Raw genomic sequence first — 56,951 nt, 5'->3', positions numbered from 1 at the left:
GGAGCTCGGAATTGAGGTCGAAGGCCTGATGAGCGGACCGCTGGGCGGTGATCAGCAGATCGGTGCGCGCATCGCCGAAGGCAATCTCGACCTGCTCATCTTCCTGTGGGACCCGTTCGCTCCGATGCCGCACGACCCTGACGTCAAGGCGCTGCTGCGCCTGGCGACACTGTGGAATGTGCCGGTGGCCAACAATGTCGCGAGTGCCGACTTCATGTTCCACTCATCACTGATGTCGGAGTCGGTCGAGATCGCGGTCCCCGATGCCAATGACTGGGTCAGCACCCGCGCCTGACACTGGCACATTGCCGATACACGTAAACGCCCGCCCCTCATTTGAGTGGGCGGGCGTTTACGTATGGACCCATGTCAGCGTGATCCACACCGTCATTGGCTTTATGCAGGACAGCGAATATCCGCAAAAATGTCGTAATCAAACTACATTTCGGACCTTTACCTGACTGGCTAGCTGGCTGACGGCAACATACCCCTTCCTCCAGGCGTCTGATGCCTCACGCCTGAATCCTGAGCTGGCTGGCGATGATCGCCCCGCGTGAGGCCATGCAATAGAGCCCGATGTGATGGGCGTCTCGCTGCGGGTGGATGGCGGGCGCAGGCAATCCAAGGGCAGCCACGCTTTCCGCACTCAGATCATAGGTGGCGCAGGCAGGCTCCAGCACCACGATGTCGCTCACCTCGCCCAGCAGACCATGATTGCGTGCAGAGAGAAGCGTCAGCACCAGGTCCATCACGCAGATATCCGTGCAGATTCCCGCCACTACCAGCGTCTTCAGTCGCTGCCGGCCAACCCACTCCTGCAGCGCATTGACACCGCTTGCCGGGTCGATCGCGCCAATATATCCATTGATGCAATCCTTGCGTACCAGAGTGGCATGCGGATCGCTCTCCAGCCACGCAAGCTCGGCCACCAGCTCATCCTCACCACTGCCCTGCTCACAGTGAGCGGGATAGGGCGGCTCCGGGACGCCGGGTGAGTGGGAGTCAATGAAGGCCAGCAGTGGACGGCCATGCGTCGAGAAACAGCGCGCCACGTCGTTACTGAGCGCCACCATGCGGGTGACCTGGGCATTGTCGGCCTGCGGGGCCAGAGCGCCTCCTTGCACCTGACAGAAGCCGTTGATCTCATCGACCAGAATCAGTCCGGCACTCGGCAGCGAACATTCGTAAGGGGCAGGCCGTACCGGCAGGCGCGCATCCAGCGCAAGGGGGGAGTCGAGAGGCGCGGGGGATGCAGGAAACGACAACGGCGAGCTGTCGGGGCTGCTGGCCGAGGTAGCATCGGCCTTTGACGCTCTCGTGTCAGTCTCTGAGGAAGCAATGGAGTGAGGCATCGTGTCGTACCCGAGGCAAGGAAAGCCTTCAGAGTATCAGCAGGTCACCGGACATGGCAGCGACGCACGGGCGATGGCTGCCATGTCGAAGGATACTCAGCTCGGATCAGACTCGCCTGCCACACAATCTGGCGAAGCTGAGGGCGCGTCGTCCAGATATCCCTGGCCACGCACGCTGCTGGTATCGCGCTTCAACACCGCAAACTGGGCGACACGCCCGGGGTCGTCCTCGATCCGCTCGGCAAGGCACACCAGACCCGGCCTGCGTGCGAGAGACGGTGGCGCGATCGCCAGGGTATCGTGGCGCCCCTCGGCCATGTCCAGCGCATCCGCCATGTGCAGGCATTCGATGCGTGCGACACCGGGGAGATTGTGCTCAAGCCACTCACTGCACTCCTCGAACAGAGCCTCGCGCGCCACGATGCGCTGGACCTTCGAGGGACAGAGGTCCGGTGGCCCCAGCAGGCTGAGGCTGATGGCACGGAAAAGCCGACGCTCCACCCGAATGCCCGGCCAGCAGGCCAACGCCTCGTGGGTGGCCGTCACCGGTCGCTGATGCCCTCTTGACCAGGGGACGACGGCAGCCTCCACCTCTCCTCTCACCAGAGCGTTGACCACCTCGTCGATGCCCGCATAGGCACTCAAGGTGGCATTCGAGGCATACATCTTGGCGGCGCATTCGCGTGAGTACCCCCCGAGCCGTCCCGGGTAGCCGACCCGCAGCACATGAGCCGATGCGCGCGTTGTCGATACATTTTCCTGAGCTTCGCTTACCGTCACCTTCATCCCTGCCCCTCATGACAACGACTGATGAACATCCGACTTGCCATCAGCATAGCCGTAAATGGCGCACTCAGGCGAAACCACCATTGGCACCGATGACCTGCCCGGTGACCCAGGCGGATTCCTCACCGGCCAACCAGGCCACGACGGCCGCGATATCCGTGGCATCCGCGATACGCCCCAGCGCTGCCATGCCCTTGAGGCGCTCGATGGTCTCCTCGCTCTTGCCATGCCGGAACAGCCCGGTATCCGTCGGGCCCGGCGCCACGGCATTGACGGTAATCCCGCGTGCGCCGACTTCCTTGGCCAGCACGCGAGTGAGCTGGTCCACCGCGGCCTTGGACGCCGCATAGGGACCATAGGTGGCGAACATCTGGCGCGTCACGGAGGTGGAGATATTGATCACGCGGCCCCCATCACGCAGCTTGCGCGAGGCCTCGCGCATCATGTTGAAGCTGCCGGTGAGGTTGGCCTGCATCAGACTGGAAAAGTCCTCATCCGTGAACTCGGCCAGCGGCTTGTAGAGGCTCATCCCGGCATTGTTGACCAGAATATCCACTCCGCCATAGTGCTCAGTGGCCACCGTGAACAGCTGACTGGCCATCTTGCTGTCGCCGACATCGCCCTGGACGGCAAGCGCCTGCCCGCCAGCTGCCTCTATCTCGGCCACCACCTGATTCGCCCCATCGACATCACTGCGGTAATTGACCACCACCCGGGCGCCGTCCGCCGCCAGACGCTGAGCGATGCCTGCGCCGATGCCGCGCGAGGCTCCGGTCACCACCGCCACCTTGCCGCTCAACCGCTGTGCATTCTCCGACATGGCTGTCTCCCCTTTCGTCATGGGCCATCGATTTCAAGGTCCCTCAATCTCAAGGTCCCTCAATCTCGAACCTTGAGCGTCTCAGTCAGACCTCATCATTGCAGCAACCGGATGCCACTGACACCCCTGCAACGCGGGGTTTCGTATCAACGAAAGAACCGCCACCCCGGGCATGCCGGTGGTGGCGGTTCTGTTACAGCGGTGGCCTGCTTTACGATGCCCCTCATGGCACGAACACTGCCTCCGGGGCACCCACTTTCGGCTATCACGCAGAAAGCCATCAAGCCGCACAGCCAGACTCAGACGTCGCCGTTGGCCTGACGTTCGAAGGTATCGGCACGCAGAATCTCGATCCAATAGCCGTCGGGATCCTTGATGAAGGCCAAACCTTTCATCTTGCCATCATCGGGGCGCTTGACGAACTCGACACCCAGCGATTCGAAGCGCTCGCTGGCGGCGTAGACATCCGGCACGCTGACCCCGATGTGGCCGAAGCCCTGAGGCTGGGCGTTGCCGTCATGATAGGCGAAGCCCGGGTCGTCCTCGGTCCCCCAGTTGTGCGTCAGCTCCAGCATCGCCTCACGCCCGAAGGTGTAGGTGGTGCGCTTGAGATCATCACTCGGCACGTCGCTGGCCTGGTCGTCGTCCAGATAGGCGAGGAAATAGAGGCTGAACTGCATTTCCGGGAAGTCGAGCTTGCGCACCAAGCGCATGCCGAGCACACGGGTATAGAAGTCCAGACTACGCGTCGGATCCTTGATGCGCAGCATGGTCTGGTTGAAGACATAGCCTCGGGTAGCCGGATCAATCTGCTCACTCAGGCCGGGAACCTGCTCGAAATGTGTTGCCATGATGGTCCTTCCACAGGAAAGGACGGCAGGACATCCACGATGCCCGGCCGTCCCTGGTGATCGAATAACTGTCAGATGGAGTCGGCGGACGGTTTTTGCAACCTCGCCGGCCGCGGCATCACTCGATTTCGATCAGTACTTCCCCCGGCGTGACGCGATCGCCGCGAGCCACGTGGATGGCCTTGACGGTACCGTCGACGCGCGCCGTGATCTCGGTCTCCATCTTCATCGCCTCGCTGATCAGCACCGACTGGCCTGCCGTGACGCTGTCACCCACCGCCACCAGCACCTCGACGATATTGCCCGGCATCGCCGTGGTGACGTGCCCCGGCGCAGACGCACTCGCGCGCCCGCCGCTCTGGCCACCTGCCACGTAATCGTCCTTGGCTTCGAACACCACCTCTTCCGGCATGCCATCCAGAGTCAGATAGACGTGACGCTTGCTGCCCTTGGCACCGCCGACGCCGGTGATCTGCACCGCATAGGACTCGCCGTGGACATCGATGACGAATTCGGTCGGCACGCCGGAAGACACCGGACGCTCCGCCTCGCCCTGGGGGATGATTTCCGGCGTGAGGGTGCCGGCGCGGCGCTCGCTGAGAAAGTCACGCCCCAGCTCCGGGAACATGGCGAAGGTCAAGACATCCTCAGGGGACTCGGCCAGCTCGCCCAACTCCTCGGTGAGACGCGCCATTTCCGGGCTCAGCAGGTCTGCCGGACGCCCGACCTCCACCGGTGCGTTGCCGATGGCACGCGAGCGAACCTCTTCGTTGACCGGTGCCGGCGCCTGGCCATAGCCGCCCTGCAGATAGCGCTTCACTTCATTGGTGATGCTCTTGTAGCGCTCACCGGTCAGCACGTTGAGCACCGCCTGGGTACCGACGATCTGTGAGGTCGGGGTGACCAGCGGCGGATAGCCCAGATCGGCACGCACACGCGGAATCTCGGCGAACACCTCACGAATGCGCTCCAGCGCATTCTGCTCCTTCAACTGACTGGCCAGGTTGGACATCATGCCGCCGGGAATCTGGCTGATCTGGACCGAGACATCCTCACGGGTGAATTCGCTCTCGAAGGCCGAATACTTGCGGCGCACCTCACTGAAGTAGTCGCCGATCTCACGCAGCGACTCCAGTTCCAGTCCGGTATCCCAGCGAGTGTCACGCAGCGAGGCGACGAAGGATTCGGTGGCCGGGTGGCTGGTGCCACCGGCGAAGGCCGAGATGCAGGTATCGATGTGGCGGCAGCCCGCCTCGACGGCCTTGATCTGACACTGCGGTGCCAGACCTGCCGTGGCATGGCTGTGCAGGTGGATCGGCACTTCGACTGCCTCGACCAGCGCACTGACCAGGTCAAAGGTGGCATACGGCGTCAGCAGCCCGGCCATGTCCTTGATCGCGATGGAATCGGCGCCCATCTCGACCAGCTTGCGCGCCTGCTCGACATACATCTCCAGCGTATGCACCGGGCTCACGGTGTAGCAGATGGTGCCCTGGGCGTGCTTGCCGGCCTTCTTGACTGCGCGCATGGCGGTTTCCATGTTGCGCAGGTCATTCAGGGCATCGAACACGCGGAAGATATCGATGCCGCCGGCCGCGGCACGCTCGACGAAGGCCTCCACCACGTCATCGGCATAATGACGATAGCCGAGCAGGTTCTGACCGCGCAGCAGCATCTGCAGCGGCGTGTTGGGCATGGCTTCCTTGAGCGACTTCAGACGCGCCCAGGGGTCTTCCTTCAGAAAGCGCACACAGGCATCGAAGGTCGCACCGCCCCAGACCTCGAGGCTGTAGAAGCCGGCCTGATCGAGACGTGCCGCGATGGGCAGCATGTCCTCGGTGCGCATGCGCGTGGCGATCAATGACTGGTGGCCATCACGCAGGACGACTTCGGTGACCTTGACGGCATCAGCCGCAGAGTCGCTCGCGGCATGGGGAGTGGAGGTAGCAGCAGTCATGTCAGGTGTCCTTGTCATTGTTGGTTGAGGAGTCGGGGGAAGGACTCGAACGGCATGTCAGGGGTGGACTCAGAGACCGGCGTGCGCCGCGATCGCCGCCGCGATCGCCAGTGCCGTCTGTTCCGGCAGGCGCTTGACCGAGTACTGGGTCAGCTCCGGATGCGCCGCCACGAAACCGGTATCGAAGCGCGCGTTGCGGAAGTCCGGATGCTTGAGGATTTCCTGATAGTAAGGCGCGGTGGTCTTGACCCCCTGCAGGCGCATGTCATTGAGGGCGCGTGACCCGCGATTGATGACCTCTTCCCATGTCAGCCCCCACACGATGAGCTTCAGGCACATGGAATCGAAATACGGCGGGATGGTGTAGCCGGTATAGATCGCGGTATCGGTTCGCACGCCAGGCCCGCCGGGGGCGTAGTAACGCGTGATGCGCCCGAAGCTGGGCAGGAAGTCGTTCTTGGGGTCCTCGGCATTGATGCGGAACTGGATGGCATAGCCGTGATGGCGGATGTCTTCCTGACGGAAGGCCAGCTTGTGGCCCCAGGCGATGCGGATCTGCTCGCGCACGATGTCCACGCCGGTGATCGCCTCGCTGATGGTGTGCTCCACCTGGACGCGGGTGTTCATCTCCATGAAGTAGATCTCGTTGCCCTTGACCAGGAACTCCACGGTACCGGCATTGCGATAGCCCACGGCCCGCGCGGCGCGCACCGCCATCTCTCCGACGTAGGAGCGCTGCTCCGGCGTCAGCTGAGGGCTGGGGGCAATCTCGATCAGCTTCTGGTTGCGGCGCTGGATGGAGCAGTCACGCTCGAACAGATGGATCACGTTGTCGTGACTGTCGGCCAGAATCTGGACTTCGATGTGATGCGGGTCGACCACGCAGCGCTCCAGGAAGACATCCGCACTGCCGAAGGCCTTGGTAGCCTCCGAGATCACGCGACCCCAGGCCTGCTTGAGCTGCTGGGCATCATCACAACGCCGGATACCCCGCCCCCCACCACCTGAGGTAGCCTTGAGCATCACCGGATACCCCACCTGTTCCGCCACGCTCAAGGCTTCCTCGACATCGGCCAGATTGCCCTTCGAGCCCGGCGTGACCGGCACGCCAGCCGCCTTCATGGCGGCGCGGGCTTCGGTCTTGTCTCCCATGCGCGCGATGACATCACTGGACGGGCCCACGAAGGCAATGCCCGCCGCTTCGCAGATTCTCGCGAACTCAGCATTCTCGGAAAGGAAACCATAGCCCGGATGAATGGCATCACAGCCTGTCTCGCGGGCCAGATCCACCAGGCGACGGGGGTCCAGGTAGCCGGCCAGCGGGTCTTCGCCGATGAAATGCGCTTCATCGGCACGCTTGACGTGAAGCGAGAAACGATCGGCTTCGGTGTAGACCGCGACAGAGCGGATGTCCATCTCGGCACAGGCGCGTACAATGCGCACTGCGATTTCCCCTCGGTTGGCGATCAGCAACTTGCGGAACATGGTGACTCTCCCTGACGGAACGCGGTGATCTTGTTGTTGACGGCTTGCGTCTGACTCTCCTGCAACCCTGAAGGCTTGCGAGGGCAGTCATGTTCTCAGGCTTTCCACGCTACCCAGCGAGAGACCAATAGAAAAGTTGATATTTTTTTGCCAATCTATAAGTAAAACCTTATGACTGGGTGTGTCATGTCGCGTCCAAATCTGCTAAACCGATTAACTTTCAGACAGTTACAGGTATTTCAGGCTGTCCATCGCCAGCAGTCCTACTCGCGTGCGGCTGAGCAACTCGGACTGACACAGCCCGCCGTCAGTGCCCAGATTCGCCAATTGGAGCAGGCGCTCGAGCAATCGCTGTTCAAATATGCCGGCAAGACGCTGCATATCCTGCCGGCGGCGGATGCGCTGGCAAGCTCGGTACAGTCGATCTTCGGGGAAGTCTCGAGCCTGCAGATGGAGCTGTCGGAAATCGCCGGCACCATCCGTGGCGAGCTGAATCTGGCGGCCGTGTCCACGGCCCAGTATGTGGTGCCTCACATTCTGGCGCGCTTTCGTGCCCGCTACCCGGAAGTCTCGGTGCGCCTGCGCGTCTGCAATCGCGGCCAGGCACTGGAACGCCTCGCCGAGCGACGCGATGACCTGGTGATCATGGGCATGGTGCCCGATGACGCCAACCTGGCCTTCATGCCGATCCTGGACAACGAGCTGATCCCCATCGTCTGGCCCGGCCACCCGCTGCTGGACGTCAAGGGCGTCACGCTGGAGGATCTCGCCCAGTACTACATGCTGATGCGCGAGCCCGGCTCCGGCACGCGTACCGCCTTCGAGGAATTCGCCGCCCGCGAGCGCGTCTCGCTGCGCCATACGCTGGAGCTGGGCTCCAACGAGGCCATCAAGCAGGGCGTGATGGCGCATCTGGGCGTGGCGATCCTGCCGCGGCTGGCCGTCCAGCTGGAGCTGGCCTCCGGCCTGCTGGCCTCGCCGTCCCTGCCGGGCTTCCCGCTCAGACGCTCCTGGTGCACGGTCTATCCCAAGGATCGCTACCCCACGCCGGTCACCGAGCTGTTCCTGCGTTTCGTGCGCGAGCTGCTGCCGGAGCTCAACGCACACTTCAGCGCGCCGATGGAGCCGATTCCCGGGCACAGCGTCGCCTGCCTGCCGCTGGCCACGGAGCAGTGACGCTCCACCACACGCCCCTGTGCTCATGAACCAAAAAAACCGCCGCGGAGATGATCTCCGCGGCGGTTTTTTTTCGGGCCAGTCCGGCTTATTTCACTTCCACACCATGCGCCTGCTTGTCGGCGTGATAGGAAGAGCGCACCAGCGGACCGGAGGCGACATGCGAGAAGCCCATCTCGCGCGCCTTCTGACCGAGCCAGTCGAAGGTATCCGGGTGGACCCAACGATCGATCGGCAGGTGGCTGCGTGACGGCTGCATGTACTGCCCGAGGGTCAGCATGTCGACGCCGTGATTGCGCAGGTCCTGCATGACCTCGAGCACCTGCTCGTCAGTCTCGCCCACCCCCAGCATCAGACCGGATTTGGTCTTCACTTCCGGGCGACGCTCCTTGTAGCCCTTGAGCAGATCCAGCGACCACTGATAGTCGGCGCCCGGACGCACGCGGCGGTACAGGCTCGGCACGGTCTCCAGATTGTGGTTGAAGACATCCGGCGGTGTCTGCTCGAGCACGTCCAGCGCGACCTGCATGCGGCCACGGAAGTCCGGTACCAGCACTTCGATCTCGGTACCTTCACACTTCTCGCGGATCTCGCGGATGCACTCGGCAATGTGGTTGGAGCCACCGTCACGCAGGTCATCACGGTCAACGGAGGTCACGACGACGTAATTCAGGCGCATCTCGGCGATGGCTTCGGCCAGCTCGCGCGGCTCGTCGGCATTCAGCGCATTGGGACGACCGTGGGCCACGTCACAGAACGGGCAGCGACGGGTACAGATATCGCCCATGATCATGAAGGTCGCGGTGCCGCCGCTGAAGCACTCGCCCAGGTTCGGGCAGGAGGCTTCTTCACACACCGTGTGCAGGCCGTGCTTGCGCAGAGTCTGCTTGATGCGGCTCACCTCAGGGGAGGCAGGCATGCGCACGCGCAGCCAGTCCGGCTTCTTCGGCAAGGTCTCGGTGGGAATCACCTTGACCGGAATGCGAGCGACCTTCTCGGCGCCACGCAGCTTCACGCCACGCTCCTTGCGAGCAGGAGCAGCGGAGGGAGCGGGCTTCGGGGTAGCGGTGGTCTCGGTCATCAGTTCTGTCCTGCTGTTCGAGAAATGTCAGCCAGTGCCGCGGGCAGCCCGCTCACCGGAGTCAGGGTCACGTCCCCCAGGCTTGCGCCCAGACAACGCACCAGGCGGTCACGCTCAGCGGCAAGATCCACTGGCACGCGCGTCAGGTCGCGTAGCTGGGTCATCGCCATGCCGGCATAGCCGCAGGGATTGATGCGCCCGAAAGGCGCTAGGTCCATGTCCAGATTGATCGCCACGCCATGGAAACTGCATCCACGTCGGATGCGCAACCCCAGCGAGGCAATCTTGGCCTCTTCCATCGAGCGGCGCGGATCATCCATGCGCTGCGCCGATTTCTTCACGTAGACCCCCGGGGCATCGGGGCGTGGATACGCCTCGATGCCGTGCTCGGCCAACGCCGCCACCACCGTCTCTTCCAGCGCAGTGACCAGCTGACGGACACCGATGCCGCCACGCTTGACGTTGAGCAACGGGTAGAGCACCAGCTGGCCGGGGCCGTGATAGGTCACCTGGCCACCCCGGTCGGTCTGCACCACCGGGATGTCACCCGGCATCAGCAGATGTTCCGGCTTGCCAGCCTGTCCCTGGGTAAAGACGGGGGCGTGCTCCACTACCCACAGCTCATCCGGGGCCTCCGGCGAGCGGGTATCGGTGAAGTCACGCATCGCCGACCACACTTCCTCATACGGCAGCACGCCGAGGTGGTGGACGTGAATCGTGTTCATGCATGCGCTCCTGTGCTCATGGCGCAAGCCAGTGAAGTCGCTCGTCTCACGCGAACGTCACAATACCATGTGGATGCGACCGGTGGCCTTGAGGTCGCGGTGCAAGGCATCCAGCTGGTCGGTTCCGGTGGCTCGGATCACCACGCGGATGCTGCGATAGTTGCCGTTCTTGCTGTCCTGCCAGGTGATGGCCGTGGCGTCGAAGCCGGGCGCATGCACTTCCAGGACATTGCAGACCACTTCGACGAGATCTTCGGCGGCATTGCCGACGATCTTGAGGGAGAAATCGCAGGGGAATTCGATCTTGGGGGGTGTCTTCTCACCCGCTTTTGGCGTGTTGGCCATGGGAAAGCCCTTCCAGTGATTCTATTTCCGACCATTCTACTCAACAAAGGGCGATCCGTCAGCCGGATCGCCCTTCGTGAAAGACGCATCCCCGAGTTTCAGGGGCGCGTGGCGGGCACCGTCGCATCACCTTGCTCGCTGGCCAGGGCGGACGGCACCAGCCTCAGTTGAACAGGCCGTGGAAGAACAGCATCAGGGCGTCCCACAGACGCTTGAAGAGACCGCCCTGCTCGACTGATTCCAGGGCGACCAGCGGCTCTTCCGCCAGCACCTTGTCCTCGAGCTTGATCTGCAGGGTGCCGTACTGCTCGCCGACCTGCACCGGTGCCTTGATGGTGTCCTTCAGATCAAGACGGGCAGTCAGCTTGTCGGCCTGGCCACTCGGCAGGGTCAGATAGACTTCCTTGGCCATGCCAAGACGCACCTGATCCTTCTCGCCGCCCCAGACACGGGCCTGATTGAGCACGGCACCCTTGTCATAGAGCTTCTTGCTCTCGAAGTAGCGGAAGCCGTAGGTCAGGAGCTTCTGGGATTCCTGGGCACGCGCCTCTTCGGAGCTGGTGCCCATCACCACGCTGATCAGACGCGTGTCTTCCTTCTTGGCAGACGCCACCAGGCAGTAACCCGCTTCATCGGTATGACCGGTCTTCAGGCCGTCGACGTCCTTGTCACGCCACAGCAGCTTGTTGCGATTGGGCTGCTTGATGCCATTCCAGGTGAAGTACTTCTGGGAATAGATCTGATAGTGATCCGGATAGTCGCGGATGATGTGGCGCGCCAGAATCGCGAGATCATGTGCCGTGGAGTAGTGCTCCGCGTGCGGCAGACCGGTGGCGTTCATGTAATGGGTATTGTTCATGCCCAGACGCTTGGCGTGCTGGTTCATCAGGTCGGCGAAGGAGCCCTCGCTGCCGCCGATGTGCTCGGCAAGCGCGACGCTGGCGTCGTTGCCTGACTGGATGATCACGCCATGCAGCAGATCATCGACCGAGACACTGGTGCCCTCGCGGATGAACATGCGCGAGCCGCCGGTCTTCCAGGCGTTGACGCTGATACGCACGTTCTCGTCCGGCGTCAGCTTGCCGTCATCGATTTCATTCTCGACCAGATAGGCCGTCATCATCTTGGTCAGACTTGCCGGCGGCAGACGCTTGTCGGCATTGTGCTCGACCAGGATGCGACCGGAATTGGCATCCATCAGAATCCAGGAGGACGCGGCCAGTTGCGGCGCCGCCGGAATCAGGGTGTCGGCCTCGATGGCCCGGGCCGGCGTGGAGGTGACGCTGGTCAGCAGCGCGATACCGCTGGCCGCCATCAGCCCGGCAAGACGGCGCCGCAATGGAAGAAGTCTGGCTTTCAGGGACATGTTGAAATCTCTTTGACACTCATGCGTTAGCCGGGGCACAAGCCCCGGCCATGTTGCACCCTCGTGGGATGCATGATGGATGCGCCAGATCACCGCCGCTAGCGCGGTGCCTGTACGCTGAAGGCGCCGGAGAAGCCGGCATCGGCGATCGCGGACTTGAGCGACTCGATACGCACGCTTTCTTCAAGCGGGCCCACCTGCACCTTGTAAAGATTGCCACTGCCCAGCACTCGGACCGGGCGATCAAGCGCCGCGCTGACGCGCTTGCTGATGCGGTCTGCCGTTTGCAGGTCACTGACCGCCGCCACCTGCAGGAAGCTGGCATCAGCGCCGCTGGCCGTGGCGTCGGTCGCGCGCGCCGCAGAGGCTACCACGGGCTTGGCGGCAACGCTCGTGCTGGACGTCTTCGCCGCCACGGAATCGCCGGTTGCGCCCATTTCCTCAAGCCCTGCGATGCCCTGCTCGCGACGCACCGCCTGACTACGGGCCAGCAGGCGCTCGGACTCGGCCGTGCCCTGGGTCGGGCTCGGCCCCGGCCGCCAGGTGCTGGCATCCAGCGTCTCGACGCGCACATGACCGGTACCATGGCCAAGCATGTCGAGACGCCACGCCGCACTGTAGGACAGGTCAATCAGGCGATCATCATGGAAGGGCCCACGATCGTTGACCTTGACGATGACCTGCTTGCCGTTGTCCAGATTGGTGATTCGCGCGTAGGTCGGCAGCGGCAGCGACTTGTGGGCCGCCGTCATGGTGTACATGTCATAGATCTCGCCGCTGGCGGTGGCGTAGCCATGGAACTTCTTGCCATACCAGGAGGCGGTACCTTCCGCCACGTAGCCGCGCGGGTCATCCATCACATGATAGGTCTTGCCCCACACTTCATACTCGCTGCGGTTGCCGCTGCGCGTATAGGGCTCGGGCTTCGGCACGGCATCCGGCACCGCGGAGACGTCCGGCGCGTCGTCGGGATAGGCATCCGAATCCATCTCGTAACGCCCATTCTTGCCCGCCTTCTTGCCCGTGCTCGGCGAAGCACCGTCGCTGACCGTGGTGCCACCACTGCTGGCACAACCGGCCAGCAGGGCAAGCGCCAACGTCAACGGCAGCGCGCGTGACCAGCTCATCCGGCACCCCCATCCTCGAGACGGCGCTTGATCGCCTGGGACAGCTCATTCACGGCCATCGCATACAGATGGCTGTGGTTGTAGCGAGTGATGACGTAGAAGTTGTCATAGCCCACGGCGTAGCGATACCCCTGCTTGAGGTCCAGCGCCAGCGGGATGATCTGGGTATTGCCTGCCACGCCACCCGCGACCTCGACCCCTGCCGCCTCAAGTGCCGAGACGCTCATGTAGGGCTTCTTGGTCTTGTTGAAGGTGACGGAAGACGGCGGCGTACCGGGGCCATCGGCTGCGCTGACGACCGGTGCACCGGCCTTCCAGCCGTGACGGGCGAAATAGTTGCCGACACTGCCGATGGCATCGACGGGGTTGTGCCACAGGTCCCGCACGCCATCGCCATCGAAATCGACGGCATAGGCCTGATAGCTGGTGGGGATGAACTGCGGGTAGCCCATCGCACCGGCATAGGATCCCTTGATGGAGAGCGGGTCGATGCCCTGCTCCAACGTCAGCTGCAGGAAGGCGGACAGCTCACCACGGAAGAACTTGCCACGACGCGGATGATCGAAGGCCAGTGTGGAAAGTGAGTCGATCACGCGGTGGGTGCCGGTGTGCTTGCCGAAGAAGGTCTCGACGCCAATGATGGCGGCGATGACTTCCGGCGGCACGCCATATTCGGCCTGGGCGCGATCGAAGGTCTCGCGATGCTCGGCGATGAACTTCACGCCGGCCTCGATGCGAGATTCCTTCATGAAGATGGCGCGGTACTGGTCCCAGCGCAGGTGCCCTTCCGCCGGGCGCGACATGGCATCCAGCACTTTCTGGCTGTAATCGGCCTGATTCATCAGCTCGGTCACGCGAGCGCGATCCAGCCCCTTGGCCACCAGCTCATCCACCAGCTTGGCCGTCTCCGGGTGAGTTGCGGGAGCAAAGCCATCCGGCGCCGCCATGGCCGCCCCTGACATGCCCAGCAACGGCGCGATCATCAGGGCTGCGCCCCAGTGCTTCAGACGCCGCCCACGTGCGTTAATCACCGTCATCGACTCTCTCCTTGCCTGTCTGCGGGCGTCGGCCCGCGAATGTCCTTGCCATCCGGTAGCTGCAAAGGCCGCGTCAACGCGACAGCAGGCGCCGGTGGGTATGAATGCTCATGAGAATACCGAAGCCCGCCAGCAAGGTCACGCTGGAGGTCCCACCATAACTGACCAGCGGCAGTGGAACGCCCACCACCGGGAGAATGCCTGACACCATGCCGATGTTGACGAACACATAGACGAAGAAGGTCAGGATGATGGCTCCCCCTGTCAGGCGCGCGAAGCTGTCCTGACCATGGTTGGCCATCACCAGCCCGCGCAGCACGATCAACACGTAGAGGGCGAGGAAGAAACTCATGCCCAGAAGCCCCAGTTCCTCCCCGATCACCGCGACGATGAAGTCGGTATGCCGCTCAGGCAGAAATTCCAGCTGCGATTGGGTCCCCAGGGTATAGCCCTTGCCCAGCAAGCCTCCGGAGCCGATGGCGGTCTTGGACTGGATGATGTTCCAGCCGGCTCCCAGCGGGTCGGACTCCGGATTCAGGAAGGTCAGCACACGCCGGCGTTGATAGTCATGCATCACCATCCACAGAAGCGGCAGCGCCGAGGCGATCAACGCCCCGAAGAAGGCGATCAGTTTCCAGGAGAGTCCCGCCAGCAGGATGACGAAGACCCCGGCCGCCGCGACCAGCAGCGAGGTTCCCAGGTCCGGCTGCCGGGCGATCAGCAGCACCGGCGTGACGATGATCACCCCACAGATGACCAGATCGCGCCAGCGTGGCGGCAGCGGCCGCTGCCCCAGCCAGCAGGCGACCATCATCGGCATCGCCAGCTTCATGAGCTCCGACGGCTGGAAGCGCACGACGCCGGGAATCACCAGCCAGCGCTGGGCCCCCATCCCGACATCCCCCAGTACCTCCACCGCCACCAGCATCAGGAAACCGCCGCCATAGGCGACAGGTGCCCAGCGATACAGCGTGCTCGGAGAGAGCTGCGCAAGGCCGATCATGACCCCCAGCGCCAACGCCTGACGTGACGCCTGGCGCAGCGTGAAATCGATATCCTGACCGCTGGCGCTGTAGAGCACGATCAGACCGCACCCCAGCACGATCAGCAGCAACAGCAGCAACCAGGGGTCCAGATGGATCCGCTCCCACAGACTGGTGCGACGCCGGCGATTGAGCTCGCCTCCCACGCTGCGCATCGAGCGCTGATAATCAGTCGGCATCATTGACTCCTGCAGGGGTTTCGCTCTGCTCGGCCTGCGCCGCCGTCTCTTCCAGGGCCGCCGCCAGCGTCAGGGCGGCATCACGGGCGACAGGATCAATGCGCGGCAACAACCAGTAATCCGTGATGGCACGTGCCATGGGGCCGGCCACCGAGCTTCCGCCCTGACCGTTCTCCACCACCACGGACACGGCGATCTCGGGATTCTCGACCGGCGCGAACGCCGCAAACAGGGCATGGTCGCGCAGACGTTCCGCCAGCTCGTGACCGTTGTACTTCTGGTCCTGCCCCAGGGTGAAGACCTGCGCCGTACCGGACTTGCCGGCCATGCGATACTTGAGCCCGGGACCGACGTACTTGCGCGCCGTGCCCTCGCGGCCATTGACCACGTCCTCAAGCGCGCCGATGACCTCGTCCCACCAGGCCGGATTCTCCACCACCACGTCAGGCTTCTCTTCGCTGCGCGGCAACAGCACCGTCTCATCGCCGATGCGCTTGGCCAGATGAGGCGTCACATGCCGGCCACGATTGGCCAGCACCGCCTCAGCGGAGGCGAGCTGCAGGGGCGTCGTCAACCAGTAGCCCTGGCCGATCCCGATGGAGATGGTCTCGCCGGGATACCAGGGCTTGTCGTAGCGATTGCGCTTCCATTCCTTGGACGGCATCAACCCCGGCAAGGCACCCTGCACGTCCAGCGCGGTCTGCTCACCGAACCCGAACTTGTGCATGTACTCGCTGATGCGATCGATGCCCAGTCGATAGGCGACATTGTAGAAGTAGGTGTCATTGGAGACGGCGATACCGCGCCGCATGTTGACCCGTCCATGCCCCCAGCGCAGCCAGTTGCGATACTTGTGGCTGTCATTGGGCAGCTGGAAATACCCCGGGTCGAAGAAGGTGGTCTGCGGCGTGATGACGCCATTGTCCAGCCCCGCCAGCGACATGAAGGGCTTGACCGTCGAGGCAGGCGGATACTGTCCCCGTATCGCCCGATTGAACAGCGGCAGGTCGATGTCGGACTGCAACGCACGGTAACTCTTGACGCTGATGCCGGTGACGAACTCGTTGGAATCAAAGCCCGGCACCGAGGCCATGGCGAGGATCTCGCCGCTTTCCGGCTCGATGGCCACGATCGCCCCACGGCGCCCCTTGAGCAGTCGATAGGCCAGATCCTGCAGGCCACGGTCGATGGTCAGCGTCAAGTCCTTGCCGGGCTGCGGGTCGATACGCGACAGCTCACGCAGCACGCGGCCGCGCGCATTGGTTTCCACCTTGCGCAGCCCGGCCTGACCATGCAGCGCCTCTTCATAGAAGCGCTCGATCCCGGTCTTGCCGATGAAGTGCGTTCCCGAATAGTTGCCCTTGTCGAGGGTCTTGAGCTCCGCCTGATTGATGCGCCCGACATAGCCCAGCGTATGCGAGAGCGGCTTGGCATCCGGGTAGTAACGCAGCAGCTGGGCCTCGACCTCGACACCCGGCAGGCGATAGCGATTGACCGCCAGACGCGCGATCTGCTCCTGGCTCAGCTCACTCATCAACAGGGCTGGCTGATAGGGGCGCTGTCGCTGACGCGAGCGTTCCTTGAAGTCTTCGATTTCATCAGGGGGGAGATCGAGAATCTCGACCAGACGCTCAAGCGTCGTCTCCAGATCACCGGCGCGTTCGCGCACGATGGTCAGGTTGTAATTGGGGCGATTCTCGGCAAGCAGACGACCGTTGCGGTCATAGATCAGGCCGCGCGTCGGCGGCAGGGGTTCGACACGCACACGGTTCTTGTCCGAGCGCGTGGTATAGATATCGTGTTCCACGACCTGAAGAAAGACCAGCCGTGCCAGCAGGCAACCGGCCAGCACCAGCACCAGGCCGGCGGCCACGATACTGCGAAGGCGAAAGATCCGCACTTCCTGTTGGGGATTCTTGATCGTCGCCCGGCGTTGGCGCATGGCGGGTCTCGCAACTCGTGTCTTGTCGCAAGCGGCAGGCGCTTAACGGTGATAAGGATGCCCGACCAGCAGTGTCCAGGCGCGGTAGAGCTGCTCCGCCAATACGATGCGCACCAGCGGGTGCGGCAGGGTCAGCGCGGAGAGCGACCAGCGCTGATCCGCGCGGGCCAGCAGGCGTGGATCGAGCCCGTCAGGACCGCCGATCAGGATGGCCACATCGCGACCGCCCAGGCGCCAGTCATCGGCGTGCTGAGCCAGCTGCTCCGTGCTCCACGACTTCCCTAGGACATCAAGGGCGACAACATGTTCATTTCCCTTGAGTTTTTCGAGCATCCGATCACCTTCACTGGCCATGGCACGGGCAATGTCCGCGTTCTTGCCACGGTTTCCGGGCGCCAGTTCGATGAATTCGAGGGAAAAGTCTCTTGGCATGCGCTTGAGATATTCCCGGCTACCCTTCTCCACCCAGTCAGGCATCTTCTGCCCGACCGCCAGTACTCGGATCTTCATGTCCTGTCCCGTGTCGTCAGTGGCCAACGGGCATGCCCGCTGACCCTCTCCTTCCGTCCAACCACCACGGGCCCGCCCTGTCAGCATGCTGCCCGCAACCGGCGCCGGTAGCACCGCCGTGCCGCATCACTCCGCCTCTTGAGGCAGGCAACAGCGGAATCAGCTGCGCTGTTCGAACTCTTCGCTCGTCTCGCGGGGCAGATCGCTCCACAGGCGCTCGAGGTCATACAGGGCACGGGTTTCGGCCAGCATGACGTGGACGACGACATCGCCCAGATCCAGCAACACCCAGTCGGAACCGTTGTCGCCTTCGCAACCCAGCGGCTTGACGCCGGCTTCTTTCACCGTGACCTGCACATTGTTGGCCAGAGCGGCGATATGACGGCTGGAAGTCCCCGTCGCGATCACCATGACATCGGTGACGCTGGTCAGCTTGGAGACATCGATCTCGCTGATTTCCTGGGCCTTGAGGTCGTCAAGGGCGTCGATCACCAGGTTTTTAAGAGCTTCGGTCTGCATGATTCCTCGGAAGTTTGTTCGGCAGGGGGCGCATTCTACCCGTTGGTGATGCGCTCGCCTATGGGCATCGTCAATCTACGCGTCACGAACCCTCACACACAGGGCGGGCAGTAAAGCGACCGGGCCTCGATATGGCGGATGACCGTCTCGGGCAGCAGGTAGCGCACGCTATCCCCCAGCGCAAGCCGCTCGCGTACGAAGGTCGCGCTGATCGCCATGCGGGTCGGCAATGACAACCGCAGCAACAGGCCGCCGGGACGCGCCATCAGCTCGGCCACCGTCTGCACTTCCCGCCCCTCGATCAAGGCCTTCAACGCCTCTGGCAGAGGAGCATCATGATCAGGGCGTTCGATCACCACGACATGGGCATCATCGAACAATCGCTCGGCGGCATGCCATTCGCCAAGCTTGAGAAAGGCATCATGGCCGATGGCCATCACCAGCCGCGCCTGAGGACCATATTCGCCGCGCAGGCTCGCCAGGGTGTCGGCACTGTAGGACGGCCCATCCCGGAAAAGCTCGCGGGCGTCCGCCTTGAGCCCCGGCTCACCGGCAATCGCGGCCTCCAGCATGGCCAGACGCTCCTCGCTGCTCACCCCGGGTGCGGCACGATGTGGCGGCTGATGGCAGGGAATCATCAACACATGATCCAGGCCCAGCGCCTCACGCAGTTCGATGGCGCTGCGAAGGTGCCCGTGGTGTACCGGGTCGAAGGTGCCCCCGAGCATCGCCACCCGGGGGACCGGCCCGAGACAGCCCTCGAAGCCGGGCTGTGGCTTCTCGTCAGGCAGAGTGTCGCAGGCCTCCCCACCCGGCTGTGCAGCGGGTTCGCGCTGCGCGGCGTCGCCGTCGACATTCAGCGGGCGCTGGCTATCGTCCAGCGCCCGTGGCGATGCGCTGACCGAGGAAGGGTCTGGAGATCTCACTGACGAATCTGCCCATCGCCGAACACGACATACTTGCGTGTGGTGAGCCCTTCCAGCCCCACGGGCCCGCGAGCGTGCAGCTTGTCGGTGGAAATGCCGATCTCGGCACCCAATCCGTATTCGGAGCCATCGGCAAAGCGGGTGGAGGCATTGACCATCACGGAGCTGGAATCCACTTCGGCCATGAACCGACGCGCCAGCGCATAGTTGTCGGTGATGATGGCTTCGGTATGCCCGGAGCTGTGACGCTCGATATGCGCCATCGCCGCTTCCACGCCCTCGACGACCCGAATCGCCAGAATCGGTGCCAGATACTCGGTATCCCAGTCCTGATCCGTGGCGGCCACGGCCTCGGACAGGATGTCACAGGTGCGTTCACAGCCACGAATCTCGACCTCATGGACCGCCAGACGCTCGGCGATGCGCGGCAGCACCTCGGCCGCGACAGCCGCATCCACAAGCAGGGTCTCCATGGTGTTGCAGGTACCGTAACGGTGTGTCTTGGCGTTCTCGGCGATGCTCACCGCCATGTCGAGATCTGCCGTGGCGTCGATATAGACGTGGCAGATACCGTCGAGATGCTTGATGACCGGCACGCGCGCCTCATTGGTGATGCGCTCGACCAGACTCTTGCCCCCACGCGGGATGATGACATCGACGTACTCGGACATCGCGATCAGACGGCCCACCGCGGCACGGTCCGTGGTGGCCACCACCTGCACCGCCGTCGCCGGCAGCCCGGCCGCCACCAGCGCCTCGCGGATGATCTCACCCAGCGCACGGTTGCTGGACGCCGCTTCTGAACCACCACGCAGGATGCAGGCATTGCCGGACTTGAGGCACAGGCTGGCGGCCTCGATGGTGACGTTGGGCCGTGATTCGAAGATGATGCCGATCACGCCCAGTGGCACACGCATGTGACCGACCTGGATGCCGCTGGGACGATATTTCAGGCCATCGATCTCACCGACCGGGTCCGGCAGGGCCGCGACCTGCTCGAGCCCCTCGATCATGGCGTCGATACGCGCCGGCGTGAGGGCGAGGCGGTCGACCATCGCTTCCGACAGGCCATTGTCTCGCGCTCGCGTCAGGTCATCGGCGTTGGCGGCGGTCAGTGACTCGCGGCGCTCGTCGATCAGTCGTGCCATGATCTGCAGCGCCCGGTTCTTGAGGCCGCTGTCGACACGACGCATCACCACGCTCGCTGCGCGGGCATCGCCGCCCAGACCGTTCATGTAAGCCACGACGTCCGTGGTGTCGTGCTTGCCCAGCTCGCTCATGTGCCTTGTCTCATTCGTAGAAAGATGTAGGAAAGTGCCTTCCGCCCGCTCTGGCGCCTGTAGATCAGCCGAGGGAGGGGCGAAGCGAAAGCGCCGGATCACCTCGACACTTCGGAAAATCATGGTTTGGGGTATGCTGGCCCGTATCAGCGCCTGGCAGAGCCGGGACAGGCAGGCGGCATCACGCTCGCACATCCTGTCATGGCATGGCTCAATGCGCTGCGCCCCATCCGACCGGGGAGTCTGGTCGGATTCATGTCATCCACGGGAAAGGTGCCAATATAAGTCACCATGGAGATCAAGTTCAAAGTCCGGGTCAGTCAGTTCATCTGTCTGCTCGGCTCTGTGCTGTTGCTGCTGGAAGCGGCGCGCCAGATCAGCCTCGCCCTGACCATCACTGGACTGCTGCTGGCCATCGGCGGCACCTTGCTGCTGGTGGTCTCCCTGGCGCACGAACTCTTCACGCTGGGCTGGTTCCGGACCACGGCCATGCTCAGCGTGGCGGTGATCATGGCGCTGCTGGTGCTGCTGGCACCCGAGCAGCACATGATGTGGCTATGGGGGTTTGCCGTGCTGCTGCTCTATCCGCGCCCCGCGTGGCTGGCGCCGGCCTGCGCCATCATCGGGCTGATCACCACCTGGCTGGCACTCACGCCGCTGGGCAGTGACTGGCTGAGCCTTGGCATCGGCATCACGGCCACCTTGATGGCGCTGGGCGCCATCGCCGGGCAGCGTCAGCAGGAGGTCTGGCGTCAGCTGGAACGGCGCGGTCGCCGTGACGCGAATCGTGCCATCTGGTCACAATACCAGCTGCTCCGGGATCTGCCGCGGGAAATTTCCCGGGCAGATCGTGAAGGCATCCACATCGAGCTGATCCTGCTGGAGCCAGCCACGCCCACCCGCCTCACGCGTCGCCGTCTGCTGAATACGCTGGACAGCGCGGCGCTGCCCCATGAGACACGCTATCAGCTTGACGACGGCTGCCTGGCGTTGCTGTTGGTGGCACGCAGCGAACACGCCGCCAACCTGCGGCGTCGGCAGCTCATGGAGCATCTCGCCATGCCAGTGCGGGCGCGGGTCCAGCCGCTGAACGATACCGAGGCCGACCATCTCGACCTGCAGGCGGCGAGCGCCAACCTCAGCGAGGAGCGCGAGCCGATCACTCACCTGCCCGCACTCCCCTCCCGAAAGGCGGCACTCGCCGACACCCCCCAGGCGGAGGCTGAAGACTGATGTCCTCGTCAACGACGGCCACGCGCGCCAGAGAGCGCCGCCGGCTGGCCAATCGCAAGACCCTGATCATGCTGCTGGCGACCCTGGTGCTGGCCACCTACGCGCTCTGGCGTTATCTGGTCGGGGACTACTCCCACATCCTGACACCGGTGCTGGCCACCTTGCTGATGGGGATCGCGACCGCTCTGCACCTCCTGGATGAAGAGCAGCCGCTTCCCGCCTATCTGGCGCTGATCGGCGGTTATCTGATGCTGGCGCTGGAGGCTCCCAGCGCGCACATCGGAATGTCGCTGTGGCTGGGATTGCCGAGCATCCTGACGCTGCTGCTGCTGCCATTGGCGCCGGCGATGCTCTTGAACGTGGTACTGGCCCCGCTGTGGCTATGGCTGCTGGGTCAGCCGGATGACAACTTCGGCGAGGTACTGCGCTATGTCTGCCTGCTGCTGGTCGCCAGCCAGCCCTTCGTGATCAACAACCTGCAGTCAGGTGTCATGCGCATGACCGCCAGCGAGGAAGTCGAGTGCAATGCCTACAATGCGCGCACCGGCCAGCAGCGGCTGACCAGCGAGGCCGCACGCGCCAGTGCGCTGGAGCAGCCGTTGAGCATCCTGGTCATCTACCTGCCGCAGCTGGAGATGCTCGGTGAGCAATTCGGGGAAGACCGCCGTATCGAGTGTCTCTCCTCGGCCTGCGATGTCATGCAGGGCATCTCGCGTCAGGGCGATCTGCTGTGTCGCAGTGACAAGGCCACGTTCTGGCTAATGCTCCCCAATACCGGCGAGGCCGGCGCCCTGATCATGCGTGAACGCCTGACGGCCGCCCTGGCGGCGACGACACAGCCCGAGACCGGCTCGATCATCGCTCACGCTCGTCTCGTCAACTACAAGGCGGGCGACACGGTACAGAAACTCGAACAACGCCTGCTGGCCGCCCAACTCACCCTGATGGACCTCAATGAATGAGCAACACCCTTGCCACACTGACTCACTGGCTGGACCCCGCTTCCCTGATGGCCACGCTGAGCGAGCACCCCGTGGCGCTGATTGTCATCATCGGCTTCATCTCCCTGCTCGAATCCCTCGCCATCGTCGGCCTGCTGGTCCCCGGTGTGGTCATGCTGACGGCCGGCGCCTCGCTGGCGGGGCATCTTGAGCTTTCCCTGCCACTGGTGCTGCTTTCCGGTGCGCTGGGGGCCGTGATCGGCGATGGCGTGAGCTTCTGGCTCGGCGTCCATCATCGGGATCAGTTACCGCAGCGCTGGCCCTTCTCGCGCCACCCCGAATGGATCGAACACGGTCAGCGCTTCTTCCATCGCCACGGCAGCTGGTCGATCGCCTTCGGGCGTTTCGTCGGCCCGGTACGCCCGATCATCCCGCTGGTCGCGGGCATGCTGGACATGCCGGCCTCGCGCTTCTTCATGGTCAATGGTCTCTCGGCACTGGCGTGGTCTCCCGCCTATCTGCTGCCGGGCTACCTGCTGGGCCAGACCTGGCAATCGCTGTTCACGCTGCCACCGGGCGCCAACGGCCTGCTGATCGGCCTGGCCAGCGGCCTGATCGCCTGCGCCTTTGCCTTCTCATTTCTGCGCCGCCAGCTGGGCCGCGAAGGCCGCCTCTATCACTGGCTGGCGCGCCGCATGCGTCGCTCGGCATCCGGCCGTCGCCTGTGGTGGCAGCTGCGCCACCCCGACCCGGAAGGCGAGTTCCCGCTGGCCTCGATGGCACTGCTGGTCTTTGCCGTCATCAGCGTGCCCGCGATGAGTCTGGCGGCACTCGCTCACCCCGGGCCCTGGCAGATCGACATCGTTGCGGCCTCGCTCGCCGACAGACTCCACACCCTGCTGCCCGAGAACCTTCTGCACCAGGCCAGCCTGTGGCTGTCGCAGCTCGGCGATGGCACGGGGCTCGCGGCACTCGTGGCGCCCTGGCTCGTGTGGCTGGCACTCACGCGCCGCCATGCGATATGGATCCATCTGAGCGCCGCCTGGGTCGGCATCGCCTGCGCCAATACCGTGCTCAAGTATCTGATCCAGCGCCCCCGTCCGGACACTCCCGCCTTTCTCGAGGGCTCGATGTCGTTCCCCAGTGCCCACACGGCCGGTGCCGTCGCGGTATTCGGCCTGGCAGCCGCCTTCATCGCCGAACGGCAACCCTCTCCACGCCGACGCTGGATCTACTGGAGCGCCATCATCGCCTGTAGCGTGATCGGGCTGTCTCGCATCTTCCTCGGCGTGCACTATCTGAGCGATATCCTGGGCGGCGCCTGTCTGGGACTGCTGGCGTGTGCTCTGGTGCGCATCAGCTACCCTGCCTTCGTCCAGCAACCCTGCCCCTCGCCGGCCGCCCCCGTGGTGTGGTTGAGCCTGGCGAGTCTGGGTCTGCTGACGGCGCGCCTGCTGTGGCTGCCGCTCTAGCCCGTCATTCACGATCGACCCTCAAGGTGATCGCTGCACGTCATCACCACCGCCACCTTCGCCTTCTGCCCAAGAGGATACCCATGCCCGGTCCTGCCGCTCCCCCTGCCAACCAGCCCCAGGCGCTCATGTCGATTCATCTCGGCATCGCGCTGCTCGGCGGCACGGCGCTGTTCTCGAAGGGCCTGCCACTCTCGGCGCTCGACATCACCACTTGGCGCAGCCTGCTGGCCGGCCTGTTCCTTCTGTGGATTGCACGGCTGAAGTGGCAGGTCTCGCTGCGCCTGAGCGGCCGCGACTGGGCGCTGATGGGCGTGGCCGCGGCGCTGATGGCCGCTCACTGGGTCAGCTACTTCCACGCGATGCAGGTCTCGTCCGTGGCCACCGGCATGCTGGCACTGTTCACCTATCCCATCTTCATCGTGCTGCTGGAACCCTGGGTGGAGGGCACGCGCCTGAAAGCCGGGGATCTGGCGGCAGCGGGGCTGGTGTGCATCGGCGTCTGGCTACTGGTTCCCGGCGGCGACAGCAGCGCGCAGGGCGATAGCCTGGCGGGAGTGTTGTGGGGCGTGTTCTCGGGCCTGCTGTTCGCGGCGCGCAATCTGCTGGTGCGCTACCGTCTCAGCCATCTCAACCCGGTGCTGTCGATGAGCCTGCAGGCGCTGGGCGTGGTGGTGCTGACATTGCCGTTCGCCTCCGGCGAGATCATGGACGCAAGCCCGGGAACAGGCATCGCCATGCTGGTACTGGCCGTCGTGTTCACGGCCACCCCCCATGCCCTGATGACCTTCGCCCTGGGTGGCCTCAGGGCCAAGACCGTCGGAATGATCGGCTGTCTGCAGCCGGTGTATGGGGTGCTGCTTGCCTGGTTGATTCTCGGCGAGGCCCCCACCTGGATGACGCTGGTGGGCGGCAGTTTCATCGTGGCGGCGGCAGCACTGGAGACCCTGCGACGCAATTGACTCGCACACCACCGTTGAGACAGCTGCCGGCGTTGCGCCAGCCGCCCCGGTTGATCCCGTCGTCGCGGTTGCTTCAGCCGGCGAACACACGAAGGCCCGCCATTGGCGGGCCTTCGTGTGTTCGGGGTGTGTCGGTCAGCGCCTTGGCATGCCGAGGTCAGCCGGTGGCGAGCCAGATACCCACCCCGACCATCAGGGTCCCCGCGACCCGGTTCATGAGCCGCACGCGCGAACCACGACCGAGCCAGCGCGCCAGTCCACTGCCGCCACCGGCATACAGCATCAGACAGCTGAATTCGAGCGTGAGAATGATACCCACCAGCGCCACCAGCTGTGGCGTCATCGGCAGGCTCGCGTCCAGAAACGGTGGCAGCAGCGCGATGAAGAACGCCCAGCCCTTGGGATTGGCGATGGCGGTGACGAAGCCCTGTGCCGCCAATGTCCGCCGCGAGGCTCGTGGTGCAGCACTGGCCTCGCCCACGGCCCCCAGTGCCAGGCGCCCCCGCGAGCGCCACATCTGGATGCCGAGCCACACCAGATAGGCGCCCCCGGCCAGCTTGAAGGCCGAGAACACCAGCGGATAGCGCAGCATGATGGTCGCGACCCCGATCACGGCCGAGACCGCCACCAGCCCGACCCCCAGCAGCTCGCCCACCATCATCCACAGGGTGCGGCGCACCCCTTGCGTCATCCCCAGGGTCATGGCCAGCGTCATGCACATGCCCGGTGTCAGCGACACCAGAAAGAAGGTCGGCACGAACACCGACAACAATGACCAATTCAGCATTCCCTGCTCTCCCTGCACAATCCGATGATCAAGATGGCGACACTAGTCACCACTGACATGCCCTTCGCCCCAGCGCGGCATCAGCGCATGCGCGATTCCCAGCTGATTGAGAATGCGCGCGACGATGAAGTCGATCATGTCATCGAGTGTCTGCGGGCGGTGATAGAAGCCGGGGGCGGCGGGCAGGATGACGGCCCCCATGCGCGTCAGGCTCAGCATGTGTTCGAGATGGATCGCCGAGAACGGCGTCTCGCGCGGCACCAGGATCAGCGTGCGACGCTCCTTGAGGGCGACGTCGGCGGCGCGTTCGATCAGATTGTTGCTGGCGCCGGTCGCGATGGACGAGAGCGAGCCGGTGGAACATGGACATACCACCATGGCACTCGGCGCGCCGGAGCCGGACGCCACGGGCGCCATCCAGTCCTCGCGGCCGAAGCAGCGAATCTGACCGGGCCTGGCGGCGTAGCGCTGGGTGAGCACCTCGGTGAGGCGAGCCGGACGCGCCGGCAGTTCTTCATCGGTCTCGGTGGCGATCACCATGTGGGCGGCCTTGGAGACCATCACCATCACCTCATGACCCGCCGCGACCAGGCATTCGATCAGCCGCAGGCCGTACTGGGCACCCGAGGCCCCGGTCAGCGCGACGGTGACCGCTGACTTGAACTCCCCTTCGGGGGCTTTCGCTTGCTGGCTCATGCCTCACCTTCCCGTGCTGCCAGTGCACTCAACAGACGTTCGTGGATACCGCCGAAGCCGCCATTGGACATCACCACCACCCAGTCGCCGGCGCGGGAGTCATTGGCGATCTTGGCGATCAGGGCGTCGAGGTCCTGCTCGACATCGGCTTCAACGCCGAGGGCACGACACTCGCAGACCGTCTCGTCCAGTGACCAGCCCAGTGTCGGGCCCGCGAACCAGCTGACCCGATCCGCTGCGGTGACCGCTGCCGGCAGGCGCGCCTTCATGGTGCCAAGCTTCATGGTGTTGGAACGCGGCTCGATCACTGCCCACAGACGACCGCCCTGCCCTTCGGCCGCCACGCCCGGCGCCAGGCCCTCAAGCGTGGTGGCGATGGCGGTCGGGTGGTGCGCGAAGTCATCGATGACCTTGACGCCCGCTACCTCACCGCGCAGCTCCTGCCGGCGTCTGGGCGGCGCGAAGCGAGCGAGCGCCTGCAGCGCCGCCTCGACACTCACGCCGCACTCGACGGCAGCGGCCACCGCGGCACAGGCATTGGCTACGTTGTGGCGTCCGCGCATCGCCCACTGGCACTCGACGAAGCGGTCCGCCTCGCCGGACACGGCGGCCGGCGCCGCCAGCGCGAAGTGGCTGCCATCGGCACTGATCAGACGATAGCGCCAGTCGCCACCGGCGTTCTCGATACCGCTCTCATCGCCGAAGCGCGTCACCGGCGTCCAGCAGCCTTGATCCAGCACGCGTTCCAGCGCCTCGGCACCGGCGACGGCGTCCGCCGCGACCACCAGCTTGCCGCCGGCCGGCACGGTGCGCACCAGATGGTGGAACTGACGTTCGATGGCGGCGAGATCCGGGAAGATGTCGGCGTGGTCGAACTCGAGATTGTTGAGCACGGCGATGCGCGGTCGGTAATGCACGAACTTGGAGCGCTTGTCGAAGAAGGCCGTGTCGTACTCATCGGCCTCGACCACGAAGGGCGCCTGCGGGTCGCCGATACGCGCGGAATCCCCCAGCTGCGGCGGCACGCCACCGATCAGGTAGCCCGGCGCGAGACCCGCACATTCGAGAATCCAGGCGGTCATGGTCGCGGTGGTGGTCTTGCCGTGGGTGCCGGCGATGGCGATCACCGGACGACCGGTCAACACCTCGTCACACAGCCATTGCGGGCCGGAGGTATAGGCCAGCCCGCGCTCGAGCAGCGCCTCGACTTCAGGATTGCCGCGCGAGACGGCATTGCCGACCACCGTGAGCTCTGGCGCGGGCTCGAGATTGTCGGCGGCATACCCTTCCATCAGGGTGATACCGGCCTCGGCCAGCTGTGTGCTCATGGGCGGATAGACATTGGCATCGCTGCCGGTGACGCGATGGCCGCGCGCACGCGCAAGCAGTGCCAGAGAGCCCATGAAGGTACCGCAAATACCGATGACGTGAAGGTGCATCTGTTTCTCCAATCCGGAAGCCCGAGCAGCCTAGCATGCCCGCCAGGCGGCGAGTAGCACGGGCGTGTCGGGGCAGAACGACAGACACGTGGCATCCGGGCGTCGTGCAGGGGTCATGTCTTTCGGATATGATGCGGCGGGTAAGCGCCAGCCCGTTCAAGACCATGACAAGGAAGCAGAGACGAGAAGCCCATGCCCCAGCACAATGCCTTCTACGCCCAGTCCGGTGGCGTTACCGCCGTCATTAATGCCAGCGCCTGTGGCGTGATCGAAGCCGTGCGTGAACACGGCGACCAGATCGGCAAGCTCTACGCCGGTCACAACGGCATCATCGGCGCCCTGACCGAAGATCTGATCGATGTCAGCCAGGAAAGCGACGAGAACATCGCCGCCTTGCGCCACACCCCGGGCGGTGCCTTCGGCTCCTGCCGTTACAAGCTCAAGAGCATCGAGGATCACCGTACCCAGTACGAGCGTCTGATCGAGGTGTTCAAGGCCCACGATATCCGCTACTTCTTCTACAACGGTGGCGGCGACAGCGCCGATACCTGCCTGAAGGTCTCCCAGCTGGCCGAGACCATGGGCTACCCGATCCAGGCCATCCACGTGCCCAAGACCGTGGACAACGACCTGCCGATCACCGACAACTCGCCGGGCTTCGGCAGCGTGGCCAAGTACATCGCCACCTCCACCCGCGAGGCCGGCCTCGACATCGCCTCCATGTGCGCCACTTCCACCAAGGTGTTCATCCTTGAGGTCATGGGACGTCACGCTGGCTGGATCGCCGCCGCCGGTGCCCTGGCTGGCGAAGATGCCACCCAGCCGCCGCACATCGTGGTCTTCCCGGAAGTCGCCTTCCACCGCAAGGACTTCATGGCGCGTGTCGACCAGTGCGTCAAGGACCACGGCTACTGCGTGGTGGTGGTCTCCGAAGGTGCCCGCTACGAAGACGGCACCTTCCTGGCCGATGCCGGCAACACCGATGCCTTCGGCCACCGTCAGCTGGGCGGCGTGGCGCCGACCCTGGCCGGTATGGTCAAGCAGGACCTCGGCTACAAGTATCACTGGGCCGTGGCCGATTATCTGCAGCGCGCGGCACGCCACATCGCCTCGAAGACCGACGTCGAGCAGGCGTACGCCACGGGTCGTGCTGCCGTGGAAATGGCCCTGGCCGGCAAGAACGCCGTGATGCCGGCGATCCGTCGCCTCGGCGATGGCGCTGACTACGCCTGGGACATCATCGAGGCACCGCTGGAGCAGATCGCCAACCATGAGAAGTTCATGCCGCTAGAGTTCATCAGCGAAGACGGCTTCTACATCACTGACGCCTGCCGCCAGTACCTGTCACCGCTGATCCAGGGCGAGGACTTCCCGCCCTTCGTCAATGGTCTGCCGGCGGTCGCCCGCCTCACGCTGGCCAAGGTCGAGAAGAAGCTCACGCCGTTCTCGATCTGATCGATCGCGCTGCCCGTTTTCCCGGGCAGCGCTGTGCCACCGCCGTTGCGGCACCCATGAGAAAGCCCCGCACAGATCACTGTGCGGGGCTTTCTCGTTCATGACGCGAGGCTGCTCTCGACAACCGCACGCCACCGACACACGCAGGGCTATTTGAGCAACCAGGACAGCACCAGCAGCAACAGCAGGATGCCGGCGACGCCCTGCCAGAAATTGGCTGGTTCGCGCATGGCCTCGGATGGCGTGATGGCCTTGCCGGGGTCCTGCTGTGGCAGGCGCAGTGCATAGAGCAGCTCCGACAGACGTCGGAAGCGCAAGGTGCGCTGAGGGTCCAGCGCACGCCTCAGGGCATCGTCCAGCATCTGGGGAACCTGCGGATTGCGCATGCGTGCCGGCTGATACTCCAGCAGCTCGAGGTCCGTCTGGGTGCGCAGCTGATCCATCGACTGAGCGTAGGGCTGCATGCCGGTCAGCAGCCAGTAGATCACCGACGCCAGCCCGTACTGATCGCTGCGGCGACTGACCTCGGCCCCCAGCGCATATTCCGGCGCACTGTGCTCGGTCAGCCCGACCTGGCGCACCAGGGGACCGGCACTCTCGTGCCCATCCCCTTCGCGCAGATGACAGGCCCCGAAGTCCACCAGCACTACCTTGCCGTGACGGTCGATCATCACGTTGTCGGGGTGGATCAACTGATGCAGCACTTCACGCCGATTGAGTGCGTGGACCGCCTTGCCCAGCTGGCGAGCGATATCCAGGCGCTGCTCGAGATTGGCCTGGGGATGCTGGCGCGCCCAGTCGGTCAGCGTCTGCGCCTCCAGATGCTCGAGCAGATAGTAGAGGTGATCCCGCGGGCGCGAGGGTTCCACCACCTTGACGACGAAGGGCGAGTTGACGCGATCCACCACCCACTGCTGGAGCAGGAAGTGCTCGAGATAGGCGTTCTTGAGCGAGAGCTCCGGACTCGGCGCCTTCATCACCATCACGCGCCGGCTCTTGAGATCCCGGACCTTGTAGACGCGCACCCGCGCACTGCGTGACATCACCTCCAGCACTTCCAGCCCATCGATGCGATCCCCCGGCTCCAGCTCGCGCGGCACCGGCAGATCCCCATAGATGCGCCCCGGCGTGTCCTCGCTGGCACTGGCCAGGCGATCGATACGCACCAGCTGGAAGCAGAACTGATCCGCGGTATAGCCACGTTCGTCGGCACGGTCCGCCGCGGCATGCGCGAGACGCTCGCTGGCGGCGTCCAGATCCGAGACATCATCACGAATCAGTGACACGAAGTCCGAGGGCAGCAAGGTGCCGCGCACCGCCTGGGTGGTCAGCAGGAAGATGTCGCCCTGCTTGAGCGGCAATTCGATGTAATCGATGTCGAGACTGACATCCATGCCCAGAGCCCGTGAGGGATAGCGATAACCGCCCAGGTCCGTGACATGATCACGCGAGATCTGTTCGAACTCGCCACCACGCAGACGGAACACCACGGTATCGCCGGCATGGAACAGATGCGCCGACTGGCCACGGAAGATGACCGCGGAAATCGAGGTGACGTAACTGCCGCCACGCACGAAGCGACTCTGGCTGTAGCACCAGCTGTTCAGCGCTCGCAGCACACGAGTCGCGGAATACTTGACACTCCAGTTGTCGGGCGTGGCGAAGTAGTCGGCCAGAAAGCCACGCACGGCCAGATCGCCCGCCTGCTTGGCGATGGCGTTCTTGCTGGTGGTATCCGCGATCAACGCACAGCCGCCCTTGGTCGCCAGCGGGCCACGCTCGACAGGAATTTCCAGCGACATCGAGCTGCGGTGGCGCTTGCGGTCCGGTGCCACGAAGGCCTGACCATAACTGAGTGAAAGCTCTGCATCCGCCAAGGCGGTCTCCTTGCATGTCTGTCCTGCGGTGACGACCCTGCTGGTGCATGCCGGCCACGACAGGCCTCGTCACAGTGTCTGCACGGCACCGCGAGTCGCGCGGCGATCCTTGAACAACGGGCACACCATCGGCCAGAGTGTCGATGGATGGCCTCCACATGGGCTCGCGCGCTGCCAAGTGTTACCCGAGTCAGCCTGCAGTGCCACCACTCGTTGGTGCAACGCAAGGCGATCGAGCGTGGCATAATGGCAAAACGGTCTGCCAGTTCGTATAATTCAGCGGAATTTTGACCCGCAGGCCTTCAACCCGCAAACCCAAGGACTCGACAATGAGTTTCGACAAGATCCCCGCTGGCAAGGAATTGCCGAACGACGTCTACGTAGCGATCGAGATTCCGGCCAATCACGCGCCGATCAAGTACGAGATCGACAAGGACATCGATGCACTCATGGTGGATCGTTTCATGGCCACTCCGATGTTCTACCCGGCCAACTACGGTTACATCCCGAACACCCTGGCTGACGATGGCGATGCCCTCGACGCGCTGGTCGTGACTCCGTATCCGGTCGCGCCGGGCAGTGTCATCCGTGCGCGTCCGGTCGGCGTGCTCAACATGAGCGACGAAGCTGGCGAAGACGCCAAGCTGGTCTGCGTACCGCACCAGAAGCTGACCTCCCTGTACGACGACGTCCAGGAAGTCACTGATCTGCCGGAACTGCTGCGTCAGCAGATCGCGCACTTCTTCGAGAACTACAAGGATCTCGAGAAGGGCAAGTGGGTCAAGATCGATTCCTGGGACGGCGCTGATGCCGCGCGTGCCGCGATCGAGAAGGCAGCAGCTGCCTACCAGAAGGACTGATCCTTCCCGTGACGGTCGCCAACTGACCCTCATTTGCTGACCGCTCATGAAAAAGCCCCCGTCATTGACGGGGGCTTTTCGTTTTCTGGGCTCAGCCCGATCCAGCTCAGGCTGACGAGACTAGCGGGACATGACCTCAGTCAGGGTCCGCCAGCCTCGCTGTCAGACTTCAGCCCTTCTCAAGCAGGCTGCGCAGGTCACTGATCGCGGAATTTGCGCGTGCGATGTAGTTGGCCATGACCAGCGAGTGATTGGCGAAGAAGCCGAAGCCGGAACCGTTGAGGATCACCGGGCTGCCGATATCGGTCTGGGTCGACTCCAGCTCACGGATGATCTGGTCGATGGAGGTCAGGGCATTCTTGTCTTCCAGAACGCCCTGGAAGTCATGACGCACCGCCTTGAGCAGGTGGATCAACGCCCAGGAGGTGCCGCGCGCCTGATAGAAGACATCGTCGATCTCGAGCCACGGCGTCTTGATCTCTTCTTCCGTCTGGGTGCTCTTGGCCGAGGTCGCGTTCTTGTCACCGGCCAGACTCAGATTGAGCTGAGACTTGCCGACGCTCGCGGACAGTCGCTGTGACAGGGAACCGAGACGATTCTCGACATCCGACAGCCAGGCCACCAGATTGTCGGCGCGCGCATAGAACTGGCCGTTGTTCTGGGTGTCATCGCTCAGACGCTTGAGGTAGTCCCCCAGCTGGCGGTTGGCATCGGCATATTCATGCTCGGCTTCCGGCAGCATCCAGGCATTGGCGTCGATGAACAGCAGCGATTCCGCCTTGCCCAGCGCCTTGTCATCACTGGACTGGGACTGTGAACGACTGAATTCCTTGCGCAGCTCGCGCGTCATGTCGCGCACCTGCACCAGCACGCCATATTCCCAGTTGGGCATGTTGTCCAGCCACAGCCCCGGGGGTGCCACGTCATTCTTCAGATAGCCGCCGGGCTTGTGCAGCAGGGTATCGTTGAGTTTCATCAGGGTCGCGACAGTCGCCGTGCCCGTCGGCAGCACCTCGAAGGCCGGTGCCGGCTGCTCGCCATCGACACTGGCAACGGGTGCCGCCAGCCCATGTACGCGGGCCAGTTCGGTGCGCGTGGCCTGGTCGACATTGAATTCGTCCGGCTCGCTGCTCCAGTAGATCCCAAGACCAACGCAGACCAGCAGGTAAATGACGAACAGCCCGACCAGTGGTTTCCAGATCCAGCCATACTGAGGTGTTTCCAGCACGTCGCGACCCGCGCCACGCTTGCTGCCTTTACCGAATAGGGCCATGCGTTCTTCCTTGTATGAAGCCTTGTAAAAAGCCGTGTGAAAAAAGACGAGTCAGAAGACCGTGAACCGGTGTCGATACCCGCGTTGCCTCCAGCGCCGGTACTCATGACGTACGTCCTATCCTATCATGCGTCCCTGCGTGTGCCAGTCGCGCTCATCGCGACGTCAGAACCGGGGGAGATCATCGCTACATGGTGGCGCATTCATCCTGGTGCAAGTCGCGACCCGTGATCATCGTGGGCATCATTGCCGGCCCTCTTCCCGTGACGAACACCTCAAGCGAGCTGATCGCGCAGAGGGCACAGGCACTCGCAAGATCGGCTTCTTCTCCCGGCACTGCAAAAGGATGCCTTCGTGCTTCGTCCGTTTCCCGCAAATGACGCGATCTCCCGCCAGATTCGCGCCAGTCTCGCCCTCGCCCGACCGATGCGCCCCGGGGTGCTGCTGGTCATTGTGCTGCTCCTCAGCCTGACCACTTTCGCCCTGCCAGCCCATGCCGGGCTGTTCGGCAGCAGTCCGGCCGCCTCCTCCAGCAGCGAATCGTCTACCGGGCTGTTCACGAGTCAGGCATCCAGCAGCGACTTCCTGCCGGTCAGCGAGGCCTTCACGCCCCGCGCATGGCGTGAAGGCGACACCCTCTATGTCGGCTTCACCAGTGCCGAGGGCTATTACCTCTATCGCCATCAATTCGACTTCGCGACCTCCCGTGACGACCTCCGGCTCGGTGCCGCGGACCTGCCCCCCGGCGAATTCAAGCAGGACCCCTATCTGGGCGACGTGCACGTCTTCCATGACCCACTGGTCATTCGCCTGCCTCTGACAGCCGCAGACCGTCAGAATGCCCCGGACGAGGCGTCATCGATCAGTGGTCCGGTACCGATATCCATCACCTTCCAGGGGTGTGCCGACGCCGGCCTCTGCTACCCCCCCGAGACCGTCACGCTCGAGGCCGGTGAGCAGAGTGCGCCCGATGCCTTTGCCCACCTGATGCCTGATGCCGCCACCCTGGAAAGCGGCGCTGCCGACGACACTGGCGCACATCGTGCCGGCGAGCCCACCGCTATCCCGGGGACGGATGGCAGCTTTCGAGCATTGTTCACGGATGCCGGCCTCGTCACCTTGCTCGGGCTGTTCTTCCTGGCAGGCCTCGGGCTGACCTTCACGCCCTGCGTGCTGCCGATGATCCCGATTCTCAGCTCGATCATCGTCGGCCAGCGCCCCAGCCGCCCGCGCGCCTTGCTGCTGTCGTCAAGCTACGCCCTGGGCATGGCGTTCACCTACGCCGCGGCCGGCACGCTGATGGGTCTGTTCGGCGCCGGCCTCAACCTGCAGGCCCAACTGCAATCTCCCGTCGTGCTGATTCCCTTTGCCGCCCTGTTCGTGCTGTTCGCGCTGGCCATGTTCGACGCCTTCAATCTACGCCTGCCCGGCCGCCTGCATTCGCGCCTCGACACGCTGCAGGGGCGCCTGATGAATGCCGGCCCGGGGGGATTGGCGCTGGCAGGCGCGTTATCGGTACTCGTGGTATCGCCCTGCGTCTCGGCACCTCTGGCCGGTGCGCTGGTCTATCTCTCCGCCAGTGGCGATGCCACCAGCGGCGGGTTGGCGCTGTTCGCGCTCGGGCTCGGCATGGGGGTGCCGCTGGTACTGGTCGGCACCTTCGGCGCCAGTCTCCTGCCCAGGGCCGGCGGCTGGATGGAAGGCATCAAGCAGGCCTTCGGCATTCTGCTGCTGGGCGTGGCGCTGTGGCTGGTAGAGCGCTTGCTGCCGGCCTCGCTGGCGGTGCTGGGCTGGGCGGCATTGGCCATCGGCACCGGGGTGGCGCTCGGCGCGATCAGCTCCTCAAACCACGGCTGGGCCCGCGCCCGTCAGGCACTGGGGCTGCTGGCACTCGGCTGGGGGATGATCAGCCTGCTGGGCGTGGCCGGCGGCGCAAGCGATCCGCTACGCCCATTGGCCCCCTTCACCGGAGGCGGAACTGCCTCGGGACAGGCAACCGAGCAGACGCTGGACTTCACCACCGTCACTGACATGGCTGCCCTCAAGCGCGAGCTGGCACTGGCTGACCGTCGCGGGCAGCCGGTCTTCGTCGATTACTACGCTGACTGGTGCATCTCCTGCAAGGTGATGGAGCGCGAGGTCTTTCCGCGCGTCGCGAGTCAGCTGCGACAGTTTCATCTGATTCGCGCCGATGTCACCCAGACGGATGCCACCACCCGTGAGCTGCTGTCATCGTTCGGCCTCTTCGGACCGCCCAGCCTGCTGTTCTTCGCAGGACAACAGGAAATGACCGAAGCGCGGATTCAGGGAGAGGTCGATGCCGAGCAGCTGGGCGAGCATCTCGACAAGGTGCTGCGTCACCATCGCACTGCCGCGGGTGCATGATCTGTCGGGAGTCAGCCATGCCGGACACCGGTAGATGACGTCGCGATGTTGACGGGATGGCAGCGCGGGAGAGTCGGCGTGGCAATCAGGATAAAAGCGGCAGGAAATCCGGTTCGGTGCCAAACTGGACAGCGTTCGAGAATTTCGGCAGAATCCGCGTCACTGCGACAACAGTCTAGGCTCAATAGGTAAACGTCGCGGATAGTGACGGTATCTTTGCATTTTCACCCAGGGTTAACAGCTCAGCGAGTCACGCACTTGCTTCCGCTGACAAGAGGACTTTCATGGCGCGCATCCTGGTACTCAACGGCCCCAACCTCAATCTGCTGGGCACCCGCGAGCCCGAGGTGTACGGCACGACCACCCTGGAAGATATCCGCTCACGTCTGGAGACACGGGCCAGCCAGGCTGGCCACCAGCTGGACTGGCTGCAATCGAATGCCGAGCATGTACTGGTAGATCGCGTCCATGCGGCCCGTGAGGATGGCACCGCCATCATCCTGATCAATCCCGCGGCCTTTACCCATACCAGCGTAGCGCTGCGCGATGCCCTGCTGGGGATCGCACTGCCCTTCATCGAGCTGCACCTGTCCAATACCCATGCCCGCGAGGCGTTCCGCCATCATTCCTATCTTTCCGATGTGGCACGCGGCGTGATCATGGGGTTTGGCGCTCGAAGTTACGACATGGCGCTTGATGCCGCCCTTGCCGATCTTGCCTAGCAGGAACGTCCCGGCGCGGCCTTCAGGCACGGCAGGCCTCATAGCTGCCTGAGACAAGGATTGACCGGCCCATCGGTCGGGACAGCCAATATCGCTGTCACCCGCAACCAGTGACGTCTCGGTTGCACACCCCATTTCCAGCCACCTTTATATCGGGATGAATTTCATGGATATCCGCAAGGTCAAGAAGCTGATCGAGCTGCTCGAAGAGTCCAACATCAGCGAAATCGAGATCCAGGAAGGCGAAGAGTCCGTTCGCATCAGCCGCCATCCGCAGGGCTTCGCCCAGCAGCCGATGATGCAGGCCCCGATGATGATGCAGCAGCAACCGATGCAGCAGCAGGCCGCACCGGCAGCCGGCAGCGTCGAGGCACCGGCAGCCGCCGCTCCGGCAGCGCCGCAGGGCCACACCATCAATTCGCCGATGGTCGGCTCCTTCTATCGCTCTCCGGCACCGGGCTCCAAGGCCTTCATCGAAGTCGGCCAGAGCGTCAAGAAAGGTGATACCGTCTGCATCGTCGAAGCCATGAAGATGATGAACCAGATCGAAGCCGACAAGGATGGTGTGGTGGAAGCCATTCTGATCGAAGACGGCGAGCCGGTTGAATTCGACCAGCCCATGATCGTCATTTCCTGATCCCAACGGACACGTCACCATGCTCGACAAGGTACTGATTGCCAACCGCGGCGAGATTGCACTTCGCATCCTTCGCGCCTGCAAGGAACTGGGCATCAAGACGGTAGCGGTGCACTCCAAGGCCGACCGCGATCTGATGCACGTCCGCCTGGCCGACGAAGCTGTCTGCATCGGCCCGGCCTCCTCTGCCAAATCCTATCTGCACATCCCGGCGCTGATCGCAGCCGCCGAGGTGACGGACGCCGACGCCATCCACCCGGGCTACGGCTTCCTGTCGGAAAATGCCAACTTCGCCGAACAGGTCGAACGTTCCGGCTTCGCCTTCATCGGCCCGCGCGCTGACACCATCCGCATGATGGGTGACAAGGTCGCGGCCATCGAAGCGATGAAGCTGGCCGGCGTCCCGACCGTACCGGGCTCCGATGGTCCGGTGCCACAGGATGAAGACGAGATGTTCGCCATCGCCGAGCGCATCGGCTACCCGGTGATCATCAAGGCCGCCGCTGGCGGTGGTGGTCGCGGCATGCGCGTGGTGCACTCCAAGGCCAGCCTGCTGTCCTCGGTGAGCATCACCCAGGGTGAAGCCGCCGCGGCCTTCGGCGACGGCACGGTGTACATGGAGAAATTCCTCCAGAACCCGCGTCACGTCGAAGTCCAGGTGCTGGCCGATGGCCAGGGCAACGCCATTCACCTGTATGACCGCGACTGCTCCCTGCAGCGTCGTCACCAGAAGGTACTGGAAGAAGCGCCGGCACCGCAGCTGGATGAGGAAGCCCGTGCCAAGGTCCTCAAGTCGTGCACCGATGCCTGCATCGAGATCGGCTATCGTGGCGCCGGCACCTTCGAATTCCTGTACGAGAACGGCGGGTTCTACTTCATCGAGATGAACACCCGCGTTCAGGTCGAGCACCCGGTGACCGAGATGGTCACGGGCGTCGACATCGTCAAGGAGCAGCTGCGCATCGCCTCCGGCCTGCCGCTCTCCATCAAGCAGGAAGACGTCAAGCTGCGTGGCCACGCCTTCGAATGCCGCATCAATGCCGAAGACTCGCGCACCTTCATGCCGTCTCCGGGCAAGGTCGAGCTCTATCACGCGCCGGGCGGTCTGGGCGTGCGCATGGACTCGCACCTGTACTCCGGCTACACCGTGCCGCCGCACTACGACTCCCTGATCGGCAAGCTGATCACCTGGGGCGAGAGCCGCGAGATCGCATTGACGCGCATGCGCAATGCCCTCGACGAGCTGCTGGTGGAAGGCATCAAGACCAACACTGACCTGCAGAAGGATCTGGTGCGTGATGCCGGCTTCCAGGAAGGTGGCGTCAACATCCATTATCTGGAGAAGAAGCTGGGCCTGTAATCTGCCCTGCTTGAGACTGGCAGCATCGGTCGACACATGACAGAAGGGTGGCCTCGGCCGCCCTTCTGTCGTTTGCGCAGGGGCCCTTGAGTGCGCTCAGGGTCATGCCGGCATCCGAGCGCCCCTGCCCCCACTGCCGCTTCGTCTATTCTCTTCACTCCCTACCTATTCGACAGGAGCCACCATGTCCTGGCTGCAACTCAAGGCGCGTATCGCCCCCGACCACGCCGAGATTCTCGAGCATCTGCTGATGGAAGAAGGTGCCTGCGCCATCACCCTGCAGGACGCCGAGGATCAGCCACTGTTCGAGCCGGACCTCGGCAGCACGCCGCTGTGGAGCGAGACAGTGCTTACCGGCCTGTGGGATGGCACCGAAGGCATCGAGACCATGCGCGAGCGGGTCAAGGCCGGCTGGGCGGCACTGATTCCCGATGAGCCCTGCCCGGAGATCGAGGTCGAGATTCTCGAGGACCGCGACTGGACACGTGAGTGGATGGACGGCTTCGAGCCGCTCAAGATGGGCCAGCGGCTGTGGATCGTGCCCAGCTGGCATGACGCGCCGGAACAGGACACCGTCAACCTGATGCTCGACCCGGGCCTGGCCTTCGGCACCGGCACTCACCCGACCACCGCCCTGTGCCTGGAATGGCTCGATGGCCTGGCCGTGGAGGGCAAGCTCGCCCGGCACAGCGTGCTCGACTTCGGCTGCGGCTCCGGCATCCTGGCCATCGCCGCACTCAAGCTCGGCGCGGTGGATGCCATGGGCACCGATATCGATCCCCAGGCCCTGCAGGCCTCCCGCGACAACGCCCAGCGCAACGAGGTCAGCGACAGGCTGACACTGTGCTACCCGGACCGCCTGCCGGACGCGGGCTACCAGATCGTGGTCGCCAACATCCTGGCCGGCCCGCTGGTCGAGCTGGCCCCGCAGATCGCGGGCAGTGTGGCCCCGGGTGGCCTCCTGGCGCTCTCCGGCATTCTCGCGCCCCAGGCGGGAGACGTGCTCGAGGCCTATCGTGAGGCCGGCCTGATCATGGAAGAGCCCACCGAGCGCGATGGCTGGGTGCGCCTCAACGGCCAGCGCCCGCTCGAGGGCTGAGCCACGCGATACCATGAGTGCCGCAGCGCAGGGAATCCACGGCGCAAAGGAAGACCTCCGGAACGCGCCACGGATGAAATAGCCCTTCAAACCCTGCGGCGCTCTAGGTATCATGACGCCCCCGTGATGCCTGCATCGCGCGCCACCCCACTGCATGACACGAGCCCCATGACCGAGACATCCCTTCACGCCGAGCTCCCGCGCATCGGTGTGCACCAGTTGCCCAATCGCGTGATTCTGGCCCCGATGGCCGGCGTCACCGATCGCCCGTTCCGACAGCAATGTCGTGAGCTGGGCGCGGGGCTCGTGGTCTCGGAGATGGTGACCAGTGACAAGCGCCTGTGGAACACCGTCAAGTCGCGCACGCGCATGAATCATGCCGGTGAACCCGGCCCGCGTGCCGTGCAGATCGCCGGGGGCGATGCCGCGATGCTGGCCGAGGCCGCCGCGCTGAATGCCGAGATGGGTGCCGAGATCATCGACATCAACATGGGCTGCCCGGCCAAGAAGGTCTGCAACAAGGCCGCCGGCTCTGCCCTGATGCGCGATGAGCGTCTGGTCGGCGAGATTCTCGAGGCCGTGGTGCGTGCCGTGAAGGTGCCGGTCACGCTGAAGATGCGCACCGGCTGGTGCGAGGAAACACGCAACGCCATCACCATCGCGCGCATGGCCGAGAGTGCCGGCATCCAGGCGCTCTCCGTGCATGGTCGCACCCGTCAGCAGAAATATACCGGTGAGGCCGAATACGACACCATCGCTGCGGTGAAGGCGGCAGTCTCGATCCCGGTCTTCGCCAATGGCGATATCGACAGCGGCGAGAAAGCGCGACATGTGCTTGACTATACGGGCGCCGATGCCGTGATGGTCGGCCGTGCGGCCCAGGGCAACCCCTGGATCTTCCGCGAGATCAATCACTATCTGGCCACTGGCCAGGTAGCTTCCGGCCCGAGCGATGCGGAGCGTGCCCAGGTGATGCGCACCCATCTCGAGGCCCTGTACGAATTCTACGGTGACTACATGGGCGTGCGCATCGCGCGCAAGCATGTGGGCTGGTACCTGGCGACCCGCGAGGATGGCAGTGAGTTGAAGCGCAGCTTCAATCCTCTCGAGGAGCCCGATGAACAGCGCCAGTTCCTGACCCGCCTGTTCGGCGAGCCGGAAGGCATCGCCCGCACCGAGACGCAAGGAAGTCACGCAGCATGACCAGCAGGCACCCTCTATCCCCTGACGACGCAAGCCAGGCCACGCTGATGACGCCCGTTCGGCACCATCAGACCCTGCGCGAAGCCGTCGAGCATTCCATGGCGCGCTACTTCGCCCACCTGGATGGCGAGCAGGTCACCGACCTGCATGCCATGGTGATGGCCGAGGTCGAGGCGCCGCTGCTGGAAGCGGTGATGGCCCACGCCCAGGGCAACCAGACCCGCGCCGCCGATATGCTGGGCCTCAATCGAGGCACGCTGCGCAAGAAGCTCAAGCAGTTTGATCTGATCTGACCCCGCCGGGGCATCCTCACAGGTGCCCCGGCGTCTTTTTGTTGATCCACGAGTGGAGCATCATGCAAGCCAAGCCCCAAGCCATCCGTCGCGCCCTCCTGAGCGTTTCCGACAAGACCGGCATCGTCGAATTCGCCCGTGCCCTCGACGCCCGTGGCGTCGCCCTGCTGTCTACCGGCGGCACCTTCCGTCTGCTCAAGGACAACGGCCTGGCCGTGACCGAAGTCTCCGAGCACACCGGCTTCCCGGAAATGATGGATGGCCGGGTCAAGACCCTGCATCCCAAGATCCACGGCGGTATTCTCGGTCGACGCGGTCAGGATGATGCGGTGATGGCCGAGCACGGCATCGACCCCATCGACATGGTCATCGTCAACCTGTATCCGTTCGCCGCCACCGTGGCCAACCCGGATTGCTCGCTGGAAGACGCCATCGAGAACATCGATATCGGCGGCCCGACCATGGTGCGTTCCTGCGCCAAGAACCACGCGCACACCACCATCGTCGTCAACGCGGCCGACTACGACCGCGTGATCGCCGAGATGGATGCCAATGACAACGCCGTCAGCGACGAGGCGCGCTTCGACCTGGCCGTGGCAGCCTTCGAGCACACCGCCGCCTACGACGGCGCCATCGCCAACTGGCTGGGTCAGCGGGTCGAGGGTGGCAGTGAAGGTCTGCCGCGTCAGTACAACGTCAGCCTGAGCAAGAAGCAGGACATGCGTTACGGCGAGAACCCGCATCAGCAAGCGGCCTTCTACGTCGAGGACGGTGCCACCGAGGCCAGCGTCGCCACGGCCGTGCAGGTCCAGGGCAAGGCGTTGTCCTACAACAACGTCGCCGATACCGATGCCGCCTTCGAGTGCGTCAAGGCCTTCGACGAGACCGCCTGTGTCATCGTCAAGCACGCCAACCCGTGTGGCGTCGCCATCGGCGAGTCTGCCCTGGCCGCCTACGAGCGCGCCTATCAGACCGACCCGACCAGCGCCTTCGGCGGCATCATCGCCTTCAACGTGCCGCTGGACGCCGAGACCGCGCAGGCCATCGTCTCGCGCCAGTTCGTCGAGGTGATCATCGCCCCGGGAATCAGCGACGAAGCCGCTGCCATCGTCGCCACCAAGGCCAACGTGCGTCTGCTCGACGTCGCGGGGGCCTGGGCGGCCGAGCGTACCGGCGGTCACGACTTCAAGCGCGTCACCGGCGGTCTGCTGGTGCAGGACCGCGATCAGGGCATGGTCGGCCGTGATGAACTCAAGGTCGTCACCGAGCGCGCGCCGAGCGAGCAGGAACTCAACGACCTGACCTTCGCCTGGAAAGTGGCCAAGTTCGTCAAGTCCAACGCCATCATCTACATCAAGGATGGCCAGACCATCGGTGTGGGCGCCGGTCAGATGAGCCGCGTCTATTCGGCCAAGATCGCCGGCATCAAGGCCGCCGATGAAGGGCTCAAAGTGCCGGGCTCCGTGATGGCCTCCGATGCCTTCTTCCCGTTCCGTGACGGCATCGACGCCGCGGCGGCGGCCGGTATCACGGCCGTCATCCAGCCGGGTGGCTCCATGCGTGATCAGGAAGTCATCGATGCGGCCAACGAAGCCGGCATCGCCATGGTCTTCACCGGCATGCGTCACTTCCGTCACTGATCGACGGCTCTGACACATGATGTGTGAGCCTCTCTGACGCTCACGAAAAAGCCCCCGCCAGCGAATCGCTGACGGGGGCTTTTCGTATGCCGGGGCATCAACGCCTGCCCCTATTCGACAGGCAGTCTGACCAGGCGCAGGAAGTTGTCACGGGCGACATTGTGCGCCGTCTGTGGCGACAGGGCATCGAGGAATGGCGTGTAACTTGCCAGGATATCGCCCACCGAGCCGAAGCGCCCGACCACGTCGCTGCCAAGCACGAAGCGCTGTGGGAAGCGCTCGACCAGCTTGACCCAGCGCGGGCGCGGCTGGCCCTTGTCATCCAGCAGATACGGCTCCAGCACTGACCAGGACAGGTCGATATTCAGGTTGGGATAGGTTTCCAGCATGCGCTCGATCTCGCCGTGCAGCCATGTCATGCGCCCCAGGCGACGATTGAGCTCGGCACTGGTACCCGCATGTGCCCAGATGAAGGTCGTGTCCGGATTGTCGCGCACCGCACTCTCGAATTCCTCGAGATACAGCCCCTCATGCCCCTCACGCTTGCTGGTGACATTGGAATGCACCATCACCGGCAGGCCCTTCTCCGCCGCCAGCGCATAGACCTTTCTCAAGGCGGGATGATTGGCTCGTGGCGTCTCGCCCTCGGTCAGGCGCGTCAGGTCATCATGACGCGTGAAGACCTCGCCGATGCCTTTCCAGAAGCCGGGATAGATCGCCATCAACTGGCGAATCTCATCGGCAGCATTCAGATCAGTGGGGTTGAAGCCGGTGATGAACGGCGAGAAACGCGCCTGGACCGGCTCGGGAGCGCGAGTCAACGCCTCGGCCAGAATGTAATCGGTACCGGAGTACCAGTAGACCGGCCCATCATCACCCATGTAGTAACGCGGCTTCTTGGGCGCGTCCTGCTGCCATTTCTTGGCGACACCGATGCCCGTGATCAGGGCATGATCTACCTGCGCCTCATCCATGGCATCCAGCAAGGCCCCCAAGCCATCGCCCTGCTGGAAGAAGTCGACGAAGTGCAGGTGGGCGTCGCTGTAGTGATAATCGCGTGTCTCATCGGCAGCCACGGGCTCGGCGACAGCCATGCTGCCGGCAAGCCCCAACAGCAACGCCAGCGTCCCCTGGAGGAGAGGACGCTGGCGCAGACAGGACAGGCGAGAGAAACGGACGGGGCGAAAGGCAAGCTTCAGCATGGGTGGCTCCGAGGAAAGATCGCTCGATTCTGCGGTGCCCACCCTTGCCGACGCAAGTGTCCTCAGCTCGCCAATACCGCACCATTCATGCCGGAGGGGCGGCTGGCCTGTTGTTCAGCTGCCTGCTGACGACGGGCAGTCACACGATTCCAGACCTTCTCGTGGAAGAAGAAGGCGACGGTGTTGACCGCAGGCTCGACGATGGCGACCAGACCGCCGACCACGATGTCACCGGTCAGCAGGTAGGTGACACCGAAGGCGATGGAGAAGTGCATGCTGGCAAAGGTCAATGTCTTGATCATGTTGGCTGCCCTCCGGGCGGTCTGTGCTCAGCGAGACGCTGAACCCCAGCGCGTCGCGTGTCTCTTGGTGGGCAACCTGTTGTTGCCTCGATGTAATGAATGATAGTGAGTCTCATCTGCAACTTGAAATCACTTTGCCCTACCCCGCTGATAAGGGCTGGCTATCAAGCGCTCGGATCACCACGCGCCACAGCCCACAGGATTGGGTAGAATGCGCAGCCGTACCATGCGATTGCATTCCCATCCACTCTGTCTCCTCAAGGTCGCCATGACGCCGCCACTCGACTCTGATGCCCTCCAGACGCTGCTTGAACGCCTGTCCAATGATGCCAGCCGCTGCTTCAACGAGGGCAAGGTCGCGGATTACATCCCGGCCCTGGCGCAGGTGGACCCGGATCAGTTCGGGATTGCCGTCTGTCATGTCGATGGCCGCGTCCAGTATGCCGGGGATGCACACACGCGCTTCTCGATCCAGTCGATCTCCAAGGTCCACGCACTGGTACTGGCGATGCAGCGTCTGGAAAGCGACGAGATCTGGTCACGCGTGGGACGTGAACCCTCTGGCCAGGCGTTCAATTCGATCATGCAGCTGGAGGTCGAGAACGGCATTCCACGCAACCCGTTCATCAATGCCGGGGCACTGCTGATCACGGACCTGCTGGTCTCGCGCATCGTCTCGATCCAGAACACGCTGCGTGAACAACTCAGACGCCTGTCCGGCAGCCCCGACATCGGCTTCGACGAGAAGGTGGCGCGCTCCGAGATGGACCACAAGGCACGCAATGCCTCGCTCGCCTACCTGATGCAGGCCTATGGCAACGTGCACTCCGATGTGGATGACCTGCTGGACACCTACTTCCACAGCTGTTCGGTATCGATGAACTGCGTGGAGCTGGCCCGCAGCTTCGCCTTCCTGGCCAATCGTGGCGTCAATCCGCTGGATGGCAAGGAAGTGGTCTCGCCCTTGGAGACACGTCAGCTCAATGCGCTATTGCTGACCTGTGGGCTCTATGACGCGGCGGGAGACTTCGCCTGGCGCGTGGGCCTGCCGGGCAAGAGTGGTGTCGGCGGCGGCATCATCGCCATCCTGCCGGGACAGATGAGCATCTGTGTGTGGTCGCCGCGCCTGGACGGCTATGGCAACTCGATTGCCGGCCGGCATGCATTGGAAGGATTGGTGGCGGGAATGGGGCTGTCACCGCTGGGCTGAAGAGCGAGGAGTGAGGAGTGAGGGCTGAGAAGGGAGAACTGAGAAGTGCAGGCTGACAATACTGAGCTGGGAACCGGCCATAAAAAAGGGCAAGTCGCGTCCGCCACGCCACTCGCCCTGTCTTCAATCCTTGAAGACTATCACCACAGGTCCCGCTCTTTGACTGTAGCGTAAATAAGCATATCCACAAGTAAGAGAATGCCGACAAAGCACACCTGTCTTTGTCCCTGATCTGCGGTAAAAGACGGCGGCATACCGCTTTGGTCTGACACGCGCAGCGCGATCAATGCCCGAGACACCTCACCTCTACGACCAATGACGCATGGGCCTCTTGTCGCGAGATTGCTCCCTCTCGCGCATGACGCTCTCTCAGCAGCAGCGAAAATTCCATAGATTGCAGACACGCTTGGCAGCAACAGGCCGGATGACTGAATGACATGAAAAAGCCCGCCCGGTGTCCCGGGCGGGCTTTTTGGCATCTGATGACGTGTCCGGTCATTGCCTTGAGCGCTGGCCATCCATCAACGATGCCACGTTCAAGGATGAAGGGCTCAAGCAGGGATCAACGTCGCAGATCCGATGACGAACGGATCAGCCAAGTGAGAGACACAGATACTTGGTTTCCATGTACTCCTCGAGGCCATACTTGGAGCCCTCACGGCCCAGCCCCGATGCCTTGGTGCCGCCGAAGGGCGCGGCGGCGTTGGAGATCAGTCCGGTGTTGATACCGACCATGCCGTAATCCAGACCTTCCGACACGCGCCAGACACGCTTGAGATCCGTGCTGTAGAAATAGCTGGCCAGCCCAAACTCGGTATCGTTGGCCATCTCGATGGCCTCTTCCTCGCTCTCGAAGGGGAAGATGGCTGCCAGCGGCCCGAAGGTTTCCTCACGGGCCACCTTCATCTCCGGCGTCACCTGCGAGATCAACGTCGGGGTGAAGAAACTGCCACCCAGCGGATGCGGATGACCGCCCAGCAGCAGCTCGGCCCCCTTGTCGAGAGCATCCTGCACGTGATCCGTGACCTTCTCGACGGCGTCACCATCAATCAGTGGGCCGACCTTGACGCCCTCTTCCATGCCGTTGCCCACGGTCAACTCGGCATTCATCGCCGCTGCCAGCTTCTCGCTGAAGGCATTGACCACGCTGGACTGCACCAGGAAACGATTGGTGCAGACGCAGGTCTGGCCGGCGTTGCGGAACTTGGCTGCCATCGCGCCTTCCACCGCCGCATCGAGATCGGCGTCTTCGAACACCAGGAAGGGCGCATTGCCGCCAAGCTCGAGCGAGATCTTCTGGATATGCTGTGAGGCATTGGCCATCAGTCCGCGGCCAACTTCGGTGGAGCCGGTGAAGGTGACCTTGCGCACGAGACGCGAATCGGTCATCGCCTTGGCGATATCCCTGGCAGAGCCCGGCACCACGTTGAAGACACCACGCGGCACACCAGCGCGCTCCGCCAGCACCGCCAGCGCCAGCGCCGAGAAGGGAGTCTGACTGGCAGGCTTGACCACGATGGGGCAGCCCGCCGCCAATGCGGCACCCGCCTTGCGGGTGATCATCGATGACGGGAAGTTCCACGGCGTGATCGCCCCCACGACACCGACGGGTTGCTTGAGCACCATGATGCGCTGATCACGCTTGGCTGCCGGAATGGTGTCACCGTAGACTCGCTGTCCTTCCTCGGCGAACCAGCGCAGGAAGCTGGCGGCATACTGGATCTCACCGGCAGATTCGGCGAGTGGCTTGCCCTGCTCCAGGGTCATGATCTGCGCCAGGTCATCCTTGTGCTCCTGCATCAGGGCGTACCACTTCATCAGGATGTCGGCACGTTCCAGCGCGGGGGTTTCCTTCCAGTCAGCGAAGGCATTCTGGGCCGCCTCGATGGCACGCTCGGTTTCCGCATAGCCCAGGCGAGGCACTCGGCCGATGATCTCGCCGGTGGCCGGATTGTCGACCTCTATCTGCTCACCGGAATCCGCGGCGACCCAACCACCATCGATATAGGCAAAGGGGCGAAAGAGACTGGTATCGTTGAGATGTTCCATGAAGACTCCAGAGGCATGCAGGTGGATCGAGGCGGCGTTGAGCGCTAGCCGAGACTATTCAAGACTAGCCTAATAGAACCTAGATGCGGGTTCAGTGCCAGAACCACAACCCTGCCAGCACCAGCCCTGCCATGGCCAGCCCCGTGATCACACGCCCCATGGGCCACTCGCGTCGGCCGGATGGCTGCTTGCCGGCCTCGACAGACGACGGCGGTACCTCACCGAGCTCGCACTCCGGCGGCATCGACACGACACGCCGCGCCTTCTGCTGCTTGACCCGCGCATTGAACACCTGGCTCGCACGCCCGTCACGCACCTCGAAATCCACCGCCAGTCCCGGCCCCGGGAGACCGCGGCCGCGCCAACCGACAAGATCGAACACGTACTCGGCGCCCCTGTCATCCGTGATGACACCCTCCTGGGTGGCATCATCGAACCGAGTGATCTCTCCGATCATGCTGCCCCTCCTGACATCCCGTCTCTCCTGACTGTCTAGCGTCCGACACTTGCCGTCTGGATATGGTCTTCCCGGCTGTCCGACAGGGTGATGGACACCGAATCGGAGAAGCGCAGCGCATGCGGCTTGTCGATCTCGACCTGAGCCGTCAGCACCTGCTCATGCTGCATCACGATATCCAGCACTTCCCGCGTCATGCGCTCGAGCAATGCGAAACGCCCATCCTCGACATGCGCGATCAGCTGCTTGGTGATGGTGCGATAGTTGAGGGCTTCGCTGATGTGGTTGAACTGTACCGCACGCGCGGCGCGGTAACGGATCACCACATTGATCACGACGTCCTGACGATTCTGGATCTCGTCATCGTTGATCCCGATATAGGTGCGCAGACGCAGGTTCTTGATGCGAATGGTGGCAAGATCATGATCGAGATGTTCATCGTGCAAGGCATGCATCGGCATCGACGGGGACTCCTGAACAAGAGATGTCAGACAAACGACTCACAGACGACGACGCCGCCTCGAGAGGCGGCGTCGTGGCTATCGGATCAGCTGATCAGGGTCAGGAATTCCTGACGGGTCGGCTGATTCTCGCGGAAGGCCCCCAGCATCACGGAGGTCTTCATGCTGGAATTCTGCTTTTCCACGCCACGCATCATCATGCACATGTGGCGCGCCTCGACCACCACCGCCACACCCCGTGCGCCGGTCACCTGCTGGACCGCCTCAGCGATCTGCTTGGTGAGGTTTTCCTGGATCTGCATGCGGCGCGAGTACATGTCGGTGATGCGCGCGAACTTGGACAGCCCCAGCACCTTGCCCGCCGGCAGATAGGCGATATGGCACTTGCCGATGAACGGCAGCATGTGATGCTCGCACATCGAGTAAAGCTCGATGTCCTTGACCAGTACCATCTCGTCGGTGTCCGAGGTGAAGACGGCGCCGTTGACGATCTCCTCCAGCGACTGATGATAGCCATGGGTCAGGAACTGCATGGCCTTGGCAGCACGCATGGGCGTGTCCTGCAGGCCCTCGCGCTGCGGATCCTCACCCAATGCAGTGATGATCTGGCGGTAATGGTTGGCAATCTCTTCGGTCATCCGTCTGCCTATGGTATCGGTCAGGGGCGCGCATGAGCGCACGCATAGCAGGGGTAAAGCACATAACTTATACAATATCTTAACGTTGAATTGATCTTGTACAAGTTAGTGTTCAATGTCAGCGCAGATTCTACCTCAGGCCTGCCTCCAACGCAGGCCTGATCACGTCTTTCCCGCAAGGCCGCAACGACGACGCCCTCAACGCAAGGCGTCGAGGGCGTCGGGTCATGGGACTCAAGAATGGCCCACCGGTCTCCGGCGCGGGCGGCTCACGCCAGCCAGCGAGGAGCATCAAGCACGACTCGCTGCTGCTCAAGACTGCGGATGTGGTCATCCCAGTACCCCAGGCTCGCGACATGCGAGAAGGCCTGCGGGAAGGCGGGATCCGTCCAGCGCCGTACCACCCAGGCACTGTGACGCACCATGCGCAGCGTACGCAGTGTCTCGATCCACTTCAGCTCCCCGCGATTGAAGTCGCAGTGCTGCTCATATCCTTCCAGCACCTCGGACAACTGCATGTGGAGCTCGGGGTCACTCTCTCCCGTCAACAGCATCCACAGATCCTGAATGGCAGGCGCATTGAGACAATCATCGAAATCCACCAGCGCGAAGCTGTCATCCCGCCCCAGCATGTTGCCGATATGGCAGTCACCATGCGCACGCAGCAAGCCACTCTGCGGCCAGCTCTGCTCCGCCACCAGGGGGCGCAACGCCTCGATGACACGCTGATAGCTTTCACTCTGACGCTCACTCAGCCAGTCGGAGGCCAGCACGCTGTCACGACTTTCCTCGAGGATGCGCAGTGGCGTGAGCGTTTCACGCTCCTGGAAGAGGCCTTGACGTCCGACGGCGTGCACGCGACCGATCAGCTCTCCCAGATGGTAGAGGTGCTCGGGAGATTCGAGTTCGGGAGCCCGCCCGACCACATGGGGAAACAGCGCGAAGTCGAAGCCTTCGTGATGATGCAGGGTCTCCCCCCTGGCATCCGCCCAGGCGGGCGCACCGGGAACGCCCTCGGCTTCCAGCTCGGCCAGAAAGGCGTGTTCCTCGAGGATCTGGGCGCGGCTCCAGCGATCCGGACGATAGAACTTGGCGACCCAGCGCCGCCGGTCATCATCGGCCAGGTGATAGACCCGATTCTCATAACTGTTGAGCGCGAAGGGCTCGCCGGGCAACCAGAAACCAAGCGACTCGACGGCGGCCACGACACGATCCGGCGCAAGCGCATCAAAGGGATGTGAACGCTTGTCCAGTTCGCCTTCCCGGGATGACGCAGCCTCCCAGGTGTTGCCGTTGGCGCGCTCATCAAGCTCGCGCGAGGTGCCGGATGATTGCGAATCAGCAGGTGTAACAGGATCAATAGGCATGGCAATTCCTCGGGCATGGACCAGCAAACGGCTGCCGGACCTTGCATGCTATGAGATTAGACCCTCACACCGCCAGTCCCGCAGGCCATAGACCAATAGCATCATGGCGAACCAGGCGGCGTACGCGCCAGCACACAGGCGACGACCTCTCGAGCCCCCGCCCGCTGACAGGCCTGCGCCAGGCTGTCGAGGGTCGCGCCACTGGTCATGACATCATCGATCAACAGCACGCTTTCCGGCAGAGGAGCGCTGATGTCATAACGTCCGCGTTGCGCCTTCAGACGTCCGCGCCGCCCCCGCAGACGCTGATCCTCATCGGCCGCATGTCCCGAGCGAATCCGCACCACGTCACCGCGTTGTCGTTCACGCACCCGCAGACCACGCGTCAGCTCCACCAGCACCTCATGCCCCCGCGTTCGTCGCCGTCGCGAATCCCCCGGCACCAGGATGACCCATGCCTCGGGACGTGCTGCCAGCCACTCCCGGCAGAACGGGGCCAGCTCTCGCGTCATCAATTGGCGCAGCAGGAGCCCGGCACGCCTCTGATGCTGGTCCTTGTAACGCTGGAAGAGACCCGCGATCAGCCCCTCATAGCGCAATGGAGCGTACACGTGCTGATAGGCCGGTGGCGTCCGCAGACACCGTGCACAGGCCACCTGACTCAATGCCTCGGAGGCCACCGGCTCGGCACAGCACGGGCAGGCATGACGATTGCGCACGATCCGCTCTTCACAGGCCTCGCACCAGTCGCCATGGCGACCCCTCGGGCGCCTGCCATGCTCATGCCCTCGTTGCTGCTGCAGGCAGAAGGCACAGGGGCGTGACACACGCCTCCTGTCAACCAGCAGACCTTCCAGCGTTGACAGCACTCGCGAAAACTCTATCATTTCAGTCAACCCTCATTCATGAATCGCGTTGACTGACCGACAGCCGTCGCTCGCGGGACTGGATGGCGGCGTGCGCCTGACCCGAAGACACTGGCGATCGTCCGGCGCTGACTGCCACCTGACGCGTCTCACTGCCTGCCTGAAGAAGGATCTCACTCCCATGACCGTAGAAGCCCCGAGCGTGACCACGCAAACCTCGCACGACGAACGGACCAACGCAGATGGCGAGGTACGTCACGACTGGCGCGTCGAGGAAATCGAAGCGTTGTTCGCCCTGCCCTTCAATGACCTGCTGTTCCGGGCCCAGCAGATCCACCGCCAGCACTTCGATCCGAATGCCGTCCAGGTCTCGACCCTGCTGTCGATCAAGACCGGCGCCTGCCCGGAGGACTGCAAGTACTGCCCGCAGTCAGGCCACTACAACACTGGCCTGGGTAAGGAAAAGCTGATGGAGATCCAGAAAGTGGTCGAGCAGGCCCGCGCCGCCAAGGATGCCGGTGCCAGCCGTTTCTGCATGGGCGCCGCCTGGAAGAGCCCGCGGGAGCGCGATCTCGAGGTGGTCACCGAGATGGTGCGTCAGGTGAAATCACTCGGACTGGAAACCTGCATGACGCTGGGAATGGTCGATACCGATCAGGCCAGAAAGCTCGCGGATGCCGGCCTCGACTACTACAACCACAATCTGGACACCTCACCGGAGTACTACGGCGAGATCATCACCACGCGCAGCTACAGCGAGCGCCTGGACACCCTGGCCAGCGTGCGCGAAGCCGGCATGAAGGTATGCTCCGGCGGCATTCTCGGCATGGGGGAAACCACCACGGATCGTGCCGGCCTGCTGCGCCAGCTGGCCAATCTGCAACCACAGCCGGAATCGGTGCCGATCAACATGCTGGTCAAGGTGGCGGGCACACCGCTGGAAAATGTCGAGGATCTCGACCCCATCGAGTTCATCCGCGCCATCGCCGTGGCGCGCATTATGATGCCGAAGAGTCACGTGCGCCTGTCCGCCGGTCGCGAGCAGATGGACGATTCCACCCAGGCGCTGGCCTTCCTCGCCGGCGCCAACTCCATCTTCTATGGCGAGCGTCTGCTGACCACCGGCAATCCGCAGGCCAACCGTGACCGCGAGCTGTTCGAGCGCCTCGGCCTGCACCCGGAAACCCGCCAGGAAGTCGCCAGTGACGATGTGCGGGAAGCGGCGCTCAAAGCGGCCATGGAAGAACAGGCGCGCGCCAACGTCGAAGGCAGCCTGTTCTACGATGCCACCCGTGAGGCGACGCCCGCCAGCGATGAAGGCCACGTCCGTGAACGCAAGCCCTGCGGTCTGGTGGTCTGATCTCACGTGGCCACCGACATGCCCACCCGCTCACGCTCACGCACGCGCTCCAGTACCGGCGCAAGCTTCGCCCACCTGGACGATCTGCTCGCCAGACGCGAGCAGGTCGGGCGCTATCGCCGGCGCCTGACACTGGACTCCCCACAGGGGCCCCACGTCAGCCTCGCCGGGCAGGCAGCAGGTGAAGAGGCACGTCCGCTGCTCAACTTCACCGCCAATGATTATCTAGGACTGGCCAATCACCCCACGCTGATCGAGGCCGGTTGTCGTGCAGCCCGGGAATTCGGTGTCGGCAGCGGCAGTGCCCATCTGGTCAATGGTCACCAGGCGCTTCATCACCGACTGGAAGCCCGTCTGGCCAAACTGACCGGACGCCCGCGTGCGCTGTTGTTCTCCACCGGCTTCATGGCCAATCTCGGCGTGATCGATGCGCTCGCGAGCGCCTCGCGCGAGGCCGGGCGCACTCTCGAGATCTTTCATGACCGTCTCAACCACGCCAGCCTCCTCGATGGCGCGCGGCTGGCATCCTCCGGCAACTCAACCGTGCGCTCGCGCCGCTTCCATCATCGCGACCTCGAGGATCTCGAGCGCCAGCTGGCACGCTCACAGGCCGACGACAGGCTGGTGATCAGCGATGGCGTGTTCAGCATGGATGGCGACTGTGCCGATATCACGGGCCTCGCTCGGGCATGTGCTCGCCATGGCGCCTGGCTGATGATCGACGATGCGCATGGGGTGGGCGTGCTGGGCGAGCACGGCGAAGGACTGGTCGGACGGGACACTCCGCTGGCCGAAGTGCCGGTATTGGTGGGCACGCTGGGCAAGGCCCTGGGCAGCGCTGGCGCCTTCGTCGCCGGCAGCGAGGCATTGATCGAAAGCCTGATCCAGCTGGCCCGCCCGTATATCTACACCACGGCGCAACCCCCGCACGTCGCTGCCGCCACCCTGGCAGCGCTGGATATCGTCGAGCAGGAACCACAGCGACGCGAGCACCTGGCGGCGCGCGTACGACAGTTTCGCGAGGGGTGTGCAGCTCTGCTGGCAGGCAGTGGTCTGGCGCTCGGCCTGCCCCCGGTGACGGCAGGCACCCCCTCACCCCTCACTGACCCGATGACACCGATCCAGCCACTGATACTCGGTAGCGAAACTCGTGCCCTTGCCTGGAGCGCAGCACTGCGCGAGCGCGGCATTCTGGTATCTGCCATTCGGCCCCCGACGGTCCCTGCCGGCAGTTCACGCCTGCGCTTCACCTTCAGTGCCGCGCACAGCGAGAACGATGTCGAGACTCTGCTGGCCGCTCTCAAGGAGGTGCTGGAATCGAGCACTACCAGACCCACCACGGGGGCCGAGACATGACGCGACTGACACGTCTGGTGCTGTTCAACGGCTGGGGTATCGATGCCCGCATCTGGCAACCCTTGAAGACGCGACTGGCCGAGCGACAGCAAGCTGCCGAACGAGAGCGGACTGTCGGACCCGCGACACGCCCGATCGAGATCGTGACGGCAGACTGGCCCCTTGCGGCGCCTGACGATCCCGAAGCAGCTCCTTCGCACCTCGGCGGAGCGGACACGCTGTGGCTGGGCTGGTCATTGGGTGCGCTACGCGCCGAGGCACTCGCGACTGCGCTGCCGATGGACCAACGGCCCGCGGCACTCATCGCGTTGGCCATGGGGCCGGCGTTCATCACGCCGGATCACGCGACTCCCGAGACGACTCTTGCTCATCGCAGGCCCCCGGCGCCCCTTCCGGCACTGCCCAGCATCACGCTCACCACCTTCCAGACAGCCTTTGCCCGCTCTCCGCTCGCCAGCTGGCAGCATTTCCTGCGCTGGCAGGCCAGTGGCGAGCCTGACCCGCGCGACTGCCTGCGGCAGTTGCGTGAATTGATCGGCACTCGCCCTGAAAGCTCTGTCGATGCACTCTCGGCAGGGCTCGAGGAGCTGGCCACGCGGCGAATGTCACTGACACGAGCAGGTCAGAATCTCGAATTCTGGCTGGGCCGGGATGATCCATTGCTGGCACCGGGACTTGCCGAGGCACTGCGTGATCACGGCCATCAGGTGGTGGAATATTGCGGCGGACATTGTCTGCCACTGAGTCGCCATGATGACCTGGCCGATGCCCTGCTGACTCGCATGGGCCATGTCGTCGTTGCAAGGGAAGAAGGCTGAGATGCAGATGGTGACCCTGCCCCACGCGACGTCGCGCCAGCGTATCGCTCAGGCCTTCGATCGCGGCGCGAGCGAATACCTCACCCTGGCACGCGCCCAGCATGTCATGGCCAGCCGATTGTTCGAGACCTTGCCGACTACGCTTCCGGATGCTGCGGTGGTGCTGGATCTGGGGTGCGGCCCCGGCCAGTGGACACGCGAGCTGGCGTGCCATTACCCCACCGCACGTTGCCTGGGGCTGGATCTGTCGATGGCCATGCTCAGAGAGGCCTCGAGATCCCCCGACACGCCGCCTCGGCACATGACACCAGGCAACGCGCAACCTCCTATCCACTGGTTGCGCGGCGATGCCGAGCGCCTGCCAGTGGCCGACAACAGTCTGGACCTGGTGTTCTCGAGCCTGGCAGTGCAATGGTGCCCCACCCCCCGCCACTGGCTGGGGGAGCTTGCGCGTGCACTGAAGCCGGGTGGCAGGGCGCACATCAATACGCTCGGACCAGGCACATTGGCAGAGATCCGCCATGCCTGGCAGCGACAGGATGACTCGGTCCGACACTTTCCCTCCCGAGAGCAGCTGATCGACTGGGCACGGCGCACTGGCCTCAAGGTGCATTGCCAGACACATCGTCATGTCTTCCATTATCCTGACGTCTCGGCCGTCATGCGCTCCATCAAGGGAATAGGCGCCCAGACAGCGAGCGGGTATCGCCTGACACGTGCGGATCTGGCCCAGGCGACCGCCCGACACGAGGCGCTTCGCACATCGCAAGGATTGCCTGTAAGCTATCAAGTCATTGAACTTGTCATGGAAAAATCAGTCACAGACTGATAGACATCAACGCGAACACTTTGCAGAAAGATAACGAAATGCCATCAGCGCACTTGAGCAATAACAGCCAGCCTTCCGCCTGCCATGCCATCCCCCACGGCATCGCGGCCTTCGTGACCGGCACCGACACGGAAATCGGCAAGACCTTCATCGCAAGCGCCTTGCTGGCTCGTGCCCGCATGCGGGGCCTGAGCACTCTCGGGCTCAAGCCCGTGGCGTCAGATTGTTTCGAGAGTCACGACGGGCTGGTCAATGCCGATGCCCTGTCGCTGCAGGCACAGTGCGAGCCGCCCGCGGATTACGAGAGCATCAATCCCTGGCGATTCGCTCCGGCCATCGCGCCGCATATCGCTGCACGCCAGGCAGGTGTGAGTCTCGAAGTGGCCAGGATCTCTCGACACATTCGTCACCAGCGCGAGACGGCCCCGCGTGACCTGACCTTGATCGAGGGAGCAGGCGGCTGGCGCGTTCCGCTCAATGACGAGGAAGATTTCTCGGATCTGGCCATCGCCTTGGGGCTACCGGTGATCCTGGTGGTAGGCCTGAGACTCGGGTGCATCAATCATGCACGTTTGACCCTGGAAGCCATCGAGCGCGATGGGCTTGAGGTGGCAGGCTATGTCATCAACCATCTGGAAGCCGACATGGAAGTCAGTGAAGACAACATGGCGACGTTGTCGCGCACGCTGAAAGCGCCCTGTCTCGGCGTGGTGCCTTGGGTGCGTGATGATGACCTCACTGACAGCCGCCATGCGGCAGAACGCGCCGCGAGCTATCTGCAATTGCCCTGCGGACTCGAGTCACGCAGCCAACATGGCCACCATGACTGACAAGCCGTCGCTGTGGCCTCCCTCAAGGGATAATTGGCCACAAGCGATTGACTTGAAAGGCATCGCAGGTAAAATGCACGCCAGCTTCTCGCGGAAGTGGTGGAATTGGTAGACACGCCAGATTTAGGTTCTGGTGCCGCAAGGTGTGGGGGTTCGAGTCCCCCCTTCCGCACCATCAGCACATCCTGCTGATGCCCTCTCGAAGCATCCTCTCTGTCTTTACTGATCTATCCCCTGCTCCATCAGTCCGCTGTCCACATGATGCGACTTGCTGTGTGATGCGACTTGCTGTGTGATGCGACCTTTCATGGGATACGACTTTCCATGTGCTTCTCACGCGTATCGCGATCTCTCGTAGTGGCTTG

53 protein-coding genes and 1 tRNA gene (1 of these 54 running past the window's edge) are annotated in these 56,951 nt (G+C 63.7%); 23 read left to right on the top strand and 31 right to left on the bottom strand.

The window, feature by feature from the left end:
• On the top strand, positions 1-295 hold the 3' portion of the coding sequence (locus tag AC26AR_RS04205; RefSeq protein WP_488107599.1) for a methylglyoxal synthase. It extends 179 nt beyond the left edge of the window; 295 of the gene's 474 nt are visible here — the last part of the coding sequence; its start codon lies off the left edge, out of view; it ends in the stop codon at positions 293-295.
• 217 nt (positions 296-512) lie between these two features.
• Here AC26AR_RS04205 and AC26AR_RS04200 read toward each other — a convergent pair whose 3' ends face one another.
• The 6 genes from AC26AR_RS04200 to AC26AR_RS04175 all read right to left on the bottom strand — a co-directional run bounded on the left by AC26AR_RS04200 (position 513) and on the right by AC26AR_RS04175 (position 7,251).
• Positions 513-1,265: an isochorismatase family protein gene (locus AC26AR_RS04200; RefSeq protein ID WP_488107598.1), complete on the bottom strand. Its 753-nt coding sequence runs from the start codon at positions 1,263-1,265 to the stop codon at positions 513-515.
• Between the two features lie 183 nt (positions 1,266-1,448).
• The gene (locus AC26AR_RS04195) at positions 1,449-2,138 is read right to left on the bottom strand and encodes a prephenate dehydratase domain-containing protein (RefSeq protein WP_488107597.1); all 690 of its coding nucleotides are present in this window, start codon (positions 2,136-2,138) and stop codon (positions 1,449-1,451) included.
• Between the two features lie 67 nt (positions 2,139-2,205).
• On the bottom strand, positions 2,206-2,958 hold the full coding sequence (locus tag AC26AR_RS04190; RefSeq protein WP_488107596.1) for an SDR family oxidoreductase: 753 nt from the start codon (positions 2,956-2,958) through the stop codon (positions 2,206-2,208).
• A 299-nt stretch (positions 2,959-3,257) separates the two neighbouring features.
• Positions 3,258-3,809, bottom strand: coding sequence for a lactoylglutathione lyase (gene gloA, locus AC26AR_RS04185; RefSeq protein WP_488107595.1), 552 nt, complete (start codon positions 3,807-3,809; stop codon positions 3,258-3,260).
• A gap of 118 nt (positions 3,810-3,927) precedes the next feature.
• On the bottom strand, positions 3,928-5,766 hold the full coding sequence (gene oadA / locus AC26AR_RS04180) for a sodium-extruding oxaloacetate decarboxylase subunit alpha (RefSeq protein ID WP_077371946.1): 1,839 nt from the start codon (positions 5,764-5,766) through the stop codon (positions 3,928-3,930).
• 69 nt (positions 5,767-5,835) lie between these two features.
• The gene (locus tag AC26AR_RS04175; RefSeq protein WP_077371943.1) at positions 5,836-7,251 is read right to left on the bottom strand and encodes an acetyl-CoA carboxylase biotin carboxylase subunit; all 1,416 of its coding nucleotides are present in this window, start codon (positions 7,249-7,251) and stop codon (positions 5,836-5,838) included.
• A 186-nt stretch (positions 7,252-7,437) separates the two neighbouring features.
• Between AC26AR_RS04175 and AC26AR_RS04170 the strand changes: the two genes are divergently transcribed.
• Complete coding sequence (locus AC26AR_RS04170) at positions 7,438-8,427, top strand: LysR family transcriptional regulator (protein ID WP_077371939.1); 990 nt, start codon at positions 7,438-7,440, stop codon at positions 8,425-8,427.
• Positions 8,428-8,515: 88 nt separating this feature from the next.
• Here AC26AR_RS04170 and lipA read toward each other — a convergent pair whose 3' ends face one another.
• From lipA to AC26AR_RS04110, 12 genes are all read right to left on the bottom strand, one after another.
• Positions 8,516-9,508, bottom strand: coding sequence for a lipoyl synthase (lipA, locus tag AC26AR_RS04165; protein WP_077371936.1), 993 nt, complete (start codon positions 9,506-9,508; stop codon positions 8,516-8,518).
• The gene (gene lipB, locus AC26AR_RS04160) at positions 9,508-10,233 is read right to left on the bottom strand and encodes a lipoyl(octanoyl) transferase LipB (protein ID WP_488107594.1); all 726 of its coding nucleotides are present in this window, start codon (positions 10,231-10,233) and stop codon (positions 9,508-9,510) included. The genes lipA and lipB overlap by 1 nt, the downstream gene beginning before the upstream one ends.
• A gap of 57 nt (positions 10,234-10,290) precedes the next feature.
• Positions 10,291-10,578, bottom strand: a complete 288-nt coding sequence (locus AC26AR_RS04155) for an HP0495 family protein (protein ID WP_077371930.1) — start codon at positions 10,576-10,578, stop codon at positions 10,291-10,293.
• 163 nt (positions 10,579-10,741) lie between these two features.
• Complete coding sequence (locus AC26AR_RS04150; protein ID WP_084209159.1) at positions 10,742-11,944, bottom strand: D-alanyl-D-alanine carboxypeptidase family protein; 1,203 nt, start codon at positions 11,942-11,944, stop codon at positions 10,742-10,744.
• A 98-nt stretch (positions 11,945-12,042) separates the two neighbouring features.
• On the bottom strand, positions 12,043-13,071 hold the full coding sequence (locus AC26AR_RS04145) for a septal ring lytic transglycosylase RlpA family protein (RefSeq protein WP_488107593.1): 1,029 nt from the start codon (positions 13,069-13,071) through the stop codon (positions 12,043-12,045).
• Positions 13,068-14,108 (bottom strand): lytic murein transglycosylase B, encoded by a 1,041-nt coding sequence (gene mltB, locus AC26AR_RS04140; protein WP_077371920.1) that lies wholly within the window; start codon positions 14,106-14,108, stop codon positions 13,068-13,070. Before mltB ends, AC26AR_RS04145 begins: the two co-directional genes overlap by 4 nt.
• Before the next feature lie 73 nt (positions 14,109-14,181).
• Positions 14,182-15,333, bottom strand: a complete 1,152-nt coding sequence (gene rodA / locus AC26AR_RS04135) for a rod shape-determining protein RodA (RefSeq protein WP_371861119.1) — start codon at positions 15,331-15,333, stop codon at positions 14,182-14,184.
• Positions 15,320-17,272 carry a penicillin-binding protein 2 gene (gene mrdA, locus AC26AR_RS04130; RefSeq protein WP_084209161.1) on the bottom strand — a complete coding sequence of 651 codons (1,953 nt, stop codon included), beginning with the start codon at positions 17,270-17,272 and terminating at the stop codon, positions 15,320-15,322. The genes rodA and mrdA overlap by 14 nt, the downstream gene beginning before the upstream one ends.
• Before the next feature lie 42 nt (positions 17,273-17,314).
• Positions 17,315-17,782, bottom strand: coding sequence for a 23S rRNA (pseudouridine(1915)-N(3))-methyltransferase RlmH (gene rlmH / locus AC26AR_RS04125; RefSeq protein ID WP_077371912.1), 468 nt, complete (start codon positions 17,780-17,782; stop codon positions 17,315-17,317).
• Between the two features lie 159 nt (positions 17,783-17,941).
• Positions 17,942-18,301, bottom strand: a complete 360-nt coding sequence (gene rsfS / locus AC26AR_RS04120; RefSeq protein WP_077371908.1) for a ribosome silencing factor — start codon at positions 18,299-18,301, stop codon at positions 17,942-17,944.
• Positions 18,302-18,393: 92 nt separating this feature from the next.
• The gene (gene nadD / locus AC26AR_RS04115) at positions 18,394-19,029 is read right to left on the bottom strand and encodes a nicotinate-nucleotide adenylyltransferase (RefSeq protein ID WP_488107884.1); all 636 of its coding nucleotides are present in this window, start codon (positions 19,027-19,029) and stop codon (positions 18,394-18,396) included.
• Between the two features lie 194 nt (positions 19,030-19,223).
• A complete protein-coding gene (locus AC26AR_RS04110; protein WP_488107592.1) occupies positions 19,224-20,507 on the bottom strand; it encodes a glutamate-5-semialdehyde dehydrogenase in 1,284 nt (427 codons plus the stop codon).
• Between the two features lie 291 nt (positions 20,508-20,798).
• On the opposite strand from AC26AR_RS04110, the gene AC26AR_RS04105 reads away from it, so the two are divergent.
• From AC26AR_RS04105 to AC26AR_RS04090, 4 genes are all read left to right on the top strand, one after another.
• Positions 20,799-21,740 (top strand): hypothetical protein, encoded by a 942-nt coding sequence (locus AC26AR_RS04105; protein WP_136938287.1) that lies wholly within the window; start codon positions 20,799-20,801, stop codon positions 21,738-21,740.
• Positions 21,740-22,702, top strand: coding sequence for a diguanylate cyclase domain-containing protein (locus tag AC26AR_RS04100; protein ID WP_077371896.1), 963 nt, complete (start codon positions 21,740-21,742; stop codon positions 22,700-22,702). Before AC26AR_RS04105 ends, AC26AR_RS04100 begins: the two co-directional genes overlap by 1 nt.
• Positions 22,699-24,153 (top strand): bifunctional DedA family/phosphatase PAP2 family protein, encoded by a 1,455-nt coding sequence (locus AC26AR_RS04095; RefSeq protein ID WP_488107591.1) that lies wholly within the window; start codon positions 22,699-22,701, stop codon positions 24,151-24,153. The genes AC26AR_RS04100 and AC26AR_RS04095 overlap by 4 nt, the downstream gene beginning before the upstream one ends.
• An 83-nt stretch (positions 24,154-24,236) precedes the next feature.
• Complete coding sequence (locus AC26AR_RS04090; protein WP_136938289.1) at positions 24,237-25,115, top strand: DMT family transporter; 879 nt, start codon at positions 24,237-24,239, stop codon at positions 25,113-25,115.
• A gap of 157 nt (positions 25,116-25,272) precedes the next feature.
• Here the strand turns inward: AC26AR_RS04090 and AC26AR_RS04085 are convergent, their stop codons facing one another.
• The 3 genes from AC26AR_RS04085 to mpl are packed head-to-tail and all read right to left on the bottom strand — an operon-like array spanning position 25,273 to position 28,037.
• On the bottom strand, positions 25,273-25,902 hold the full coding sequence (locus tag AC26AR_RS04085; RefSeq protein WP_077371890.1) for a LysE family translocator: 630 nt from the start codon (positions 25,900-25,902) through the stop codon (positions 25,273-25,275).
• A gap of 42 nt (positions 25,903-25,944) precedes the next feature.
• Complete coding sequence (locus AC26AR_RS04080; RefSeq protein WP_077371887.1) at positions 25,945-26,598, bottom strand: flavin prenyltransferase UbiX; 654 nt, start codon at positions 26,596-26,598, stop codon at positions 25,945-25,947.
• Positions 26,595-28,037 carry a UDP-N-acetylmuramate:L-alanyl-gamma-D-glutamyl-meso-diaminopimelate ligase gene (gene mpl, locus AC26AR_RS04075; protein WP_488107590.1) on the bottom strand — a complete coding sequence of 481 codons (1,443 nt, stop codon included), beginning with the start codon at positions 28,035-28,037 and terminating at the stop codon, positions 26,595-26,597. Before mpl ends, AC26AR_RS04080 begins: the two co-directional genes overlap by 4 nt.
• A gap of 192 nt (positions 28,038-28,229) precedes the next feature.
• Here mpl and AC26AR_RS04070 point away from each other — a divergent pair, with 192 nt between their 5' ends.
• Positions 28,230-29,492: a 6-phosphofructokinase gene (locus AC26AR_RS04070; RefSeq protein ID WP_077371881.1), complete on the top strand. Its 1,263-nt coding sequence runs from the start codon at positions 28,230-28,232 to the stop codon at positions 29,490-29,492.
• A gap of 149 nt (positions 29,493-29,641) precedes the next feature.
• Here the strand turns inward: AC26AR_RS04070 and AC26AR_RS04065 are convergent, their stop codons facing one another.
• Entirely contained in the window at positions 29,642-31,369 is a 1,728-nt protein-coding gene (locus AC26AR_RS04065) for a bifunctional protein-serine/threonine kinase/phosphatase (RefSeq protein ID WP_077371878.1), read from the bottom strand.
• A 329-nt stretch (positions 31,370-31,698) separates the two neighbouring features.
• Here AC26AR_RS04065 and ppa point away from each other — a divergent pair, with 329 nt between their 5' ends.
• Positions 31,699-32,229 (top strand): inorganic diphosphatase, encoded by a 531-nt coding sequence (ppa, locus tag AC26AR_RS04060; protein ID WP_043331979.1) that lies wholly within the window; start codon positions 31,699-31,701, stop codon positions 32,227-32,229.
• Positions 32,230-32,398: 169 nt separating this feature from the next.
• On the opposite strand, the gene AC26AR_RS04055 is transcribed toward ppa, so the two are convergent.
• Positions 32,399-33,502 carry a DUF2333 family protein gene (locus AC26AR_RS04055; RefSeq protein ID WP_077371875.1) on the bottom strand — a complete coding sequence of 368 codons (1,104 nt, stop codon included), beginning with the start codon at positions 33,500-33,502 and terminating at the stop codon, positions 32,399-32,401.
• Positions 33,503-33,856: 354 nt separating this feature from the next.
• Here AC26AR_RS04055 and dsbD point away from each other — a divergent pair, with 354 nt between their 5' ends.
• From dsbD to purH, 8 genes are all read left to right on the top strand, one after another.
• Complete coding sequence (gene dsbD / locus AC26AR_RS04050; protein ID WP_488107589.1) at positions 33,857-35,887, top strand: protein-disulfide reductase DsbD; 2,031 nt, start codon at positions 33,857-33,859, stop codon at positions 35,885-35,887.
• A 284-nt stretch (positions 35,888-36,171) separates the two neighbouring features.
• Complete coding sequence (gene aroQ, locus AC26AR_RS04045) at positions 36,172-36,609, top strand: type II 3-dehydroquinate dehydratase (RefSeq protein ID WP_488107588.1); 438 nt, start codon at positions 36,172-36,174, stop codon at positions 36,607-36,609.
• A 166-nt stretch (positions 36,610-36,775) separates the two neighbouring features.
• On the top strand, positions 36,776-37,246 hold the full coding sequence (gene accB, locus AC26AR_RS04040) for an acetyl-CoA carboxylase biotin carboxyl carrier protein (protein WP_077371869.1): 471 nt from the start codon (positions 36,776-36,778) through the stop codon (positions 37,244-37,246).
• Between the two features lie 19 nt (positions 37,247-37,265).
• Positions 37,266-38,606, top strand: coding sequence for an acetyl-CoA carboxylase biotin carboxylase subunit (gene accC / locus AC26AR_RS04035; protein WP_077371866.1), 1,341 nt, complete (start codon positions 37,266-37,268; stop codon positions 38,604-38,606).
• Between the two features lie 184 nt (positions 38,607-38,790).
• Positions 38,791-39,705: a 50S ribosomal protein L11 methyltransferase gene (gene prmA, locus AC26AR_RS04030; RefSeq protein WP_488107587.1), complete on the top strand. Its 915-nt coding sequence runs from the start codon at positions 38,791-38,793 to the stop codon at positions 39,703-39,705.
• A gap of 168 nt (positions 39,706-39,873) precedes the next feature.
• The gene (dusB, locus tag AC26AR_RS04025) at positions 39,874-40,908 is read left to right on the top strand and encodes a tRNA dihydrouridine synthase DusB (protein WP_077373125.1); all 1,035 of its coding nucleotides are present in this window, start codon (positions 39,874-39,876) and stop codon (positions 40,906-40,908) included.
• Complete coding sequence (fis, locus tag AC26AR_RS04020) at positions 40,905-41,201, top strand: DNA-binding transcriptional regulator Fis (RefSeq protein WP_043331993.1); 297 nt, start codon at positions 40,905-40,907, stop codon at positions 41,199-41,201. The genes dusB and fis overlap by 4 nt, the downstream gene beginning before the upstream one ends.
• A gap of 62 nt (positions 41,202-41,263) precedes the next feature.
• Positions 41,264-42,841 carry a bifunctional phosphoribosylaminoimidazolecarboxamide formyltransferase/IMP cyclohydrolase gene (gene purH / locus AC26AR_RS04015; RefSeq protein ID WP_488107586.1) on the top strand — a complete coding sequence of 526 codons (1,578 nt, stop codon included), beginning with the start codon at positions 41,264-41,266 and terminating at the stop codon, positions 42,839-42,841.
• Positions 42,842-42,951: 110 nt separating this feature from the next.
• Here purH and AC26AR_RS04010 read toward each other — a convergent pair whose 3' ends face one another.
• Together AC26AR_RS04010 and AC26AR_RS04005 are read right to left on the bottom strand one after the other, a co-directional pair.
• Positions 42,952-44,043 carry an amidohydrolase family protein gene (locus AC26AR_RS04010; RefSeq protein ID WP_488107585.1) on the bottom strand — a complete coding sequence of 364 codons (1,092 nt, stop codon included), beginning with the start codon at positions 44,041-44,043 and terminating at the stop codon, positions 42,952-42,954.
• Positions 44,044-44,105: 62 nt separating this feature from the next.
• Entirely contained in the window at positions 44,106-44,345 is a 240-nt protein-coding gene (locus AC26AR_RS04005) for a DUF2061 domain-containing protein (RefSeq protein ID WP_077371853.1), read from the bottom strand.
• Between the two features lie 211 nt (positions 44,346-44,556).
• On the opposite strand from AC26AR_RS04005, the gene glsB reads away from it, so the two are divergent.
• Positions 44,557-45,555, top strand: coding sequence for a glutaminase B (gene glsB, locus AC26AR_RS04000; RefSeq protein ID WP_254696424.1), 999 nt, complete (start codon positions 44,557-44,559; stop codon positions 45,553-45,555).
• Positions 45,556-46,146: 591 nt separating this feature from the next.
• Here the strand turns inward: glsB and AC26AR_RS03995 are convergent.
• From AC26AR_RS03995 to AC26AR_RS03970, 6 genes are all read right to left on the bottom strand, one after another.
• On the bottom strand, positions 46,147-47,604 hold the full coding sequence (locus tag AC26AR_RS03995; RefSeq protein WP_084209170.1) for an NAD-dependent succinate-semialdehyde dehydrogenase: 1,458 nt from the start codon (positions 47,602-47,604) through the stop codon (positions 46,147-46,149).
• A 91-nt stretch (positions 47,605-47,695) separates the two neighbouring features.
• A complete protein-coding gene (locus AC26AR_RS03990) occupies positions 47,696-48,061 on the bottom strand; it encodes a hypothetical protein (protein WP_488107584.1) in 366 nt (121 codons plus the stop codon).
• A 35-nt stretch (positions 48,062-48,096) separates the two neighbouring features.
• On the bottom strand, positions 48,097-48,522 hold the full coding sequence (gene folX / locus AC26AR_RS03985) for a dihydroneopterin triphosphate 2'-epimerase (RefSeq protein WP_077371844.1): 426 nt from the start codon (positions 48,520-48,522) through the stop codon (positions 48,097-48,099).
• 86 nt (positions 48,523-48,608) lie between these two features.
• On the bottom strand, positions 48,609-49,160 hold the full coding sequence (gene folE, locus AC26AR_RS03980) for a GTP cyclohydrolase I FolE (RefSeq protein ID WP_077371842.1): 552 nt from the start codon (positions 49,158-49,160) through the stop codon (positions 48,609-48,611).
• 269 nt (positions 49,161-49,429) lie between these two features.
• Positions 49,430-50,413: a serine/threonine protein kinase gene (locus AC26AR_RS03975; RefSeq protein ID WP_488107883.1), complete on the bottom strand. Its 984-nt coding sequence runs from the start codon at positions 50,411-50,413 to the stop codon at positions 49,430-49,432.
• 215 nt (positions 50,414-50,628) lie between these two features.
• Positions 50,629-51,246, bottom strand: a complete 618-nt coding sequence (locus tag AC26AR_RS03970; protein WP_139345415.1) for a ComF family protein — start codon at positions 51,244-51,246, stop codon at positions 50,629-50,631.
• Between the two features lie 328 nt (positions 51,247-51,574).
• Here AC26AR_RS03970 and bioB point away from each other — a divergent pair, with 328 nt between their 5' ends.
• The 6 genes from bioB (at position 51,575) to AC26AR_RS03940 (ending at position 56,761) form a co-directional block, all read left to right on the top strand.
• Positions 51,575-52,753 carry a biotin synthase BioB gene (gene bioB, locus AC26AR_RS03965; RefSeq protein ID WP_077371834.1) on the top strand — a complete coding sequence of 393 codons (1,179 nt, stop codon included), beginning with the start codon at positions 51,575-51,577 and terminating at the stop codon, positions 52,751-52,753.
• Between the two features lie 18 nt (positions 52,754-52,771).
• Positions 52,772-54,109: an aminotransferase class I/II-fold pyridoxal phosphate-dependent enzyme gene (locus AC26AR_RS03960; RefSeq protein WP_488107583.1), complete on the top strand. Its 1,338-nt coding sequence runs from the start codon at positions 52,772-52,774 to the stop codon at positions 54,107-54,109.
• Positions 54,106-54,927: an alpha/beta fold hydrolase gene (locus AC26AR_RS03955; RefSeq protein ID WP_488107582.1), complete on the top strand. Its 822-nt coding sequence runs from the start codon at positions 54,106-54,108 to the stop codon at positions 54,925-54,927. Before AC26AR_RS03960 ends, AC26AR_RS03955 begins: the two co-directional genes overlap by 4 nt.
• Position 54,928: 1 nt before the next feature.
• Positions 54,929-55,756: a methyltransferase domain-containing protein gene (locus tag AC26AR_RS03950; protein WP_488107581.1), complete on the top strand. Its 828-nt coding sequence runs from the start codon at positions 54,929-54,931 to the stop codon at positions 55,754-55,756.
• A 38-nt stretch (positions 55,757-55,794) separates the two neighbouring features.
• On the top strand, positions 55,795-56,586 hold the full coding sequence (gene bioD, locus AC26AR_RS03945) for a dethiobiotin synthase (RefSeq protein WP_488107580.1): 792 nt from the start codon (positions 55,795-55,797) through the stop codon (positions 56,584-56,586).
• Between the two features lie 90 nt (positions 56,587-56,676).
• Positions 56,677-56,761, top strand: a tRNA-Leu gene (locus AC26AR_RS03940).
• Positions 56,762-56,951 lie beyond the last annotated feature (190 nt).

The sequence above is a fragment of the Cobetia sp. PS-4MA genome (assembly GCF_057670765.1).
This window is presented reverse-complemented; position numbering and strand designations above follow the sequence as displayed.

What these genes read in the sequence shown, in the direction of transcription:
- oadA (WP_077371946.1), bottom strand. Translation starts at nt 5,766, where the DNA reads ATGACTGCTGCTACCTCCACTCCCCATGCCGCGAGCGACTCTGCGGCT.
- mpl (WP_488107590.1), bottom strand. Translation starts at nt 28,037, where the DNA reads ATGCACCTTCACGTCATCGGTATTTGCGGTACCTTCATGGGCTCTCTG.
- AC26AR_RS04055 (WP_077371875.1), bottom strand. Translation starts at nt 33,502, where the DNA reads ATGGCCCTATTCGGTAAAGGCAGCAAGCGTGGCGCGGGTCGCGACGTG.
- ppa (WP_043331979.1), top strand. Translation starts at nt 31,699, where the DNA reads ATGAGTTTCGACAAGATCCCCGCTGGCAAGGAATTGCCGAACGACGTC.
- AC26AR_RS03990 (WP_488107584.1), bottom strand. Translation starts at nt 48,061, where the DNA reads ATGATCGGAGAGATCACTCGGTTCGATGATGCCACCCAGGAGGGTGTC.
- AC26AR_RS04110 (WP_488107592.1), bottom strand. Translation starts at nt 20,507, where the DNA reads ATGAGCGAGCTGGGCAAGCACGACACCACGGACGTCGTGGCTTACATG.
- AC26AR_RS03995 (WP_084209170.1), bottom strand. Translation starts at nt 47,604, where the DNA reads ATGGAACATCTCAACGATACCAGTCTCTTTCGCCCCTTTGCCTATATC.
- rodA (WP_371861119.1), bottom strand. Translation starts at nt 15,333, where the DNA reads ATGATGCCGACTGATTATCAGCGCTCGATGCGCAGCGTGGGAGGCGAG.
- AC26AR_RS04095 (WP_488107591.1), top strand. Translation starts at nt 22,699, where the DNA reads ATGAGCAACACCCTTGCCACACTGACTCACTGGCTGGACCCCGCTTCC.
- accC (WP_077371866.1), top strand. Translation starts at nt 37,266, where the DNA reads ATGCTCGACAAGGTACTGATTGCCAACCGCGGCGAGATTGCACTTCGC.
- AC26AR_RS04195 (WP_488107597.1), bottom strand. Translation starts at nt 2,138, where the DNA reads ATGAAGGTGACGGTAAGCGAAGCTCAGGAAAATGTATCGACAACGCGC.
- lipB (WP_488107594.1), bottom strand. Translation starts at nt 10,233, where the DNA reads ATGAACACGATTCACGTCCACCACCTCGGCGTGCTGCCGTATGAGGAA.
- mltB (WP_077371920.1), bottom strand. Translation starts at nt 14,108, where the DNA reads ATGACGGTGATTAACGCACGTGGGCGGCGTCTGAAGCACTGGGGCGCA.
- folE (WP_077371842.1), bottom strand. Translation starts at nt 49,160, where the DNA reads ATGACCGAAGAGATTGCCAACCATTACCGCCAGATCATCACTGCATTG.
- accB (WP_077371869.1), top strand. Translation starts at nt 36,776, where the DNA reads ATGGATATCCGCAAGGTCAAGAAGCTGATCGAGCTGCTCGAAGAGTCC.
- bioD (WP_488107580.1), top strand. Translation starts at nt 55,795, where the DNA reads ATGCCATCAGCGCACTTGAGCAATAACAGCCAGCCTTCCGCCTGCCAT.
- AC26AR_RS04105 (WP_136938287.1), top strand. Translation starts at nt 20,799, where the DNA reads ATGGAGATCAAGTTCAAAGTCCGGGTCAGTCAGTTCATCTGTCTGCTC.
- AC26AR_RS04005 (WP_077371853.1), bottom strand. Translation starts at nt 44,345, where the DNA reads ATGATCAAGACATTGACCTTTGCCAGCATGCACTTCTCCATCGCCTTC.
- AC26AR_RS04155 (WP_077371930.1), bottom strand. Translation starts at nt 10,578, where the DNA reads ATGGCCAACACGCCAAAAGCGGGTGAGAAGACACCCCCCAAGATCGAA.
- AC26AR_RS04150 (WP_084209159.1), bottom strand. Translation starts at nt 11,944, where the DNA reads ATGTCCCTGAAAGCCAGACTTCTTCCATTGCGGCGCCGTCTTGCCGGG.
- gloA (WP_488107595.1), bottom strand. Translation starts at nt 3,809, where the DNA reads ATGGCAACACATTTCGAGCAGGTTCCCGGCCTGAGTGAGCAGATTGAT.
- AC26AR_RS03960 (WP_488107583.1), top strand. Translation starts at nt 52,772, where the DNA reads ATGCCCACCCGCTCACGCTCACGCACGCGCTCCAGTACCGGCGCAAGC.
- AC26AR_RS04190 (WP_488107596.1), bottom strand. Translation starts at nt 2,958, where the DNA reads ATGTCGGAGAATGCACAGCGGTTGAGCGGCAAGGTGGCGGTGGTGACC.
- dusB (WP_077373125.1), top strand. Translation starts at nt 39,874, where the DNA reads ATGACCGAGACATCCCTTCACGCCGAGCTCCCGCGCATCGGTGTGCAC.
- bioB (WP_077371834.1), top strand. Translation starts at nt 51,575, where the DNA reads ATGACCGTAGAAGCCCCGAGCGTGACCACGCAAACCTCGCACGACGAA.
- aroQ (WP_488107588.1), top strand. Translation starts at nt 36,172, where the DNA reads ATGGCGCGCATCCTGGTACTCAACGGCCCCAACCTCAATCTGCTGGGC.
- AC26AR_RS04175 (WP_077371943.1), bottom strand. Translation starts at nt 7,251, where the DNA reads ATGTTCCGCAAGTTGCTGATCGCCAACCGAGGGGAAATCGCAGTGCGC.
- lipA (WP_077371936.1), bottom strand. Translation starts at nt 9,508, where the DNA reads ATGACCGAGACCACCGCTACCCCGAAGCCCGCTCCCTCCGCTGCTCCT.
- AC26AR_RS04100 (WP_077371896.1), top strand. Translation starts at nt 21,740, where the DNA reads ATGTCCTCGTCAACGACGGCCACGCGCGCCAGAGAGCGCCGCCGGCTG.
- purH (WP_488107586.1), top strand. Translation starts at nt 41,264, where the DNA reads ATGCAAGCCAAGCCCCAAGCCATCCGTCGCGCCCTCCTGAGCGTTTCC.
- AC26AR_RS04010 (WP_488107585.1), bottom strand. Translation starts at nt 44,043, where the DNA reads ATGCTGAAGCTTGCCTTTCGCCCCGTCCGTTTCTCTCGCCTGTCCTGT.
- glsB (WP_254696424.1), top strand. Translation starts at nt 44,557, where the DNA reads ATGCGCAGCCGTACCATGCGATTGCATTCCCATCCACTCTGTCTCCTC.
- rlmH (WP_077371912.1), bottom strand. Translation starts at nt 17,782, where the DNA reads ATGAAGATCCGAGTACTGGCGGTCGGGCAGAAGATGCCTGACTGGGTG.
- AC26AR_RS04085 (WP_077371890.1), bottom strand. Translation starts at nt 25,902, where the DNA reads ATGCTGAATTGGTCATTGTTGTCGGTGTTCGTGCCGACCTTCTTTCTG.
- AC26AR_RS03955 (WP_488107582.1), top strand. Translation starts at nt 54,106, where the DNA reads ATGACGCGACTGACACGTCTGGTGCTGTTCAACGGCTGGGGTATCGAT.
- folX (WP_077371844.1), bottom strand. Translation starts at nt 48,522, where the DNA reads ATGCCGATGCATGCCTTGCACGATGAACATCTCGATCATGATCTTGCC.
- fis (WP_043331993.1), top strand. Translation starts at nt 40,905, where the DNA reads ATGACCAGCAGGCACCCTCTATCCCCTGACGACGCAAGCCAGGCCACG.
- AC26AR_RS04090 (WP_136938289.1), top strand. Translation starts at nt 24,237, where the DNA reads ATGCCCGGTCCTGCCGCTCCCCCTGCCAACCAGCCCCAGGCGCTCATG.
- AC26AR_RS04170 (WP_077371939.1), top strand. Translation starts at nt 7,438, where the DNA reads ATGTCGCGTCCAAATCTGCTAAACCGATTAACTTTCAGACAGTTACAG.
- nadD (WP_488107884.1), bottom strand. Translation starts at nt 19,029, where the DNA reads ATGCTCGGGGGCACCTTCGACCCGGTACACCACGGGCACCTTCGCAGC.
- AC26AR_RS04145 (WP_488107593.1), bottom strand. Translation starts at nt 13,071, where the DNA reads ATGAGCTGGTCACGCGCGCTGCCGTTGACGTTGGCGCTTGCCCTGCTG.
- AC26AR_RS04080 (WP_077371887.1), bottom strand. Translation starts at nt 26,598, where the DNA reads ATGAGCCAGCAAGCGAAAGCCCCCGAAGGGGAGTTCAAGTCAGCGGTC.
- AC26AR_RS03950 (WP_488107581.1), top strand. Translation starts at nt 54,929, where the DNA reads ATGCAGATGGTGACCCTGCCCCACGCGACGTCGCGCCAGCGTATCGCT.
- prmA (WP_488107587.1), top strand. Translation starts at nt 38,791, where the DNA reads ATGTCCTGGCTGCAACTCAAGGCGCGTATCGCCCCCGACCACGCCGAG.
- mrdA (WP_084209161.1), bottom strand. Translation starts at nt 17,272, where the DNA reads ATGCGCCAACGCCGGGCGACGATCAAGAATCCCCAACAGGAAGTGCGG.
- rsfS (WP_077371908.1), bottom strand. Translation starts at nt 18,301, where the DNA reads ATGCAGACCGAAGCTCTTAAAAACCTGGTGATCGACGCCCTTGACGAC.
- AC26AR_RS04070 (WP_077371881.1), top strand. Translation starts at nt 28,230, where the DNA reads ATGCCCCAGCACAATGCCTTCTACGCCCAGTCCGGTGGCGTTACCGCC.